Origin of the sequence: Flavobacterium sp. H4147, from assembly GCF_029360735.1 — a bacterium.
In the GTDB taxonomy this organism is placed as follows: Bacteria; Bacteroidota; Bacteroidia; order Flavobacteriales; family Flavobacteriaceae; genus Flavobacterium; species Flavobacterium endoglycinae.
In genome coordinates this window covers 1,038,086-1,095,756 of record NZ_JARKNB010000001.1, presented here as the reverse complement: position 1 = coordinate 1,095,756, position 57,671 = coordinate 1,038,086, and the positions used below count along the sequence as shown (strand labels likewise).

The window sequence follows — 57,671 nt, the reverse complement described above, 5'->3', positions numbered from 1 at the left end:
AATAAACTTAACGGTTGGTTTCTGGGTAATAGATTCTAGATAATTTTTAATGGCCGAATGTTCAAGGTCTGTGGTAACCAAATTGATTTGGAAATCAAGGTCGATTTCTCCGAAAAAATGCTCAGCAATTTCAAAATTTCCAACATGGGCGCTGATTAAAACACCACCTTTTTTTTCAGCAAGAAGTTTTTTCAGGGTTTCGATTCCGTCAAATTCGTAAGTAAATTTGTTTCGCATCCCGGCCGAAATCGAAATTTTATCGATAATGGTTTGTCCAAAAGTAAAATAACTTTTGAAAACCATTCTTTTAGATTTAAAATAGGAGTATTGGAGTCTTTCTTTAAAGTAATAAAAAATAGCACGATTGCTTTTTCTTAAAAATAAAAAATAATAAGAAGCGACAAAATAAAGCAGAACATAGGCCGATTTGACACCTGCTTTTTTAATTAAAAAAACAAATATCTTATATCCTAAAACAGTTCCTTTTGATTTGCCATCCCATTGACTCATTAAGCTGATTTGGCTTTTAATTTGGCTTCGATAAGATCATAAAAGCTTTGAAAATCAGAAATTCCAACAAAATCTGCTTCAACTAATTTTACACCAAAGTTTGCTTCAATTGAAACTACCAAGTCAACATAATCCAAACTATCTAACCCAAGTGTATCTTTTAAATTAGCATTTGGTTCAATGTCGTCATTGTCTACTTCAAATTCATCAACTAAAAAACCATTAATTTTTGCTATAATATCTTCTTTATTCATCGTTCAATTTAAACTTTTTAACCACCAACGCAGAGTTGGTTCCTCCGAAACCGAAAGAATTGGACAAAAATATGTCAAATTTTTTGTTTAACGTAGTTTTAACTAAATTTAATTTTGAAGCATCTTCATCTGGATTTTCTAAATTGATGTTGGGAGCAATGAAATCGTTCTGCATCATGATGATAGAGTAAATAATTTCACTTGCGCCGGCCATCCAGCATTCATGACCTGTCATAGATTTTGTTGAACTTATGTAAGGATTTTTTTCGCCAAAAACTTCAAAAATCGCTTTTGCCTCATTGGCATCACCAACAGGAGTTGAAGTTGCGTGTGCATTTATGTACTCAATATCTGAAGCTTTTAATTGTGCATCTTCAAGTGCACGTTTCATGGCTGTAGCTGGACCTTCGACGTTTGGCGTTGAAATATGCCCGCCGTTTGAAGAGAATCCGTAGCCTGAAACTTCGGCAATTATATTGGCACCTCTTGCAATTGCTGATTCGTAACTTTCCAGAATTAAAGTAGCACCGCCGCCACTCGGAATTAGTCCATCACGGCCGCTGTCAAAAGGTCTTGAAGCTTTTTCAGGATCGCCTTCTCGGTTAGAAAAAACACCCAAACCATCAAAACTACTCATGGCATATTTGTTAATTTCTTGAGCACCTCCTGTAATTATAATGTCCTGAAAACCGCTTTTAATTAAAAAATAAGCTAATCCTATAGAATGAGAACCGCTCGCACAGGCTGCACTTACGGTTAAATTAATACCACGAAGTTTAAATATTGTTGAAAGATTCATGGTAACAGTGGAGTTCATGGATTTGAAAATCGCTCCAGAACCTATTAAAGCAGTATCTTTTTTTTCGCGGATAATATCGGTCGCATCAATAATGGCTTTCGAAACACTGTCGTTTCCATACATAATACCTACTTCGCGATTGTCAAAAAAAGCATCGTCGATATTGGCATTTTTCAATGCTTCAACAGTCGCCATATATGCATATTCGGTTTCTTCACCAATGCTCATACGCTGTCTGCGGGTTAGTAAATTTTTTAGATCTGTTTTTGGCACTATTCCAGTCAAAGCCGACTGAAAGCCAAATTCTTTTCGTTCAGGATCAAACTGAATACCGGATTTTCCTTGATATAAGGAATCTTTTACTTCGTCTAAAGAAGTTCCGATACAAGAATAAATTCCCATTCCAGTAATTACAACTCTTCTATTCATGGTCTTTCAAAGTAATTTTTAAGAATATATTCCTCCGTTTATGTTGATAATTTCACCGGTAATATAACTCGATTTTTTTGAAATCAAAAAGCTTACCAAATCAGCAACTTCTTCTGCTTCACCAAAACGATTTACAGGAATTAGTTTTAATAATTCTTTCTCGTCTAGATCGCTTGTCATATCAGTTCTAATAAATCCTGGTGCAACGGCATTTACTGTAATATTGCGTTTTGCAACTTCTTGTGCCAAAGCTTTTGTAGCTGCCACGATAGCTCCTTTTGCAGCCGAATAATTGGTTTGTCCGGCAGTTCCTTTTACTCCCGAAACAGAAACCATATTAACGATTCGGCCATATTTATTGCGAAGCATTTTTTGAATAAAAAACTGCGTTACGTTAAAAAATCCGTTTAAGCTGGTATTCAATACACCGTTCCAGTCTTCTGGTGTCATCCACATAAAAAGACCATCTTTAGTAATTCCGGCATTGTTTACAATCGCTTCGACAATGGCTTCTGGATTTGCTTCCTGCCATTGTGTTAAGGTGTTTTGAACATCTTCGAAACTAGCGACATCAAAGCCTAAAATTTCTCCGGTTGCTCCTAATTTTTGTATTTCCTGAAGTGTTTCTTCGGCAGCAGTTTTGTTGGAATGATAATTAATTAGAATATGATAATCAGACTCAACGGCTAGTTTTTTACAAATAGCGCTTCCAATTCCTCTTGATCCGCCTGTTACTAATACACATTTCATTATATAAGCTTATTTCTTTTTCTTTGTTACTGTTTTGGTAGTCGTCTTTACTGCTTTTGTTTCAGCTTTTGCTTCTTGTTTTGGTTTTTCGGCAGGAGCATCATTTCTATAGTTTCTTTCTGATTTAGAAAATAATTCAGCATTTTCAAACCATTGGTTTCCTAATACTGTTCCATCAGGTTTAAGAAATCCCCATTTTCCTTCGTTTTTTACTCTTGCCACACCATCAATAAATCCTTTGTCTTGCTGTACAAACATAGCAATAATGGCATTTGTAGTAATGCCGTATTGGGTTGGAATGATCAATTTTCCTGATTCATTGATAAATCCCCAGTTGTTTTCTTTTACAGGAGCTATTCCATTTGTACTAAAAACTTCTGCATCGCTGTAAGTAGGTTCAATTACAAAATCACCTTTTAGATTGATGTATCCCCATTTTTTTCCCACTAAAACCGGAGCTAGATTTTTGGAGAAGGCTTTTCCTTTATCATAAATAGGAAGAATAGCCCAATTGCCTTTTAAATCAATGTATCCTATTTTACCGTTCTTTTTAGCATAAGTCAAATCTTGAGTTTCAAAATCCCAGATTTTTTCTGCTCCATCAACCGGAATAAATTTTCCGTCGCTTACAAGTCCGAAAGTTTTGTCTTTTCGCGCCCAGGTTGTTCCTTTAAAATAGTTTCCAATTTCGGCATAAACAGGTTCCACTAATTCTTTTCCGGCTGTATTTATAATTCCCCAGTTTTTGTTTAGTTCAACTCTTGCATAACCGTTTTCAAAAGGTTTGATCTGATCGTATTTTGGCTCTAAAACAATAGTCATTTTAGAATTGATTAAACCAATTTTATTTCCTTGTTTTATAAAGGCTACACCATCATTAAAATCAAATAATTTTTCAGAAGCAGGTGCTTTCTGGATTTCTCCTTTGGTATTAATATACACCCATTCCTTATCTTTTTGCACAATTGCGATTCCGCTGTTAAAATCTTTGGCATTGTTAAACTCTGCCGGAATTATCCAGTTTCCTTTAGGGTCTATAAATCCCCATTTTCCACCATTTTCTACAGCTGCTAAACCTTCAGAAAAACTTTTGGCTGATTTGTATTGAGGTTCGATTTTAAAAGTTCCGTCTTTGGAAATATATCCAATTTTGGAGTTTTTTTTAACTAATGCCAGTTCTTGACTATTCACTAATTGAATACTTGCCAGAAGCAAAAAAATAAGTGTCTTTTTCATGATCTTAAAATTCAATATTTAATGATTAAAGCTAAAACTCTTTGGGGCATATTTTAATCGATAGAAAACGGTGTTTCTATATGAAATCTTAATTGTTGATCAAATGATCTTTAACTTTTTGAACAAAAGGATACATTACCTGATCTTCCTTAAATGTTGGAATGATGTTTCTAATTTCGTCGTACCATTTTTTAGAAACAGATGAAATTTTATCTTTTTGTCCTAAATAATCGATTGCCTGAACGATAGTAATCATTTCGATTGCCAAAACTTCAAAAGCGTTTTCGATTACTTTTGAGGTAATAACAGCCGAGTTGGTTCCCATACTTACAATATCTTGATTGTCGTTGTTATTCGGGATGCTGTGAACATACATTGGGTTAGACAGCATTTGGCTTTCTGCTGTTGTAGAAGTAGCAGTGAATTGAACACCCTGCATTCCAAAATTGAAACCTAATGTTCCTAAGTTTACAAATGGAGGCAGTAATTCGTTGATTTTGGAGTTCAATAAATAATTCAATTGGCGTTCTGCCAGCATTGTTAATTTGGTAATAACAATTTTTAGTTTATCCATTTCAAGAGAAATATAATCTCCGTGGAAATTTCCTCCGTGATAAACGTGTTTGTTTTTTACGTCTATAATTGGGTTATCGTTTGCCGAGTTAAATTCGTCTTCCAGAATAGAAGCTACGTTATTTATAGTTTCTAAAACGGGTCCAAGAATTTGTGGCACACATCTTAATGAATAATATTCCTGAACTTTTTCTTTGAAGATTTCCTCGGTATTTTCACCAGAATATAAATGGTCTTCTCTTTTACGGATTAAAGTACTGTCAGAAAGGTTTTTTCTCATTTGAGCTGCCACTTCCTGCTGTCCTTTATGACGTTTTGTTTGGTTTAATTCTTCAGAGAAATGATCATCATAAGCTTGAACCAATTCGTTGATAGCACAAGATGATTTTAATGACCAGTCTAATAATTTTTTAGCAAGATGAATATTTACAACGCCAATTCCGGTCATTACAGAAGTTCCGTTGATTAACGCCAGACCTTCTCTAATTTCTACCTGAATAGGTTTTAAGCCTTCAATTTCAAAAACTTCAGCAGTTGGTCTTCGGTTTCCTTTGTAGAAAACTTCGCCTTCTCCTATCAATACTAAAGCCAAATGCGAGAGCTGTACTAGGTCACCGCTCGCACCTACACCACCATGTTCGAAAATAAGCGGTGTGATATCTCTGTTGATTAACTCTGCCATTAAGTGAATTACGGAAGGATGAACTCCAGAGTTTCCTAATGAAAGTGTATTCAAACGAGCCAAAATTGCTGCTTTTGCACAAACTGAGTTTAATGGTTTTCCTGTTCCAGATGAATGGCTTCTGATTAAATTATATTGAAGTTGAATCTGATCTGACTCTTTAATTCGGTATTGTGCCATTGGGCCAAAACCAGTATTTACACCGTAGATTACCTTGTTTCCAGAGAATTCTTTTAAGAAATTAAAACTTTCATTTACGCGGTTTAAAACTAAATCGCTAATTGTAACTTTTTGATTTCCAAAGATTATGGATTCAAATTCGCTTAAACTTAAATATTCGTTAATTGTATTCATTAAATCGTTTTTGATTGTGCTAATTTAATTTTATTTATCAAAATAAATGTAGTTATTTTGATGATGGCAAATGTAGGTTAATAATTGATAATATTTTTATTATGACAAAGGAGTTTGTAGATGTTTTAGTCATCGGCGCCGGACCATCCGGATGTGTGTCTGCATCATATCTTCATAAAAACAATGTAAAGGTTAAAGTTGTTGAAAAAACAAAGTTTCCAAGACTGGTAGTCGGTGAAAGTTTAATTCCGCGAGTAATGGATCATTTTGCAGAAGCAGAGCTTTATGATGCACTTAATGCAATGAACTTCGAAAAAAAATTAGGAGCCCGCTTTATAAGAGGTGAGGAGATATGTGTTTTTGATTTCAGCAGAAAATTTGGTGAAGGCTGGGATTGGACCTGGCAGGTGCCTCGTGCTGATTTTGATAACACAATGGCCGAGGAAATTGTCCGTAAAGGAATTGATTTAGAATTTGAAACAGAAGTTTTAGAAGTTTCTTTTGAAGGTAAAAAATCGAGAACAATTGTAAAAGATAAAGATGGCAATTTAAAAGAAATCCACGCTAACTTTATTGTAGATTCAAGTGGTTACGGCCGTGTTCTGCCAAGACTTTTAGATTTGGATACGCCATCAAAACTAGATCCGCATTCGTCTATTTTTACGCATGTTAAAGATATTAATAGAGAAGAAGGCGAGGAAGGAACTCAGATTTCATTTGATATTTTAGAAACAGAAGTTTGGCTTTGGGTAATTCCTTTCTCAAACGGAAATACGAGTTTAGGAGTGGTAGGGCCAACTGATTTTATTAATTCGCTTTCTGAAAATAAAGACAATGCAGAAGCTTTGCGAAATGCCATTCAGAAATCGGATTATTATATTAAAAGGTTTAAAGGAACTGAATTTCTATTCGAACCGGTAAAATTAGAAAACTATTCAAGAGCAGTAAAAAGAATGTACGGCGATGGTTTTGCTTTAACTGGAAATAGTTCTGAATTCTTAGATCCAGTTTTTTCATCAGGAGTAGCTTTTGCAACCGAATCAGGAATGTTAGCAGCGAAGCTTTACTTAAAAGAATCACAAGGAATTCCTGTTGACTGGGAAGTGGAGTTTACACAATATATGAAACGCGGTATTGGGGTTTTCACAACGTATGTACAAGAATGGTATACAGGAAATCTGCAGACGTTGTTTTTCCATCAGCCGGAAAATCCAGATGTGAAAGAAAAAATATGTTCAGTATTAGCAGGGTATGTTTGGAATGAAGAAAATCCGTTTGTAAAGAAACACGATCATGTGATAAAAAATATGGCGTATTTATTGAATATGCAAAAAGAACAAAGCCCTGAATAATCAGGGCTTTTTTATGATCTTATTTATACGCTTTTTTCGCTATAAGTTTTGCCATCGATTTTGCTGTTTTAGCAAAACCTTCACCAATTCTTGACTCGTTGCTGAAATTACTTCCCCATTGGTCACCCGGAGCTTCTTCGCTGGTGATTTCTAATAATACATTTGATTTATTAGCGGTTTCGACAAATTTTAAGTTGGTAGTTACTTTTGCAGGCTGCTTCATGATTCCAGCATCCCATCCTGGATAAATCCACACTGCTTTTACGATTAAAGTGTAAGGTGTTTTTAATCCTTCTTGAAAGTTTAAATCTTTTTTCTCTTTAGTCAACACGATGTTGGCAATTTCTAAGAATTTAGGCGACCAGATCTGATCTTTGGCTACAGCCCATTTTTTCTCCCAGATGTTTCCGTTTCCTTTTGCTTTTTTATCTAAATCGGCTTTGTGCTCTTGGATATACTGAGCTTCAGATTTGTTTTCTTTCATCATAGTAAAATTACTATAATCAAATTCTACGTTAACTTCTTTCTGATCTTTTAAAAAGTCGAATTTTCCCTGAACAACATCCATGTCCTGAGAAAACATAGCTCCTGAAATAAGGAAGCATGCAATAATTAATTTTTTCATTGATTGGTTTTTTATGGTTTATTTTTGAATAGCTAAAAGTAAACAAAACGATCAATAAAATAATTTATTTCGTATTAAAATAATTATTAATTAAAACAAAAAAGGACCTCATTTCTGAGATCCTTTTTCTTAAAAATATTGTTATTAAGACATTACCAGAATTTAACATAAAGTGCTACTATAATAAGTAATGTAATTACAATTAAAACGTTAGTTTGTTTCCGATAGCGCGGATTTGCAATCCGTGCCCATCCCAAATTTAACAAGTCTAATAGTAAAATTCCATCCATTTATAAAAACCAAAACTACAACTTTTTACGGTTGCAGTTTATATTCTTTGTGGGCACGGATTGCAAATCCGCGCGATCATTGTCGATATATCTGCGCGATCGGGAATAATCCTATTCTAAATTGTGGTGAATTTTCGGGATTTATAAAAACCAAAACTACAACTTTTTACGGTTGCAGTTTATATTCTTTGTGGGCACAGATTCAAAATCTGCGCTAACTTTGCGTTGACATATCCGAGCGGTCGGGATTACAAATCTGCGCTATCGGGTAGAACTATCCCATCAAATACAGTACACATTTAAAGAAATATTAAAACAAAAAAGATGAGCAATACTGCTCATCTTTAAACAATTATATAATGTTTTTATTTTAACTTTTTATTACTACAGTTATTAATAGACATTAACTTCGAAAGAAAGTGTGTCTGCAAATACTGGTGTAATGTTATCTTGAAACTCATACTTAACAATACTTCTGATCGTATTCTTTCCCTTCTTTGTCAAAATTTCTTTTACATCAATTTGAGCAGGCGGTATTTTTTTTAAAAAACGCTTAATATTTGTGTTGTCAATCCCAATATTTTCAATCTGAAAATCACGTTTGGCATTAGGAATATTTGCAATAACATAGCTATACATCAATGTATCGCCAACCTTTAAAATTTGATCAGTTTTAATATTAAATTTACTTTTATTAGCCTGCTTATATTGATATGTTTCTATTTGAAAATGTCCATCATATTTTGTTGGTCCTTTTTCATCAAATTGCATAATAAAAGAAGATTTCCCCATATCATCATAAACCACGTATTTCTCAATAAACCCTTTTGGATTAAAAAACGTACTTTCTAAAGTTATCTCACTATTTTTTCTGTAATGTACAACTTTTTTCTTTCCATTATCATCGTAGTATGTGCATAAACCATTAGGCTCATTATCCACAAATTGACCTTCTGAAATCTTTATTCCTCTCTCATTATAATTGACAAATTTTCCATCAAAAATTGTGTCGCCACCTCTAAGAATATACTCATTTGTTCCAACCAATTTTCCTGTTGAACTATACTCTTTTAGAACATGAACTCTTTTACCATCAAAATAAAAATAAATTAATATTAATCCAATAATTAATATAGTTAATATAATTAGCGGTTTTTGGTATTTACTCTTCATTATTGTTTCTTTTGTTGTTTATCATAAATATCTTTTCTTACCCAAGTACTACTTCCAGTTTTTTCATCATAACTAGTTCTGACAAAATCGGTATCAGCAGATGTTGAAGGATCTTTCTCTTTCTTATTTGCATTTTTTGTAGCTTCGTAAACCTCTTTTGCTGTCCCTGTTGCAGCACCTACTGCGTCAATTGCATCGCTAGTCTTATTATCACCTGTTGCTGCACCACCACTAGTACCTTTACCACTTGGGTTTATTTTGTTCATTTTTCCAGGCTCTCTTCCTAATAATAAGTCTATTATTCCTATTAGACCTTTAAAGTCTAACCATTGAGCATCTCTTCCACCTCGATAAAGTGAACTAGGGTCTTGACTATTTCCTCCATCTGCAAAAGCATATCCACCGTACTCAGCTTTAGGACTTTGACTAAAATCAGCGAGAACTTTTCCATTGTATGAAATTTGTTTTGTATCGCCGTCTAATAATGCTCGGTTTCCATTTACATCGGTATACCCCATTGTATGTCCCAATCGTTGATAACCTAACCTTTCCTTATGCCCGTCTTTCCAAGATATTTTTCCAGTTATCTTATTCCTATACCAATCTGTTGGAGCCATGCCATCAGGGTCTACAAAATACAATGGATTATCAAATGCATAATTGTAAGGACTATGCCTTCTCATTTTTTCAGCTAGCGGATCAATGTTCATCCAGCGTCCTAAAGCAGGATCATAAAATCTTGCCCCATAGTCATAAAAGTTAAGCCCCAGCTCGTCTTGGAGCTCCTTTCCATTGTACTTATACTTATTCTCAACACCGGTTTTAACCGTATTATATCCTTCCTGTTTCAGCCCGAAAGGGTAGAAATTACTTTCTTCTTTAATGGCAAGTGTTTTGTCATAGCTTACACGCACATTGCCGAGATGATCTTTGTACTGGTAAATATATTTATAGGCACCAGAAACAGGTTCAACGTAACCCTCAGCCGTTGGGAAAAATTTCAATGAACTATTATCATACTGGTAACCTCCCAGATAATCAGTGGTTGTAACACTTGCCGGTGAAGTAACCGTTACAATTTTCTGCACTTTCTGCCCTGCTGCATTGTAAAGATATACAATGTTTCCTGTTGTGGCAAAAGTAATTTTGGCTGGCAGGTTTAAGTGGTTGTAAGTTATAGAAGTAATATTTTTGTTATTGTCTTTAGTCATATTACCATTGGCATCATAGCTGTAATCATCTGCGGTGTTGGCTGCACTGTCTACAAAACCGCCTGCTTTGTAAGTGCCAGCGTTATCGGCTACTTTTGTAAGCTGGTTTAAACTATTACCAGAACCGTAGCTGTAAACTAAATTATCAATTTGTCTGATAGAAGCCGCATCTCCATTACGAACCAGAGTCATAATGTTTCCGTTTTTGTCGTAAGTCAGGGTTTCGTCGTAGTAATTATTGATAGTTCCATTCTGTTTAAAAATTCCTGTTCTTAAACGATTTAAATTATCATATGCATATCCGTAACCTCTTATTATGGTTTCAGAGTTGCTGCTTGTCCAATACGTTTCTGAAATATTTCCATTATATAAAGCACTAACTCCTGCTGTAGTGGTAGTATTGTAATTGATCTTAAAAGCAAATAAATCTTTCGGGTCACCGGTTTTAGAAAGCGCGTTTATATCGTTTACGGCTGTCAGCCATCCGCGGATGTTATAGGTGTAATCCACTTTCTGGGCTGGTGCTGCGGCTGTATTTCCTACTTTTTTAGAAACCAGCTGCCCTAATTCATCATAAGTATTAGCCGCAATTAATTCAACAGTGCCTCCATTTATTTGATGGGTCTGTGTAAGTAAACGGTCCTGGGCAGAGTAGGTGAAAACATCTTTAGTGGTCAGTTCTGCATCAGTGCTTAATCGTTTATGTCTGGTAATACTATATTCGGTTTTCCCAGAAAAATCCAGTTTACTGTCGGTAAAGGTGTAGCCTCCTAAATAATTAGTGATGTAGGTTCTTACCGGTTTTGCTTTTCCGTCGTAAAAAGTAGCTGAAGTTTCTCCCAGCACAGCTGTGCTTGTTGTGGGAACTCTTGTCCATGAAGCTGCAGCAAGTCCTTTTATCTGTGCTGTAGTCAGTACAGTCTGTGTTTCTACTGCTGTAGGTACAGCAATAACCGGCGTGCTTGGAAACGTATAGTTGTCGTAATAATTAACCGTTAAAAGCTTGAAGACTGTAGGGGTCACAGCATTGGTGTAATAAGCAGCAATGCCGTCTATAGTACCGCTGGTCTGTTTACTTTCGTTAATAACCGAAGCATTGTTCTGTGCAGTCTGCAGAGCGGTTCTCCCTGCCGGGGTTGCTTCGGTGCCTGCTGACCATCCGGTATATACGGGACGGTTGAAAGCATCATATTTTGTTATAAGCCACCCTGCAGAAGTCAAATCCGAGAATGGAGAATTGGCAGGTCCTGTCGCTACAACCCTGTCAAGTTTGTCATATACTATAAATTCCCACTGCTTGCCAGGCAGTTTTTTCTCGGCCAGACGGTTGCGGTAATCGTATTTGTACTGATAGCATAAGTTATCTAAAACAGTTTGATTGTCATTGTTGATAACCGCACTAAAGGTGCTTCCTGCGGCTGCATTAAAGCCAGGCAGTAACCTAATAGAATTGGAAGCTGTTAAGTTTAAAGGACCGCTTGCTGTAGTTACAACAGCGGTAGATGTTATATCAGCCTGCAGACTAGTGGAAGTCCCAATAATATCTGAAGCTTTCGGCGGGATTACATAGGTAAGGTTTCCGTACAGATCATAGACATAATAAGTGTCGTGTTTCACTCCGGCATCATAGGTTCTTTTTAAAACGACCTGTCCTTCTTTGTTTTTAAATTCCACTGTCGATCCATTTGCTTCAGAAGGGACAGCAGCAGTGTTTTCGTCATAAGTGACTGTTTTGCTGAGCTGTGATGGAGCATAATAAACATTTCCGGCCGCATTTCCTAAAGAAATCTCATATAGTCCCGTGGAAGTATTCCATGCTGTAACAGCTGTAAAATTCTTTACTTCATTGGCTGTATTGGACTGGTAGTCCATTTTTATTTCATGTCCCAAGCCTGATCTCCAGTCATTTCCCGGAGCAGCCTGCTTCAGGACACGGTTAAGGGGAGAGGCTTCGAGCTCCTTACGGCTGAAAGGATAATTGGTGGCTTCCAGAGCCGGATTTCCGTTTAGCGAAGCATTTGGAGTGCTGTAATAAGACATCAGTTTAGTTTTAGCCGAGGCATCAAAAGCCATTCCGGTTGTTTCGGCTTTAAAAGGCAGGTATTCTTCAGGCTGTCTTCCGAAGCTGTCGTATTCGATATGTGTTACAATGTCTTTTCCTGCAGCAGACTGCTGTCCTGCAATTTTCTGCACAGGTCTTCCCAGTCCGTCGAAGTAAGTGACAGTCTGTGCAGCCTGTAAAATAGTTGGTGCAGTGATTTTAACAGCACTGGCTGTTTTATAGGTAACTGTTTTAATATAATTTTCGGTCTGTGTCTGGCTTTTTACCAATATAGGAAAGAAAACCAAAAGGAGTTTTAGTATGTTTTTCATATTGCTTCTGGTTTTACGGCTTGTAATTGTACTGGTTTTCTGTAAGCAGGTTTCCGTCTTTGTCTTTTACGGTTTCAAGTCTGTTAAAACTGTCATAGGTATAAGTGGTTTTCTCTCCTTTAGGATCTGTCACGGTGCTTATGCCAACAAGCGGTTTGTAGGTGTAAGTGGTCACCATGGCATTAGGAAATGCGGCTCTCAGGGCATTTAAATCGGTGATGAGAGCAGCCTCTGTACCGCTGTCAGATTTGGTCTGCAGATTGGCTGAGTAAGACGAAACCGCACTGTAAAGAGCGTTTTCAATTTTGGCAATAGGCTGTGTCTGTCCGTAGCCCCAGATCACTGAAACGGGGGTGCCGTTTTCAAGGGTGTACTGGATAATATTCCCGGCAGCATCATACTGGTCGAAAGTGATTTTTTTCTCTAGCTGTCCGATTGAAGATGCGGCTATATTGGGCAGTGCATTTGGGAATTTAGCGGCATAAACCGTTTTGGGAAGCAGCAAATTACCTGTCGAAGTGCTTCGGTCATAAATAGTAAGCTGTTCGGATAGTTTTGTTCCGGCTTTAAAACTCTGTGTGTCCAGAGGAGTACCCACCATATTGGCTGTTATAAGCTGGCTTACAAATGGTTTTGAAGACATTTCAGGATCTTTGGCATAGAAAAACTTTTTCTCTATAGTTTCTGCATTAGAACTTGTGCTTACCTGTGAGGTCATCTGTTTATGGTTGGGGCTGCTGTAATTGTAGCTTACTTTGTTAGTATAGGGATTTAAGCCATTTTTATCGTATTCTTTAGTAGTAGTATCGGCTAAATAAGAAAAATAAGAAATGTATTTATACGGCATTATATTAAGATGTGCGATTGAAGCAATAGCTAAAATCTGTCCGTTAGTTTTGCCATAGCAGGGATGGTAAATATTAGTAGTCAAATTATTGGCACCTGGAGCAATACAAATGCCATTAGAATCTTTTTGATGAATGTGTAGAACAGAACAGTATTTTACAGTGTAATACTCTGTGATATTGCTTGTTGTACATCCGCACTGCGCCTGAGTATTAGTCGCAAAAATACCTGGAGCTGTGTTTAAAATAGCATAATTAGTTATGGTTGGATTATTGGTGTCTTTTTGATAATTATTGATTACTTCTTTTCTTAAAACATAGGCGGTTCCTTGTTTTTCGAAGGTCTTCGTATTAACTAAATTACCATTGTCCCAACCGATATTAGACCATGGAACATTTTTGAATTCTCTCTCTCCTAAGTAAATTTGTTCTCTGTAATCAGGGTTTATAGTAAATTCATTTTCTTCATAACCATTTTCAAAATTGGTGCCTTCGCTAACAGTTACATATCTGTAATAAACATTAGAACCCATTTCGTATAATGAATTTATACTGCTTGAATTTACTACAACGTCAAAAACGGTACAGCTTGAGTCGTTGGCATCTGAATTATCTGGGTGGTTGCTGAAATTGATATAGTCAGGAGTCTGAAACTGGATTCCTGATGAAATTGATGGCTGGTCAAACTTAGAATAAGCGTAATTTTTAACTACCGGAGAAGCAGATGCATTAGGATAATCTTTAGTAAATTTAACTCTTGATCCTCCTGTCGGGATATTAGTATTGATTATCTGGGAATTTCCATCATAACATTCAACTGCTATGAAACTGTGTATGCAGTTATAATAATTATATAACTTAACAATATAGTTTTTGTTTTTTTGAACCGTAAAATAGTAAGGTCTGCCTGCATCAGAAGTCAGCATTAAATCTGTTGTTCCTCCTAAGTTTGTTCCATAAGCACTATATTCAAAAATTTCAACATAGGCATTATCTTCTACACAAAATACAGTTACATGCCCTTTATGGTGGTTCCCTCCTGTATCAAAAGAAGAATCACAATTGTCAAAACCTGTCCAGCCAGTAATTTTTGCTGTGTACGCAAATTGACCAGTAACAGTAGTAGTAATTTCCTTTCTTCTTTCTTCATCATTATTATCCAAAACAAGTGTTTTACGAAGTAATGGAGGAAGTACAGTTTGTGTGCCATAATAAGTGTTTGATTCATATTCGAATTCAGTATATCCTTTTGTTGGATACGTAATTTTTTTTAATAGGCCAATTTGTGATGCACTTTGATTAATTTCTTTGTTTGCATAAGTATAGTTATAATTTTCAAAACCATATCCTACTGTTTTAGGGACAAGCGAACTATTGTTTGCTGCATTAAAAAATCCCCAGTGATCCTGGCTTTTTGATAAACGCTGAGGAAAGTTTTCTGGAGTTACATAACCGAAAGCATAACTGTTTTTGTCTTCAAGAAAATGGAACCCGCTTAAGAATATTCTTCTGTTTGGAGTTACCAAATAGTTAAAGTCAATTTTTTCTATTGTATTAGAGGTTTTATCTTGTACAGTAATGGTTTTAACAACATCATCCGGTTCTCCCGAAAGATCATTTATTATATCTTCAGTTGTAAAAGTAACAGAACCATTTGCAAGATTGTTGCTGGTAATAGATTTTAAAATTTTTCCAATTATTCTGGTTTGGTGCGAATAAATTCCGCTTATTGTAATAGGTTTTGAATAACCCTGTCCAGGGGCACAGGTTTGATTATACGGAAACGATCTAGATGCCTGCTGGCTTTCTGATTGTATATAAGTTTTGCTTAAATCATCATAATTAAAATATACTTCATCTTCTTTCGGGTGGACAATTTTAGTTAAATACCATCCGGTTGCTTTTACTGTAGGTGGAGCATGACTTCCGCCTTGAGTTCTTAATGAAGTATATTCCACTTCGTTGAAAAAATAAGAAGTGCCATCTGGAGTAGTAGCCGAAAAAGTAAAGATATCCTGTCCAACAGTATTGATTACATCTATTCTTAAATCTGTTTTTTCCAGAAAAACAATCCCATTGTTGGCATCAATGTAAAATTTTCCAGAATGGCCAGAAAAATTGAATACAAATAGATCTCTTTCACTGTCTTTTCCAAAGTTTTCACCGTATAAATTAAAATAAATATTGACTAGTGCATTAGATTTATTTATTGCCGAAATATCAAAATGTTTCATAGGGAAATCGTCTATAAAATCATCTTCAAGATTTCTTACGATGCGGGTAATCATTCCGCCTCCAATAAGGTTCCAACCCAGCCCGGTTCGTCCGTTAACTTCATCTACTTTAATTCCGGTGCTGGAATAATTTAAACTAAACGGAACATTGATATTGGTTGTTTTATAGGTAAAAAGAGGAATCTGTATATTGGGCGATCCCGTTGACATTCCTATAGGAGTGTTTCCATATTTTACAAATTGAAACGCCGAAGGGGATGGAGGCGTTATATTCGGTAAGAAATTAGTGTTAGCTTCCTGCGCTTGAATAAAAACAGGTGCCAAAATGATAAGAATAAAAAGTAAATAGTTTTTTTTCATTTGGTGATGTGAATTTGCTGGCAAATCTAAAGGATTTCGTATTTAAATTTTTACGTCTTTACTCATTTTGCAGATTTTTTTTCAATCACTTCACTCTTGTAAGAAAAAAGTATTGAATTTAAAACATTACGAAAGTATATTCATAATATTTCAAAAAAATAAAAGGATTAAGATACAGAAAATGACTGCTGAAAAAGTGTGGTTATCCTTTATCACAGCAGTTGTTTGCGGGGAATTAATATCCGTAGAATAATTCAATATCTGCAAAATGAGATAGTCTGTAAAATATTGAAAAAAATAAAATTAACTAAGAAATTATATGTTTTTTTGAGGCTATCTTTTTTAAAGACTCTATAACACTCTTGAACTATAATATTAAAAAAGGACCTCATTTCTGAGATCCTTTTTCTTAAAGATATTGTTATTAAAACACTACCAGAATTTAACATAAAGTGCTACTATAATAAGTAATGTAATTACAATTAAAACGGTGGTTTGTGGTTTTACTTTGAACATTCCAGGTTCTGTTTCGAACGCTTTTGGGTTCACTTTTGGACCAGCAAAACTCATTAAAATCATTACTAACATAGTGAAGAAGAATGATAATCCCATACAAATGTGGAACGGAATCTCAAATCCACCTTTTCCGTTAGGATATGCTGTATATAAAAGTGTGTCGTTTCCAAATAATGCCGGAGCATATTCGTTGAATAAAACAGATAACACGAATCCTAAAATTACACCTACAATTGCAGCTGAACCAGTAGTTCTTTTCCAGAACATACCAAGGAAGAACATAGCAAAAACCCCAGGGCTGATGAATCCAGTATATTTTTGGATGTAAGTGAAACCACCAACACCACCAATACCTAAAATGTCATTCCATGTAAATAATACGGCTAAAAGCATGGCTGCGAATACGGCAAAACGTCCAATATTTACCTGTTGTTTTTCACCAGCGTCTTTTTGGATGTATTTTTTATGTACGTCTAATGTATAGATAGTTGAAATACTATTTACTTTTCCAGCTAATGAAGCTACAATCGCAGCTGTTAATGCAGCAACAGAAAGACCTTTTAATCCTGTTGGCAGGAATGTCAATACAGCAGAGTAAGCACCGTCTTTTCCTCCTACTAATTGAGGTAAATGTCCGTTTGTATATAAAACATAAGCAGCAATACCAGGAAGCATTACGATAAGCGGCATTAATAATTTAAGCATACCAGCAAATAAAATTCCTGTACGAGCTGTTTGTAAATCGGCACCTAAAGCCCTTTGAGTAATGTATTGGTTACATCCCCAATAGTTTAAGTTAATAATCCAGATACCTGCTGCATAAGACATTAAACCAGGGAAAGTTAAATACTTATTGATATCTTCTTGAGATGAAGCAGCAGTTGGCTCAGGAATAATCATTTTAAAATGTTCTGGAGCTTCTTTCATTAAAACTTTGAAACCAGCAATGGCATCTTGACCAACGCCAAAATATTCACCAACAGTTGTTAAAGCAATATAAGAAGTTACCAACCCTCCAATAATCAATACGGCAACTTGAATAACATCTGTATAAGCAACCACTTTCATTCCTCCTAATGAAATTAGCAAAGCAAAAACTGCTAAACCAACCATAATAACATGAAGATATTCTCCTCCGGCAAGACCGTTAATGGCAACAGCTCCTAAATATAAAATAGAAGTCAAGTTTACAAAAACATATAGAAACAACCAGAAAACAGCCATAATAAGTGCTGTCGACTCATTGTAACGGGTTTTTAAGAATTGGGGCATTGTGTAAATCTTATTTTTAAGATATACAGGTATAAACCAAACTGCTACAATAATAAGTGCAACAGCGGCAAGCCACTCATAGGCAGCAACAGCGATTCCTAAAAAGAAACCTTCACCACTCATTCCGATGAATTGCTCTGCAGAGATGTTAGAGGCGATTAATGAAGCTCCAATAGCCCACCAAGTTAAGTTACCTTCGGCCAAAAAATAAGCCTTTGCGTCGTGTTCATCTTGTTTACGCTTGCGGTAAACAGTGTAACCGTACACAGAGACTACTATAAAATAGATAATAAAAACCGCATAGTCTGCGAAAGAGAGGTTCTGGTTCATTGTTAATAGTATTTTAGATAATTAGTATAAGGTGATTGTTTGTTTATTTTTGAAAATGGTTTTAATGTGGTTATATCTGGTTAAAAATGAAATATGTGTTTTTATTCTGTTATTTTTTTATGAAAACACGAACAGAAGCCAAATTTAAAATAAAAACTGAAAAAACTATCATTTTAAATGTGTTTTTTACATTTATAGAAGAGTAATTCTGTTAAATTTTTAAATCGGCTCTGTTATTATTCTATAATTAGTCGATTTTCACGGCACTTTTATAGTGTACTTCTGATTGTTGTCTTAAAATCTCAGCACTTTTTTCTGGTGTGATGTCTCTTTGTGATTCTCCCATCATTTCATATCCTACCATGAATTTTTTTACAGTAGCCGAACGTAACAACGGTGGGTAAAAATGCATGTGGAAATGCCATTCAGGATGATCAAAACCATCTGTAGGAGCTTGATGAATTCCTGAAGAATAAGGAAACGAAGTACTAAATAAGTTATCGTATTTAATCGTTAACTGTTTTAAGATTTTGGCGAAAGCCTTCACTTCTTCAGCATTAAAACTTGTTATTTTACTGATTGCTCTTTTGCTTACAATCATAGTTTCATAAGGCCAGATTGCCCAAAAAGGGACTAATGCCACAAAATGATCGTTTTCGATTACAATACGGCTTCCTGCTTTTAATTCGGCCTGAACGTAATCTTCCAATAATGTTTTTTGGTTTTTATCGTAATAGGCTTTTAAGCTATTGTGTGTTTTTTCAACCTGAGTTGGCAATGAAGATTGTGCCCAGATCTGCCCGTGTGGATGCGGGTTGCTGCAGCCCATTACACTTCCTTTATTTTCAAAAATCTGAACGTGGTTGATGTATTTGATATTTCCAAGATCAGTGTATTCTTTCTGCCAGGTTTTAACAATGTTTTCGATATCGGCAACCTCCATTTCCGGAAGTGTAAGATCGTGTCTTGGAGAAAAACAAACCACTCTAGAGATTCCCTGTTCTGGTTTTGCTTTAAAAAATGTATGTTTAATATCTTCTTCAAAAATAATTTCGTCCTGTTTCATAGCGGCAAAATCATTGTCAAAAACAAAACTGTTTTTGTAATCAGGATTGCTTACGCCGTTTGCACGAACATTTCCCGGACATAAATAACAAGTCGGGTCATATTTTGGAAGAGATTCAGTCGAAATAGTTTCGTTCTGTCCCTGCCAAGGACGTTTTGCACGATGAGGTGAAACTAAAACCCATTCATTAATTAAAGGATTGAAGCGTCTGTGCGGATCTTCGTTAATGTCAAAATTTTTCATTGTGTTGCTTTGGTTTTAAAGTAATGTTGTTCCGTTTGAGATTTTTACATCATAGAATTTTAATTCAATTCCAAATGTATCTAAATAAAGATTTGAAAACTTACTTTTTACCTCATTTTCGTGACCTTTTTTAATTAAATTAATGGTACAGCCTCCAAAACCGCCTCCCATCAAACGAGAACCAATAATAGCATCATCTGCTTTAGCCGTATCTACCAGCATATCAAGCTCTTCGCAGCTTACTTCGTATTCCTGAGATAAACCATAATGGGTGTCAAAAAGCAATTGTCCTAATAATTCTATATTTCCTTGGTCTAAAGCTTCGCAGGCTTTTATCACACGATTGATTTCTTTCACGACAAAATGAACACGGCTGAAAACTTTTTCAGTCATTTTATCCTTAAGATTTAAAACCTGTTCTTCCGTAGCATCTCTAAAACTTTTAATTTCTGGGAAATGGCTTTTAATAATCGCTAAACCTTGTTCACATTCGATTCTGCGTGTGTTGTATTCCGATGTAAAAAGCGAATGTTTTACATTGCTATCAAACAAAATCAGCGAATAATCTTTGAAATCAGCGTTGTGATATTCAAAATCCAAAGTATTACAATCCAGTTTTATCACTTTATTGTCAAGACCGTGCACGCTCGAAAACTGATCCATGATACCACAGTTGATACCAACCCAGTGTTCTGCTTTTTGTCCTAATAATGCTATATCTACTTTCTTAATATCCAAATCAAAAAGAGATTTAATTCCGAAAATAGTACCGCATTCTAAAGCAGCAGAAGATGACAATCCTGAACCAACTGGAATATTACTGCTGAAAACACAGTTAAAACCTCCAAATGAAAATCCGTTGTCTTGCAGCTGTTTAATAACACCGCGGATGTAATTTGTCCAAACCACATCGCTCAATTCCACTTTTTGAGTCAAATCGATTTCAAATTCTTCATTTAAATCAATCGCAATGATTTTTGAGGTGTTGGTATTATTTTTTTCGAAAGCAAAACAAATTACTTTATCAATAGCCGCAGGTAGAACATAACCGTCGTTGTAATCGATATGTTCTCCAATAATATTAATCCTTCCGGGAGAAAGAACCACTTTTTCAGGAGCAGATCCGAAAGACTTCTCGAAAAAAGCAGTAGTGTTTTGTATTAAAATCTCATTCATTTTTTTGTAATTGGTGGTTAGCAGTTAGCTTATATTTTCGAATTTATAAATTGTGTTTTGAGAGTAGATTTCGCCTTTTTTTAAAACAGCATTTGGGAAATGTTCCTGATTAGGCGCATCTGGAAAATTTTGTGTTTCAAAACAAACACCGCTTGTTTTGTGGTAAACCGTATCGTTTTTTCCTTTTAAAACATCAAAACAGTTTCCGCCTACATATATATGTACACTTGGCTGATCGGTATAAACATTCATTTTCAGATTGTTTTTGGAACTGAGTAAAGTCGCAACCGCTTTTTCAGTTTTGGCAATGGAAAACGAATTATCAATAGATTCAGGACAATTTTGAGGCGTTCTGAAATCAAATTTATGATGGTGTAGATCTATAAATTTTCCGGTTGGAATATTATTTGGATCTGTTTCTAATATTTTTTCTGAATCAACAAATATCTTTTGATCCAGAACATTGCCTTGATGACTGTCCAGATTAAAATAACTGTGATGTGTTAAATTAATAATCGTATCTTCAGTTGAAACCGCTTTGTACTCAAGTTTTAGTTCATTTTCTTCAGTTAAGATATACGTAAGATCGACCTGAAGTTCACCTGGATAATTTTCGTCACCATCTGCACTTATTAAGGTGAATGTGATAGAAGGATTTTCTCCAGAAGTCTGATTAGTAACTGTCCATTCTTTTCGTCCAAAACCATTACTACCGCCATGAAGCGAATTACCATTATTATTTTTGGCTAATTGGTATGTTTTATCATTTAATGTAAAAGTACCGTTCTGGATTCTTCCTGCATAACGGCCAACCGTAGTTCCAAAATAAGGAGCACTTGGTAAATTATAAGACTCTAAATACAATTGCAGCGAATCAAAACCCAATACAACATCAACTAGATTTTCTTGAACAGGAACTTTTATAGAAGTTACCGTTGCACCATAATTGGTGATTTCGACCTTCATTTTGTTTTTGTTTGTTAATTCAAAAACGAAAATTTCCTTTCCATCTGACATGAATCCAAAAGATTTCGGATTAGATGTGTGCTGAAAATGTGATTTATGTTTTATTTCCATGTAATTTTTGCCAATAGTGAAATCCAAAAGTAAAAACATCTTTCATTTTTACATACCAGTACCTACCAGTTTTGTATATTTGACCCAAAATTTTTCTTTTTATGAATATTATTTCAATTCAAAACAATATTGGTCTGCCAAAATATAAGCAGATAATTCTTTCAATTGAAAAAGCGATTGAAGAAGAAAAACTTATAAAAGGCGACAAATTACCATCGGTAAACAAGGTGTGTCTGGCATTTTCACTATCGCGAGATACGGTTTTATTGGCTTATGAAGAACTGAAAAAACGAGGCATCATTTACGCCATTCCTGGAAAAGGATATTACGTTAAAAGCGTTGAAATCACTATAAAACAAAAGATTTTTTTGCTTTTTGATGAACTCAACAGTTTTAAAGAAGACATTTATAATTCGTTTTTAAACAATATTGGAAAAAATGTTCAAGTCGATATTTTCTTCCATCATTTTAACAGCGAAGTTTTTCAAAAACTCATAAATGACAGCAACGGTAATTACACGAAATATATTTTGATGCCCACGAATTTGAAAAATATTGTTGCGTCGATAAAAACCCTACCAGTAGCCGATGTTATCATACTAGATCAGACCAATCCGGATTTAAAAATGTATCCAGCAATTTATCAGAATCACCAAAAAGATATTTTTGAAGGATTGTTGAAAGGAAAAGAAAAATTAAAACACTATAAAAAACTTATTTTGATCTTTCCAGGTTTTAGGGAACCGCTTGGAATGAAAAAGGGTTTTGAAGATTTTTGTTCCGAATATCATTTTAAATCGGAGATTATTACCGAATTTACAAACAGAGAAATCACGACAGGAGATCTGTATGTAATTCCAAATGACCGTGATTTGGTAAAAGTAATTGAAAAAGCGAGGTACCAAAACCTAAAACTTGGAACCGACTTTGGCATTATATCGTATAATGAAACTCCTTTAAAGAAAATTGTTGCCAGCGGTATTGCTACTATTTCGACCCATTTTGAAGCGATGGGAAAAATTCTTGCCGAAATGGTGCTTAAAGGAAAGAAGGAACAAATCGAAAACAAGTCAGCCCTTATCATAAGGAATTCATTATAGAAAGACTTTTTCGTGAGGTATTATTTACATCACAAACATTCTGCTTTTTGTTTGAAAAAATGATGAATAATTAATTAAAAAAATAAGAATGCAAATTCTTGTTTTAGACCAATTATTTTGCTTACATTTGCAAATGTAATTTTTACACTTATTAATTATTTAAATGCTTTGACGATTAATGTTCATAATGATCGTTTTAAGCAAAAGGTTAAAAGATAATAAATTTTGTTTATTTTTTTTAATAGTAGTTTTATTGAAGAAAAAACCCTGAAAGTTGTGGATTTCAGGGTTTTGTTTTTTATAGATTTAGTACAAAATCATTGAGTAATTTCTCTTCATATTTTTCCTTATTAAAGGTATATAGGTAAGAGCCTTTTCGAGACGACTGCATGTCTTTTTCATCCAGTTTGTTAAGAATCTCCAGAGAATTTATTTTACTGATGAAATTTCTTTTGTCTAATTCCTTGCTCAAAATGGCTTCATATAATTCTAATAACTGGCGCATGGTGAATTTCTCCGGAAGCAATTCAAACCCAATTGGTTTTATCGACGTTCTGTAACGAAGTCTTTTTATGGCATTCTGAAGCATTTCATTATGGTCAAAAATCAAACTTGGCGCATCATTAATTGGAAACCATTCTGCATGATAATTTTTGATTAATTCGGCATTATGATTTTCAATATTAATCAATGCATAATATGAAACCGAAATAGTTCGTTCAACTGGATCACGATCGATTTCACTATAAGCATATAACTGCTCCATATAAATATCGTTTAACCCTGTATAAGTATTTAGGATTCTAATTGCAGCATCGTCTAGAACTTCATCTTTTTTTAAGAATCCCCCAATCAAAGACCATTTTCCCTTTTCTGGCTCGAAATCCCTTTTAATTAAAAGGATTTTTAGACCTTCATTGTCAAATCCAAAAATAATACAATCTACCGCTAGTAAAACCTTATCGGCAGAGCTATAACTGTTTAGCATATTTAATATTTTATTGGTAAAGATATAAACTTCCTGATTTGTTTCATAATTAATTAATGTAGATTTTACACTTACATAAATAGACTGCTCAAAAATAAGGTTAAAAAAATGACTTTTTTATACAAAAATACCCTTCATTTTTCTTTTTTAAGATTATTTTAAGATAAAAACAGGATAGTCAAGGATAGTTTTTTAAAAAAAGATCGAATGTTTATGTAAAAAGATACAAAAATAAACAGTCCTTTTCCTTCAAATATAATCAATTTTTAAATTCAAATACTTAAATAACAGTCAATTTATGATTTTTTTTCTCCATCGTATTTTTGATTAAAAAAGCAGTTTTTGATTAAAAGTGTATTTTTTACACAATTAATTCATAAAAAACCTTGATTTTTTTGAAAAATATATCAATTCTAAAATGTGTTTTAAACACTTAATTTGCGATATGTGTTTTTTTTGCAATGTTTTTTTGTGATATTAATTTGTTTTCGTGGTTTTTTTTTAGTTAAATTTACAAATGTAAGATTAACACTTATTATTAAACCACTATCCAACCTTAAACTAACCACTTATGATTACAAACCCGCAATTAATTTTGTATGGCAATTTTTTATTGTCAAAAAAACATTGGATTACAGCATTTTTAATGCTGTTATTTTCTGTTAATCAAATGTCGGCTCAAGGCAAAACGATTAACGGAGTTGTTACATCGGCACAGGATAATCTTCCTCTGCCGGGTGTGAATATTATGATAAAAGGAACCAAAACAGTAACTACAACTGGATTTGATGGAGAGTATTCGATTAAAGCATCTCCAAATGATGTTTTAGTGTTTTCATTTATAGGATTTCAAAACAAAGAAATAACCGTAGGAAGCCAGTCTAAGATAGATGTCGCTTTGGGAGAAGATACCAACAAACTGAATGAGGTAGTCGTGATAGGTTACGGTTCGCAGAAAAAAGCCGACTTAACAGGATCTGTAAGTGTCGTAAACTTAGAATCGGCGAAAAAAACAGTAACGTATGATGCTGCAAAAATGCTTCAAGGACAGGTTCCGGGTGTTACGGTACAATCATCTGGTGAACCTGGAGGATTTGTAAATGTGAAGATTAGAGGGATAACTTCCTTCAGTAATAACAATCCCCTTTTTGTAATTGACGGAATCATGGTTGACTCTCCGTATGATTTTGCGCCTGGTGAAATAGAATCAATGCAGGTTTTAAAAGATGCTTCTTCGGCTGCGATTTATGGAGTGCGCGGTGCAAACGGAGTTGTAATCATTACCACTAAAAAAGGGAAGGCCGGAAAAATGGATATCAAATTCAAATCAATCGTGGGTCTTCAAAACGTTGCTAAAAAATGGGATGTTACAGACCGCGTTGGCTATCAAAAAATTACAAGCGAAGCAGAACGTAACCGTGATATCAGAGCTGGAGTTCCAGTGAGTATTGCTCCAGGAAATGATCCGAACAGTCCGTCTTATATTTCGAATGTAAATACAGATTGGCAGAAAGAAGCTTTTCAAACTGGTGTGGTACAAAATCAGGCGCTAACGTTTAATGGCGGTGCAGAAAATTTAGCCTACAGCTTTAATGTTGATTATTTTAAAAACACAAGTTATATCAAAACGCCGCAGGACTATGAGAGGCTTTCAACCAACTTAAATTTGAATGGTAAAAAAGGAAGATTTAAATATGGTGCTAAAATAGCCTACACACAATCTGATAAAGAAATCTTCAATGAATACAACGCAGGACAAACGGTTATCAGCGATATTTTGGGAGCGGTACCAACAATGCCAGTTTACGATCCGAATAGATTAGGAGGCTACGGCGGTACAGACAACTTGACTCAAAGAGCCATTTCAATGAATCCAATTGGATACAACAATTTAATTGATAATAACGGAAAAAGAAACCGTTTCATAGGAGACGTTTGGGGAGAAGTTGAAATCGTAAAAGGTCTTAAATACAAATTAGATGTAAGTTACGATAGAACAGACTGGCAGAACCGAAAATTTATTCCGCCAAGTGATCTAGGATGGTATTATATTACGACAAATGATGAAGCATCTTTAGATATTTCAAATGGAAATGAATTAAGAACATTCCTAAACAATTTACTAACCTACGAAGTGACGCTTGGCAAACATAAAATTGATGCTTTGGCAGGATGGATTCAGGAAAAAAGAGAGAATTACAACCACTGGTCAAGAGGTGTAGGATTTACTCCGGGAGAAATTCCAATGGTACAATATGCAGATTCAAGAGATGCGGGTGAATATAAATTTACAATTACCGGAATTTCATACATCAGCAGATTAAACTATTCTTATGATGACCGCTATTTGGTGCAGGCAAATTTTAGACAAGATAAAACCTCTCTTTTCAGTAAAATTAATAACTCAGCAAACTTTTACTCTTTCTCAGGAGGATGGAAAATCAGCAACGAAAAATTTATGCACTTACCATTATGGGTGAGCAATATTAAACTTCGTGGAGGTTACGGAACAATTGGTAACAATACCATTCCTCAATACTTCTTTGCCACAACCGTAAACAGTTTTGCAGGATACGATTTTAATAACCAATTAGCACCAGGAACAACAGTAGTTAGTTCGTTAGACCCAAATGTACACTGGGAAAAATCGACAAACTCAAATGTGGGAATCGAATTAGGATTCTTAAACAACGATTTACAATTTACAGCAGAATACTTTATTAAAAAATCAGATGATTTACTACTAGGTGTACCGCTTCCATATTCTACAGGTGCTTTTCCGGCGAGTATTACAACAAATGCAGGATCTATGAAAAACTCAGGAGTAGAGTTTACAGCGTCGTACAGCAATCATCATCGTAAATTTAAATATGATATTTCAGCCAACTTTGGAACACTTAAAAATGAAGTAACCAAAATTGGTGTAAACGGAAACCCTATTTATGGAGCAGTTTCTAAAACAGAAGTAGGAAGGTCTGTAGGAGAAATGTTTGCTTGGGAAGCCATTGGAATTTTCCAAAACGCAGCTGAGGTAGCTTCTTCTCCAAAACAAACAGGTGCTGCGCCGGGTGATGTGAAATTTAAAGATGTAAACGGCGACGGACAAATTACAGATGCCGATAGAACTTTCCAAGGAGTAACCATTCCTAAATATGGTTTTGGATTAAATTTCAGCGCTTCGTATTCCAACTTTGATTTCTCAATGTTTTGGCAGGGAGCTGGCGGCAACAAAGTATTCAATGCAATGTACCGCAATTTGATGATCGGACAATATACAAATCATCATACCGACGAATTAAATTATTGGACACCAACAAACACCAATACTAATATTCCTGCTCCCGTTATTGGAGATCCAAACGGAAATGCAAGAGATTCTAACCGATTTATTGAAAGCGGCGATTACGTGAAGTTACAAACCATGGAACTTGGTTATAACATTCCGATAAAAGATAAATTTATTCAAAAAGCAAAGGTTTACCTAAATGGACAAAATCTGTTGATTATTTCGAAATACAAAGGATATGATCCAGATTTTAACAGCGACGGATTGATTTCGAGAGGATATGATGCAGGATCTTTCCCAAACCCAAGAACAATTTCTTTAGGAGTAGAAGTAACATTCTAAGCAGGTTTAACCATTTAAAAACGTATTAAAATGAAATATAAAATATTCAATTATATAGCAGTTTTCTTTTCGCTTGCTTTGGTAACCACAAGCTGCGTAGACAATGAAGACTTAGAACAGCTTGATCCTAATAATAATGCAGTTGATTCTTTCTGGAAGTCAGATGAAGACGCTTTGCAAGGAATAAATGCTGTGTATGGAAGTTTATTAACAGATGGTACTTACATGAGAAGTACACCATTGTTACTCGATGCAAGAGCAGATGATGCTCGTACAAATAGTCCTTGGGGTTCTATGTACAATGCAGGACATTTTAACTCAAATGTAGCCGACGCTTCTATTTATGGCTGGGCTTACGAAACCTATTATCAAGGAATTTACAGAGCTAATCAGGTATTGACAAACGTTCCAGGAATTGATTTTCAGGATGAAGCTTTAAAAAACAGAATCTTAGGACAAGCTTACTTTTTACGAGGATTGTATTTATTTCATGCCGTAAACCTTTTTAAAAATGTGCCTCTTCCAACAGAATTAGCCGTTTATTATCCGCAGAAAACACAAGAAGAAGGCTGGGCGCAGGTTATTGCCGATTTTAAAGCCGCTGCCGATTTACTGCCAAACACTTATGATGGTCTTTCTGGATTAGATGGAGGACAAAAAGGACGTGCAACAAAAGGCGCTGCATTAGGATATTTAGGAAAAACCTATTTGTTTATTAAAGATTTTACAAACGCCAGAAACACTTTTAAACAAGTTATAGATTTAGGAGTATACTCTTTGGTAGCGAATTATAGAGACAATTTTACCACAGCCAATGAAAACAATTCAGAATCTCTTTTTGAAGTACAATTCAGCAGAGATGCCGGAGGAGTAGATTTAGGCTGGGGAGGTGCACCTGCATCTGGATGGGGAAAAACTTCTGCAAGAGCAATTACCTATGCTCCTCGTGCTTTTGGATGGACAGACGTGCAGCCAACATGGGCATTATTCAACGAATTTAAAGAAGAAAAAACAAAAACGGGAGGAGATGATCCGCGTTTAGAAGCTACTATTTTCTATAACAAACCGGGCGGTATGCAATTGTACGGAAAAGATTTTGCCACATTTTATGCTTCAAGCCCTGCCGATTTAAATGATTTATTCTGCAGAAAATACCAAAACTCTGATGGTCAATTTGCAGACGAATATGACTGGCGTTCTGGTATCAACGAACGTTTATTACGATATGCAGATATTCTTTTAATGTATGCCGAATGCTTAAATGAAACAGGCGATACTCCGGGAGCTTACACCTATATCCAAATGGTAAGAAACCGAGTAAACCTTCCAGACTTGTCAGTTACAAAACCAGGAATGACTCAAGATCAAATGAGAGAACAAATTGGTCACGAAAGATTCTTAGAATTTCCGCTTGAAGGACATCGTTTTGATGACATCCGCCGCTGGGGCTGGTTGGATAATCCAACGAAATTAGCTTGGTTAAAAGCCAGAGATGCCGAATTCAATTCGTATACAAAAGGAAGAGAATACTACCCGATTCCGCAATTAGAAATGGATAATAATCCGGGAACTGTTCAAAATGAGAGTTATTAAGTTTACCCTCTTAGTTTTCAGTGGCAGTAACGGTATACTGTGTCTGAAAACCGAGACTAAAAATATTTGAGTTAGTTAAATACCTAATATCATGTGAAGAACTAAACACTTCACATGATATTATTCCTTATGATTTGGAATACAAGAAAAGTAATTTTTTAACAGTAACTAAAATTAGAGCAATGAAAACAATTATAAGTTTGGTTGTATTAGCGATATTATTTGGGAGTTGTCAAAATGAAGAGATCGTCCTAACAGAGCAAGCAGCAACAGCTGTAAATACTCAGGATTCACAGGTTACTAATTTAACAGCCAAAACAGTCAGCGGAAATGTGCCATCGCACGATCCGAGTACGATTGTAAAAAGCGGTGTTAATTATTATGTTTTTACTACGGGAGATAATATCCCAATGACGTATTCAACCAATTTAACCAGCTGGACATGGGGAACATCTGTTTTCTCATCAACTCCAAGCTGGATTACAGGATATGTTCCAGGATTCGTAAAAACGTTCTGGGCGCCAGATGTTGCTTGGTTCAATAACAGATGGAATATGTACTATTCTTGTTCTACATTTGGTTCGGCGACATCAGCAATTGGATTGGTGACAACACCAGCCATTTCGCAAAGCGCAGGAACAACTTGGACAGATAGAGGCGTTGTCGTTTCTTCCTCATCTTCCTCAGATGTCAATGCCATCGATCCCTCTATTTTGGTGGATGGAAGCAATGTTTATATGGCTTATGGCTCATGGCATGCGGGTATTGGAGTGATCCAAATTAATCCTTCAACAGGAAAAACAACAGGAAGCAGAACCATTGTTGCTGGCGGAAACAGCGCATCTTGGGAAGCGCCTTGTTTAATTAAAGAAGGAAGTTATTACTATTTATTTGTAAACAGAGGCACTTGCTGCAATGGCGTAAACAGTACGTATTATATTGTAGTTGGACGTTCAACAAGTCCGTTTGGACCTTTCGTTGATAAAAACGGAGTTTCTTTAAAAAATGGCGGAGGAACAACTGTTCTGGCTACACAAGGAAACTACATAGGTCCAGGTCATTTGTCTAGAATCACTGGAACCCAAAAAGGAGCTGTTCATTATTATGACGGCGCGGATAACGGAAATCCAAAACTTGAAATTGTATATTTTACTTGGTCATCTGGATGGCCAACACTTTCTTATTAAAAACTAAAATTCAGAGGAAAGTTTGTCGGGCTTTCCTCTAAAAAACAAAAAAACCATTATGAAAAAAGCACTTTTAATCTCATTTGTAATTTCGTTTTGTAGTCAGCTGAATTTCGCGCAGACCACAATAACCATTAAAAATTCTGCTGATGCACCCACAATTGATAAAAACATTTATGGTCATTTTGCAGAACATTTAGGCCGTTGCATTTACGGAGGATTTTTTGTGGGAGACACTTCAAAAATTCCAAATACAAAAGGAGTAAGAAATGATATCATTGCTGCTTTAAAAGATTTAAAAATTCCAAATTTAAGATGGCCGGGTGGTTGTTTTGCCGATACCTATCACTGGAAAGATGGAATTGGTCCACAAGAACAACGACCAACTATTGTAAACAAATGGTGGGGCGGAGTAACCGAAGACAACAGTTTTGGAACACACGATTTCTTGAATATGTGTGAACTTCTTGGAGCAGAACCATACTTATCTGGAAACGTAGGAAGCGGAACAGTTCAGGAATTGGCTGATTGGGTTCAGTACACAAACTTTAGCGGTAAAAGTCCGATGAGCGATTTGCGTGTAAAAAATGGAAGAAAAGAACCTTGGAAAGTAAAATATTGGGGAATTGGAAATGAAGCTTGGGGATGCGGAGGAAATATGACTGCAGAATATTATGCGGGCGAATATCGTAAATACGCAACTTTCATGTCAGACTGGGAAAATACAGGAGGAATTACAAGAATTGCTTCAGGATCAAACAGCTCTGATTACAATTGGACAGAAGTTTTAATGAAAGGAATTCCGTTGAATATGTTAGGCGGAGTTGGCGTTCACCACTATGCTGTAATTGATTGGGGTAAAAAAGGAGACGACAGAAATTTTACAGAAGAAGGGTATTTCAAAACCATGCAGTCGGCATTAAAAATGGAAGAATTGGTTACCAAACATTCGGCTATTATGGACAAATACGATCCAGAGAAAAAAGTAGCCATGATTGTTGACGAATGGGGAGGCTGGTACGAAGTAGAAAAAGGAACAAATCCAGGATTTTTATACCAGCAAAACACAATGCGTGATGCCGTTTTAGCAGGAGCGACATTGAATATTTTCAACAACCATGCAGACCGTGTTCGTATGGCAAATTTAGCACAATGTGTAAATGTTTTACAAGCTGTAATTCTTACCGACAAAGCTAAAATGATTGTAACACCAACGTATCATGTAATGAAAATGTACAGCGTGCACCAAGATGCTAAATTATTGCCTGTAAGTTTCGAATCGCCATCCTATACTTTTAATGGAGAAAAACTTCCAGCAGTTTCAGCATCAGCATCAAAAGACAAAAATGGAGCAGTTCATATTTCACTTGTAAACGTAGACGCAAAAAACAAAAACAAAATCGAAATTGATGTAAAAGATTTAGGCGTGAAAAACTTCACAGGAACGGTTATCACATCAGCTAAGTTACAAGATTACAATTCATTCGAAAACCCAAATAAAATTGTTCCGACAGCTTTTAAAGGTTTCGAAAACAAAAAAGGAAAACTTGAAATTACGATTCCTCCTTTCTCAGTAGTTGTTTTAGAAGGAAAATAAAATAACAAAGATGAAAAAAGAAAACGTCATTTTAAAAACCATTTCTTTCATCGGATTTTTTGCAGCAGCACTTTTAATGACAAGCTGTTCAAAAGATGATCCGGCGTTAGCACCAGAGCCGCCCGTTGTAGTTGATCCGCCTGTAGTGACGCCAACATTTAATGGACCGACTTATGCCGATAATTATACGGCGTTTGCAAGCTGGTCAAACCGATCGCAATGGAATCTGGCAAACGTACACGATCCCTCAGTTGAAAAATCGGGAGAATATTATTATATGTATCAAACCGATGCTTCTTATGGAAACGCACACGATGGCAACGGACATTTTTTCTACAGAAGATCAAAAGATTTAATCAACTGGGAATTTATGGGACCTTCAATGCTTCAGGCGCCAGCGTGGGTAAAAGATTCTTTAAACAATAAAAGAGCCAGAATGAGTCCGGCACTTCCTCCAATAACAAATCCAAATTACGGATTTTGGGCGCCATGCGTTCGAAAAGTGGGAAATGTTTTTAGAATGTATTACAGCATTGTGGTAACGAATCCAATTGTTGGAACAGATACCAATACTTCTTGGACAGAACGCGCTTTTATTGGTTTGGCAGAAACTACAGATTTAGCATCCAATAATTGGGTTGATAAAGGAATGGTAGTCTGCTCAGAACCTGACGGCGTAAAAAGTTATGTTCGAAATGGAGGAAACGATTGGGATGCCTATTTTAAATTCAACGCCATCGATCCGAGTTTTATTGAAACCCCCGAAGGTGAACAATATTTAATTTACGGTTCTTGGCATTCTGGAATCGCGGCTTTAAAATTAAATCCAACAACAGGAAAACCAGATAAATTAGAAACAATCGACGATTACGGAGTTCGAATTGCAGGCCGCGGGAATGTAAATACAAACCGTTGGCAAGCGCTTGAAGGCCCTGAAATTATCTACAATCCAGACACACAATACTATTATTTGTTTTTGGCTTATGACGAATTATCGGTGGCTTACAACACACGTGTAGCACGTTCCAAAAATATTCTCGGACCTTATGTAACCAATACTGGAATCAGTATAACAAATGGAGCAGAATGTTTTCCGTTGTTAACACATCCGTACCAATTTAAAAATCATACCGGCTGGGTTGGATTTTCACATTGTGCTGTTTTTCAAAACCCAACAACCAAAAAATGGTTTTATGCTTCACAGGCACGTTTGCCAGAAGGAGTTCCAGGAATCAATGTTTCAAATGCAGTCATGATGGGGCATGTGCACGGAATTCAATGGACAGAAGACGGCTGGCCAGTTGTAGAACCAGAACGTTACGCTGGAGTTCCCACAACCACTTTTGCAGAAGGAAATCTGGTTGGGACTTGGGAACAGATTACCATGAATTACCAATACAAAACCATGCAAAAATCAGTTACGATTTATCTAACAGCCGACAAAAAAGTTAGCGGTGATATAACAGGAACTTGGTCGTATGATCCGGCTAAAAAAATGGCCACTATAAACGGAATTAAATGTAATGTAGTCGATGCGTGGGATTGGGAATCATCAACCAGAAAAGTGACTTTAACCTATACCGGAATCAATAGTGCAGGATTAACCGTTTGGGGTAAAAAAATAAATTAGAAAATTTAAACACATAGAAACATAGATTTTCTAGTCAATAAAAGAGAAAAAACAAATCTAGATTTGAACACATAGATTGCTATGTGAATTTAAATAAATGAAATGCCTTTTTCAGACAACGTAATGCTATGATTCTATGTGTTAAAAAAATAAAGGTACAGATTAAAAGGATTTTTTAACTCTGCTCAATCTGCTTAAAAAAATAGCCACGAATTCACGAATTACAATGATTAAAATTTGTGAAATCTACTTGAATAAAAATAACTACAAATTTCACGAATTATGATTTGTAAAAATTCGTGAATTTGTGGCAAAAAAACATATCAATTATGAAAAACCTATTTACAAGCCTTTCCGTTTTGCTTTTATCGATTGCAGCAACTGCACAATCGGTTAAATTCAATAATCCAATTATTACAAAAGCTTTGCTTACATGTTCTGATAAAAGTTTCAGTTGAGGTTTGCACTTAAATTTACTTATATCACTTATATGGTTTACAAAAACATAAAATATACACTTTCAGCTTTTTTGATGCTGATAACTTCAGTGGTTGTGGCACAAGAAATTGTTGTGCATGATCCGGTAGTCATCAAACAAAAAGACACTTATTATTTGTATTGCACAGGAAATGGAATCAGTGTTTTTAGTTCGAAAGATTTAAAAAAATGGAACAAAGAACCACAGGTTTTCGCCGAAAAACCAGTTTGGGCAGATGGCGTTGCAGCCGATTTTAAAAATCATATTTGGGCGCCAGATATTTCATTTCATAACAATATATACTATCTGTATTATTCGGTTTCAGCTTTCGCTAAAAATACATCGGCGATTGGTGTTGCGACTAATACGACTTTAAATCCCAAAGACAAAAATTACAAATGGATCGATCAAGGAATTGTCATTCAATCGCAGCCCAATCGCGATATGTGGAACGCCATCGATCCAAATTTGGTCTTTGATGAAAACAACACGCCTTGGCTTGCTTTCGGTTCTTTTTGGGAAGGATTGAAATTGGTAAAATTAAATCGAGATTTAAAATCAATTGCACAGCCTCAAGAATGGCATACAATCGCAAAACGAAAAAGAAGTTTCGAATTACTAGATTCTGATCCAGGTGATGGCGCGCTTGAAGCTCCTTTTATCTTTAAGAAAAATGGTTATTACTATCAATTTCTTTCTTGGGATTTATGCTGCCGCGGAGAAAAAAGTACTTATAAAGTAGTAGTTGGAAGATCAAAAAATGTAACAGGACCTTATGTTGATAAAGAGGGAAAACAGCTCGATCAAGGTGGCGGAAGTTTAGTAATTCAAGGCGATGAAAACTATTTTGGAGTAGGCCATAACAGCGCCTATACTTTTGATGGGAAAGATTATATGTTTTATCACGCTTACGAAAAGAAAACTAACGGAACACCAAAACTAGTAGTCAAAGAAATGCAATGGGATGCTGATTTGTGGCCTGTTTTAAAATAGAATACAGGATAATGAAGCCATACAATTTGCCTAATTTTTCGGGCTTCTAATTATCAAAAAAGTGCAGAAAGTTACAATCGAATACACAGAACAAACAATAAAAATATGAATACCAATTTTATTACCAAAATTACCCTTTTAGGAGCGATGTTGACAAGCATATACACATCGGCACAAAAAAACAACCTTGAAGTAGATGCTTCCAAATCGATTACCAAAATTCAGCCAACCATGTACGGAGTGTTTTTTGAAGACATCAATTTTGCTGCCGACGGAGGATTATATGCCGAAATGATCAAAAACAGATCGTTTGAATTTTTGTTTCCAATGATGGGATGGAATGAACCCAACAGTGACCGCCATAAATTAAACCAGCAATCTGGAATTGCAAACGTAATTCAGTATTCCCAACAAGGAACCAATCATAATTATTGCCGAGTTACCATTAACAATGCGAATGGATATCAGTTGATAAACGAAGGTTTCAGAGGAATGGGAATCAAGAAAGATTTGAAATACAATTTGACTTTAAAAGCGGCCAAAATTTCAGGTAATATTTCTAAAATTAAATTTCAATTTATTGATAAAGACCACAAAGTCTTGGGAGAAACTTCGGTTGTTCCAACCTCAAAAGATTGGTCAAATTATTCGGCTCAATTAACTTCAACCGCAACAGAAGCCAAAGCAAAATTAAAAATCACTTTCGAAGGAAATGGAGTAATTGATTTAGATAATATTTCCCTGTTTCCAGAAGATACTTGGGCAGGAAGAAAAAATGGGCTTCGTAAAGATTTAGTGCAATTATTATACGATTTAAAACCAGGATTTTTACGCTTCCCAGGTGGTTGTATTGTAGAAGGAAGAACTTTGGCAGAACGTTACCAATGGAAAAAATCGGTTGGAAAAGTAGAAGACAGAGAAACAGCTGTAAACCGTTGGAATATGGAATTTTCACATCGACCAGCTCCAGATTATTTCCAAAGTTTCGGATTGGGATTCTTTGAATATTTCCAGCTTTCAGAAGATATTGGCGCTTCTCCGCTTCCAATTTTAAGCTGTGGAATGGCCTGTCAGTTTAATACAGGACAATTAGTTCCAATGGATCAAATCGACCCTTACGTTCAAGACGCATTAGATTTAATTGAATTCGCAAACGGCGGAACAGAAACCGCTTGGGGAAAAGTAAGAGCCGATATGGGACACCCAAAACCATTCAACTTAAAATTTATTGGAGTTGGAAATGAACAGTGGGGACCAGATTATATTGAACGTTTTAAAGTATTCGAAAAAGCAATTAAAAATAAATATCCAAACATCACTATTGTTTCAGGAACAGGACCTTTCCCTGATGGAGATTTCTTTGATTATGGAATGAAGGAACTTAAAAAACTAAATGCAGAAATTGTAGATGAGCATTATTACAAAGACCCAGCTTGGTTTCGTAAAAATGCAACCCGTTATGACAGTTATGACCGTAAAGGTCCCAAAATATTTGCAGGAGAATATGCGGCACAAAGTGTAGCAATTGCAAGTCCAGACAACAAAAACAACTGGGAATGTGCTTTTTCTGAAGCCGCTTTCATGACTGGAATGGAGCGTAATGCTGAGGTAGTTCATCTAACCTCTTATGCGCCATTATTAGCTCATGAAGAAGGCTGGCAATGGACACCCGATATGATTTGGTTCAACAATTTGCAATCATTTGGAACACCAAATTATTATGTGCAAAAACTGTTTTCAAACCATAAAGGAACAGATTTATTAAGCATTACAAAAGACGGAAAAGCCATTACAGGACAAAACGATTTGTTTGCTTCTGCAGTAAAAGATGTAAATACCAAAGAACTAATTCTGAAAATCGTAAACACTTCGGCTTCATCTCAAAATGCATCAATTGATTTTAAAGGAGCAAAATTAGACTCAAAAGGAACAGCGGTTACGTTGAAAGGAGACGGATTAAATGACGAAAATTCATTTGTAGCGCCAACCAAAATCAGTCCAAAAGAGAGCCAGTTTAAAGTTAATGGAAGCAAAGTTCAATACGATTTTGCTCCTTATTCTGTAACTGTTTTGAAAATTAAGATGAAATAATCGCAACATAATAAATGTAACATTAACATTTGTTTTTTGTTTTGATCTAAAATCTTCGTTTTAATGCATTTTTTGTAAAAAATCGAGACGCACAACCACATTAAGTGTTTTTTAAACACTTATAATTTTTTTATAATTATATTTGTCAATATTTTAAATAAATACGAATGAAAAATTATGTAATAGGATTGGACTACGGAACAGATTCTGTTCGCGCGGTGCTTATTGACACAGAAAATGGGCAGGAGCTGGCATCGAATGTTTCTCATTACAAAAGATGGAAAAACAAGCAATATTGTGACGCCTCTATAAACCAATTTCGCCAGCATCCTTTGGATCATATCGAAGGACTGGAAACTACGATTCAAAATGTTGTAAAGGAAAGTAAAGTTGATCCGTCATTGGTTCGCGGAATTTGTATTGACACAACCGGATCTTCACCTGTTCCAGTTACAAAAGATGGAACGCCATTAGCATTGACAAAAGGTTTTGAAGAAAACCCAAATGCCATGATGGTTTTATGGAAAGACCACACTGCAATAAATGAAGCAAACGAAATCAATGAACTGGCAGTAAGCTGGGGCGGAGAAGACGTGACCAAATACGTTGGAGGAATTTATTCTTCGGAATGGTTTTGGGCAAAAATCCTTCACATTGCAAGACAAGATGAAGCGGTTAGAAATGCCGCTCACACTTGGATGGAGCACTGCGATTTAATGACGTATTTATTAATTGAAGATAAAGATTTAAAAACCTTCAAAAGAAGCCGTTGTGCAGCAGGTCACAAAGCCATGTGGCACGAAGACTGGAACGGATTACCGCCAGTTGAATTTTTAGAAAAATTACATCCGTATTTAGCGACTTTACGTGGCAATTTATACGATGAAACCTATACTTCAGATTTAGTTGCTGGAAAATTAAGCAAAGAATGGGCAGACCGTTTAGGACTTTCTACAGAAACAGTTGTGGCTGTGGGAACTTTCGATGCACATTCAGGGGCTGTTGGAGCTAAAATCGAAGAGAATACTTTAGTTCGAGTTATGGGAACTTCAACTTGCGATATCCTAGTTGGTTCTTATCAGGAAGTGGGAACAAAAACCGTTCGCGGAATCTGCGGGCAAGTGGACGGATCTGTAATTCCAGGATTTATTGGTCTGGAGGCAGGACAATCCGCGTTTGGTGATTTACTGGCTTGGTACAAAGAATTGCTAATGTGGCCAACAGAACATTTGTTAGCTTCTTCATCAACTTTAAATGAGGCTCAAAAAGAACAATTAAGAGAAGAATTCAGTGATAAATTAATTGTTGAATTAACTAAAGAGGCAGAGAAAATCCCAGTTTCAGAAAGTCTTCCAATAGCTTTAGACTGGATCAACGGACGAAGAACTCCAGATGCCAATCAGGAAGTGAAAAGCGCCATTTCAAATTTATCATTAGGTACAAAAGCACCTCATATTTTCAAAGCTTTAGTAAATGCAATCTGTTTTGGAGCAAAGAAAATTGTAGACCGTTTTGAAGAAGAAGGCGTGAAAATCGACAGCGTGATCGGTATTGGAGGTGTTGCTCGTAAATCTCCTTTTATCATGCAGACTTTGGCCAACGTTTTAAACAAGCCAATTAAAGTGGCAGCTTCAGACCAGACTCCTGCTTTAGGTGCGGCAATTTATGCAGCCGTTGCAGCTGGAATTTATCCAAACGTAATCGATGCAAGCCAAAAAATCGGTAGTGATTTTGACGGAGAATATTTCCCTCAATTAGATAAAGTGGCAGCTTATCATAAACTGCTTATCGCTTACGAACAATTAAGTGCTTTTGCAGATCCAACTATTAAAATTTCTCAAAATGAGTTCTCTTTATAAAGATTTAAAACAAGAATGTTACGAAGCCAACATGCAGTTAAATGCATTGAATTTGGTGGTGTATACTTTCGGAAACGTAAGCGCTGTAGACAGAAAAAACGGTGTTTTTGCCATTAAGCCAAGCGGCGTTCCTTACGAAGATTTAAAACCTGAAGATATCGTAATCGTCGATTTTGACAACAATGTTGTCGAAGGAAATCTGCGTCCATCTTCAGATACCAAAACACATGCATATTTGTACAAACACTGGCCCAATATTGGTGGAGTCGCACATACGCACGCAACATATTCTGTGGCGTGGGCACAATCACAGCAGGATATTCCAATTTTCGGAACTACGCATGCCGATCATTTAACAGCTGATATTCCGTGTGCGCCCCCGATGGCAGATCATCTGATTGAAGGAAACTACGAACACAATACCGGAATTCAGATTTTGGATTGCTTCAAAGAAAAAAATCTTTCTTATGAAGAAGTAGAAATGATTTTAATTGGAAATCACGGGCCATTTGCTTGGGGAAAAAATGCGGCAAAAGCGGTTTACAACAGCAAAGTATTAGAAGTCGTGGCAGAAATGGCGTACCTGACTTTACAAATAAATCCAAACGCACCAAGATTAAAAGATTCCTTAATAAAGAAACATTACAACCGTAAACACGGAAAAGATTCGTACTATGGACAGTAATTTTTAGTTTCAGGTTTCAGGTTTTCTTTGTTTCAAGTTGTTGGAACGTGAAACTTGAAACTTGAAACAAACAAAAACAAAAATAATAATATAACAATAAGATTTTCGGCATTTTGAGAACGTAAAACTTGAAACAAAGAAAACTTGAAACAAAATAAACAAAACAATGATTGATATCTCTCAAAAAGAAGTATGGTTTGTAGTAGGAAGCCAGGAATTATATGGTGAAGAAACACTTAGAAAAGTAGCTGAGCATTCTCAAATTATTGCAAAAGGATTAGACGCTTCATCTTCAATTCCTGTAAAAGTGGTGTATAAAGATGTGGTAAAATCGCCTTCGCAAATTTTAGATGTATGTCTGGCTGCAAATTCTGAGAAAAACTGTATCGGAATTATCGCTTGGATGCATACTTTCTCTCCTGCAAAAATGTGGATTGGCGGATTAAATATTCTTAAAAAGCCATTGTGCCATTTACATACACAATACAATGCTGAAATTCCGTGGGGAAGCATCGATATGGATTTCATGAATTTGAACCAATCGGCTCACGGAGATCGTGAATTTGGTTTCATCATGTCTCGTTTACGCAAAAAACGTAAAGTTGTAGTTGGGCACTGGGAAGACCAAAGAGTTCAAAAACAATTAGGAATCTGGTCAAGAGTTGCTCTTGGATGGGACGAACTTCAAAACTTAAAAGTAGCTCGTATTGGAGATAATATGCGTGAAGTTGCCGTTACAGAAGGCGACAAGGTAGAAGCTCAAATTCGTTTTGGAGTTTCTGTAAACGGATATGATTCATCAGACGTTACCAAACATATTGAGAGAGTAACAGATAAAGAATTAAACGATTTATTAGCAGTTTATGAGCAATCGTATAGCTTAACTGATTCTTTAAAAGAAGGCGGCGCGCAAAGAAGTTCTTTAGTGGAAGCTGCAAAAATCGAATTAGGATTAAGAGCTTTCCTTGAAGAAGGAGGATTCGGAGCTTTTACAGATACATTTGAAAACCTTGGGGTTTGGAAACAATTGCCAGGAATTGCAACACAAAGATTAATGGCCGATGGTTATGGTTTTGGCGGCGAAGGAGACTGGAAAACCGCTGCAATGGTTAGAGCTTTAAAAGTAATGTGTGTTGGTTTAGAAGGCGGAACTTCTTTCATGGAAGATTATACATACCACTTTACACCACAAAAATCATATGTTTTAGGTTCTCACATGTTGGAAATCTGTCCATCAATTGCTGACGGAAAACCTTCTTGTGAAGTGCATCCATTAGGAATTGGAGGAAAAGAAGATCCAGCTCGTTTGGTATTCAATTCTCCTGCGGGTGATGCGATCAATGTTTCATTGGTTGATATAGGAACTCGTTTCCGTTTAATCGTGAACGAAGTTGAAGCAGTAAAACCAATGGCAGAATTACCAAAACTTCCAGTGGCGCGCGTTCTTTGGGATTGTAAACCAAATTTAGAAGTGGCAGCAACCGCTTGGATTTTAGCTGGTGGGGCGCACCATACCGTTTACAGCCAGTCAATTACAACAGAATATATGGAAGATTTCGCAGACATCGCAGGAATAGAATTATTGGTAATTGATGAGAAAACAACAGTAAGAGAGTTTAAAGATAAAATTAATGCCAACGAAGCCTATTTTCATTTATTCCAACACGGTCTGTAAAGCAATAAAATGTAATTTGTAAGATATAAAATGTGAAAAATCTTAAAAAGGTAAAATTTACATTTTTAAAATGATTAAATTTCGCATCTGACATTTTACATCTAACATTTAACCTTTTACAAACCAAAAAACTATCATTTATGAATGTATTAAAACGTTGTATTTTAGGGATAAGCCTACTAAGTCTGTCCGCAATTTCTGTTCAATGCAAAAACGATAAAAAAATGGATGAAGCTACAGTTTCTTCAGATAAGAAAGCACAAGTTACAATCGAAAAATCAGAGTACGGAACAACCGCTAAAGGTCAAAAAGTCGAGAGTTATAAACTGAAGAACCAAAATGGGATGGAAGTCGACATCATCACTTTTGGAGGAAGAATTACAGATTTAAAAGTACCAAATAAAACTGGTGTTTCTGAAAATGTAGTAATTGGATTCAGTTCTTTGGCACAATACGAAAAAGAAAATCCATTTTTTGGAGCTTTGATTGGAAGATTCGGAAACCGAATTGCAAAAGGTAAATTTTCATTAGATGGAAAAGAATATCAGTTAGCCATTAACAATGCGCCAAACGCTTTGCACGGAGGTCCGCAAGGATTTTTCAACGTAGTTTGGAAAGCAGATGAGGTTAAATCTGGAGATACAGCTTCTTTAAAATTGTCTTATGTAAGTAAGGATATGGAAGAAGGATATCCAGGAAATCTTAAAGTTTTTGTAACTTATACCTTGACAAATGATAATCAACTAGAAGTTTTGTATGAAGCAACAACTGACAAGAAAACAGTGGTTAACTTAACACAACATTCCTATTTCAACTTGTCTGGAGATTTTACCAAAACAATCTTAGATCACGAATTGACTTTAAATGCCGATAAATTAGTTCCAGTAGACGCCACTTTGATTCCAACAGGAAAATTAGATGACGTTGCGGGTACACCTTTCGATTTCAGAACTCCAAAATTAATTGGAAAAGACATCAATGCTAAAAACGAGCAGTTAGAAAGAGGAAAAGGTTATGACCACTGCTGGGTATTGAACAATACTGAAAAAGGAAAAACAATCATTGCAAAAGTATACCACGCAGCAAGCGGAAGAGTTATGGAAATGACAACAGACGAACCTGGAATTCAGTTCTACTCTGGAAATTTCCTAGACGGAACATTGCCAATGCCAAACGGAGGAACGTTTGCCCACAGAACAGGATTATGTCTAGAAACAGAGCATTATCCAGATTCTCCAAACCAGAAAAATTTCCCAACAACGGTTTTAAACCCGGGAGAAAATTATAAGACTAAAACTACCTTTAAATTCTCAGTAAAGAAATAGTTTTAGAATTTGTTTACTAGTTTAGTTCTCTATGAAACCTCGAAAGTTAATTGCTTTTGAGGTTTTTTGTTTTTTAGTCATGAATTCACGAATTTTAGATTATGAAATTTGTGAAATTAGATTTTTCATACATCTCAATCTATATTAATTCGTGAATTCGTGGCAGAAAAAATTATGGCGTTTAAACATCTATTCAAAGCAAAATTAAACTGGACTTCAAAACAAAATCAAGAAGATTCATCTAAAAGATTCTATAGTAAAAGCCATCAAATTCAAATTGAAGGAAAACCAGTTTTAGACGTTTCAGCAGCCAAAGCCTTCAAAGGAGATCCAGAATTATACAATCCAGAAGATTTATTATTGAGCAGTTTGGTTTCCTGCCACATGATGTCATACTTATATGTCTGCTCCCAAAACGGAATAGAAGTCATCAGTTATTCAGATAACGCTGAAGCTACCTTAGAAGTAAATCCAGACGGAAGCGGGCGTTTTACAGAAGTTCGATTAAATCCAAAAGTTACAATTACAAATCCAGATAAAGTTGAATTGGCTTTAGAATTGCATCAAAAAGCAAATCAATTGTGTTTTATTGCTAATTCGTGCAATTTTTCGGTTTTGCATAATGCGAGTTGTGAGGTTGGAACCATATAAGTGATGTAAGTTTATTTAATAAAATGAAGATTTAAAAGGCTTAAGCGTAAAGTTATATTTACTTATATGAGACTTATATGGTTTTAAAAAAGCCATAAAAAAACCTCTTCCGTTAAGAAGAGGTTTTAAGTACCCGGAGCCGGAGTCGAACCGGCACGGTTTCCCACAGGTGTTTGAGACCAGCGCGTCTACCAATTCCGCCATCCGGGCTTAGCAGACGAAAAAATAATTCATAAAATTATTTTAACGCAATACAATGAGATCAATAATGTGCCCATTGCTTTAACACGGTGCAAATGTAAAAAATAAAATTAAAAATTCTAATAAAATACTTAAATATTTCCTTTCAGTGTTCAATAAATTTTATAAATTTGCAGCTCGTTAAAACGACGCACACACAACTAACTACACCCGAGGCATTTATACGGCTTTTATTTTCTCTAAAACGATAAAGTAAAATTGTAAAACCGCAGCGGCGTAAAAACAACACATTATAATGTCGCACCTAGAACCAGAAGCTAAAATTTTTGCTTGTTCACAAAGTGTTTATCTTGCAGAAAAAATTGCAGAACAATACGGAATTCCGTTAGGAAAAGTAACGATGTCAACGTATAGTGACGGAGAATTTCAACCGTCTTACGAAGAATCAATAAGAGGTTTGCGAGTGTTTATCGTATGTTCAACTTTTCCAAGTGCAGATAATCTGATGGAATTGTTGTTAATGATTGATGCTGCAAAGCGCGCATCTGCAAGACATATTACAGCTGTTATGCCTTATTTTGGTTGGGCAAGACAAGATAGAAAAGACAAACCAAGAGTTCCAATTGGAGCTAAGTTAGTAGCAAACCTATTAACTGCTGCAGGAGCAACAAGAATCATGACAATGGATCTGCATGCAGACCAAATTCAAGGATTCTTTGAAAAACCAGTAGATCATTTATTTGCATCTACCATCTTTTTACCTTACGTGCAAAGTTTAAATTTAGAAAATTTAACCATTGCATCTCCAGATATGGGAGGTTCAAAAAGAGCTTATGCTTACTCTAAGTTTTTAGAATCAGATGTAGTAATCTGTTACAAACAAAGAAAAGCAGCCAACGTTATCGACACTATGGAATTGATTGGTGAAGTTAAAGGTCGTAACGTAATCTTAGTAGATGATATGATCGATACAGGAGGAACTTTAGCAAAAGCGGCAGACCTAATGATCGAAAAAGGAGCACTAAGCGTTCGAGCAATTTGTACACATGCTATTTTATCTGGCGGTGCGTATGAGAAAATTGAAAACTCAAAATTGACAGAATTAATTGTAACCGATTCTATTCCGTTAAAGAGACATTCAGATAAAATTAGAGTAGTGAGTTGTGCGCCTCTATTTGCAGAAGTTATGCATATGGTACACCACAACAATTCCATTAGTGGAAAATTCATTATGTAAAAAGCAATAGTCGCTCATTACATAATGCGAAAAAAAGGCTTAAAGCGTATTGCTTAAAAGCGTATCAAATTAGAATATTTATATTAATAACTATATTTTTTTACAATGAAATCGATTACAATTAAAGGATCAGAAAGAGAAAGCGTGGGCAAAGTGTCAACTAAAGCCTTACGTAATGCTGGAGCGGTTCCTTGCGTGTTATACGGAGGAAATCAAGCAGTACACTTCTCAGCAGACGCTGCAGCGTTCAAAAACTTGGTTTACACTCCAAATGCACACACAGTTGTGATTGAGCTTGGAAAAGGAAAATCATTCAATGCAATTTTGCAAGATATCCAAGTTCACCCAGTAACTGACAAAATTTTACACATCGACTTCTTCCAATTATTTGATGATAAAGAAATCACAATGGAAGTTCCTGTGAAAATCGTTGGTACATCTAAAGGTGTTCTTGCGGGAGGTGTTTTACGTTTAAACCAACGTAAATTAAAAGTTAAAGCTTTACCAGCAAATCTTCCTGATTTCGTTGAAGCTGACATCACTCCACTTGAAATGGGTAACAAATTATATGTTACTAAAGTTGGAAAACCAGAGTACAAAGTTATGCACCCAGACAACACAGTTGTTGCTCAGGTAAGAATCTCTCGTGCTGCTATGAAAGCTGCTCAAGAAGCTGCAAAAGCTGCAAAAGCTCCTGCAAAAGGAAAGAAAAAATAATTTTTTTCAAACTCTATACAAGAAAGCCTCAATCTTACGATTGGGGCTTTTTTTTTTAAGGTTCTAAGTGGCTAAGATGCTGAGCTTGTAAAACCTCTGCGAACTTTGTGGTCAAGTCATGCGTTTTTTTAACGCAAAGCACGCTGAGATATTTGGTTTCGAGTGTAATAAATACTAAATATTAATTTCGCAAAGCTGTGTCTAAAATCAAACTTTGTGAACTTTTAATCTGAGATTTACTCATATTAGAGGTGAAAAACTTCATGTACTCTGCTAAAACTCTTTGCGTACTTTGCGGTTAAATCATAGCTGGCTGGAAATTATCTAATTGACACATTGCCAAATTATCTAATTAAGTTTACTTTTGCCAAATGATAAAATGGATAACAAAACTGTTTTCATCAACACCAAAAAGAAGAGAACATAGATAACATGAAGAAATATTTAATCGTCGGATTAGGAAATATCGGAGCTGAGTATGTAAACACCCGACACAACATTGGATTTAAAGTGCTTGACTTTTTAGCTAAAAAAGAAGGTCTTTCGTTTGAAACCGTAAAATTGGGAGCTTTAGCCGAATATAAGTTTAAAGGAAGAACCTTTTTTCTTTTGAAGCCCAATACTTATATGAACCTTAGTGGAAAAGCCGTAAAATATTGGATGGATAAAGAAAATATTCCACTTGAAAATATTTTGGTCATTACAGACGACTTAAACTTGTCTTTCGGAACAATTAGAATTAAACCAAAAGGAAGCGATGGAGGACATAACGGACTTAAAAATATCAATTTGGTTTTGAACACACAAAATTATACGCGTTATAGATTTGGTATCAGTGACCAATTTAAAAAGGGACAGCAGGTAGATTATGTTTTAGGAGAATGGAATGCTGAAGAAGAAGCGAAATTACCAGAACGTTTAGAAATTTCGGCAGAAATAATTAAAACTTTTGGAACTGCCGGTTTAGAAAACACCATGACTGCATTTAATGGAAAATAAAGATTTACAGTATTTTGTATAACAAAAAAGCAAATTATCAGTTAATTTAATTCAATTATAACGAAATAGTATTTTCAATTCCAAAGTTAAATGTCTAAATTTGGGATAAATTATTAATAAACCATAAAAATAGAAATATCATGGCTTTTGAATTACCACAATTACCTTATGCATACGATGCATTAGAACCACATATTGATGCTCGTACAATGGAAATCCATCATACAAAGCACCACAACGCTTATACAACAAATCTAAATGCAGCAATTGCAGGAACAGATTTAGAAGGAAAAACAATCGAAAACATCTTGATCAATTTAGATAAATCAAACGCAGCGGTTCGTAACAATGGTGGAGGTTTCTATAACCACAATTTATTCTGGACTGTAATGTCTCCAAATGGAGGAGGATTGCCAACAGGTGATTTATTAGCTGCTATTGAATCTTCTTTCGGATCTTTCGAAGAATTTAAGGCAAAATTCGCTAAAGCTGGTGCTGGACAATTTGGTTCAGGATGGGCTTGGTTAGTTGTTCAAAAAGGTGGAAAATTAGAAGTAGTAGGAACTCCAAATCAAGATAATCCATTAATGCCAGAAGTTGCTGGAAACGGTGGAACTCCAATCTTAGGAATGGATGTTTGGGAACATGCTTACTACCTAAACTACCAAAACAGAAGACCAGATTATATCGAAGCTTTCTTCAATGTAATTAACTGGACTGAAGTTGCAAGAAGATTTGCTTTAGATAAATAAGAAAATAGAGTAAAGAACATAGAAAAAAGACGAACGCCTTTCGGCACTCGTCTTTTTTTTATTTCAAGAATTTATCTGTTTTCTTTAATCTTTTCTCTATTTTCTGAAAAAAGGAAAATAAAAAAGGCGGAATCACTTCCACCTTTTTTGCCCCAAATCTACCATAAACTTAACCTACTAATGTTATGGTTCAGTAAATGTATGGCAGCTATTTTAATGAAAAAAATAATCTAGATGAATGGTAAAAATATCCGACAAAGTGAATTATAAGGGTCTAAAATCGAAATACTTGAGTGTATTATAAATAAAAAAGGTGGAATTTCTTCCACCCTTTTTGCCCCAAATCTACCATAAACTTAACCTACTAATGTTATGGTATCTCAAAAGTATTGTAGCTTTTCATCTTTACCAAAGAAACAGGATAAACGGCAAAAAAAACCGATGAAATGCACAAATTAACCTTTTTTTAATACTTTTTTAATAAGCTCGCGCGTCTTTTCCTTCATAAAAATTCATAAATGCACGGTTTACAACACGATTTCCTCCCGGAGTAGGATAGTCTCCTGTAAAGTACCAGTCACCTAAGTTTTTAGGACAAGCTTTGTGTAAATCCTCCACAGTTTGGAAAATGATTTTTACTTCGGCATTGATTTCTGGCGAACTTAACATTTCTGCAATTTTATCTGAGATTTCGTCTTGTGTAAATTGGCTGTAAATTTCTGTTACGTAATTTACAACGTCTTTATCAGCGAAATTTTCTTGTGCTTTACATTTAGCGTAAACTTCATCTACAATATGGTATAAGTTTCTTTCTTTTAATAAAGCAAGTGCTGCTCTAAAAGCAACTAAACCTTCTAGTTTTGCCATATCGATTCCGTAACAATCTGGATAACGAATTTGAGGAGCCGATGAAACAATTACAATACGTTTTGGTTTCAAACGATCCATCATTTTAATGATACTCATTTTCAGCGTTGTACCACGAACAATACTGTCGTCAATAATAACTAAATTGTCTTCTGGTTTAATTACGCCGTAAGTAACATCATAAACGTGAGCCACTAAATCATCACGACTGCTGTCTTCGGTAATAAAAGTTCTAAGTTTAGCATCTTTAATGGCTACTTTTTCTGTACGTATTTTTACAGATAAAAGTTCCTGAAGCGTTTCAGCAGTAAGTGTATTTCTATTTTCTAGAATATAATTGTTTTTTCTCTGGTTTAAGAAATCCTGAGCAGCTTCGACCAAACCATAAAATGAGGTTTCGGCTGTGTTTGGAATATAGGAGAAAACAGTATTATCAGTATCGCTGTCAATAGCTTTAAGAACTGCTGGTAAAATTAATTTCCCTAAATCTTTACGCTCTTGATAAATTTCGGCGTCACTTCCTCTTGAAAAGTAAATTCTTTCAAATGAACATGCTTTTTTTACGGTTGGCTCCAAAATTTGATTCATAGAAACTTTTCCGTTTTTCTTGATAATCAAAGCATTTCCAGGATCAATTTCCTGAACACTGTCAAATGGAACATTGAATACGGTTTGAATAACAGGTCTTTCTGAAGCCACTACTACAACTTCGTCGTCTTGATAAAAATAAGCTGGACGAATTCCTGCAGGGTCTCTAAAAACAAAAGCATCTCCATGTCCTAATAAACCAGCCATAGCGTAACCTCCGTCTAAATTTTTAGCCGAACGAGCTAATATTTTAGCAATATCCAAACGTTCTGCAATTACTGGTGAAGCATCTTTTTTAGAATAACCTTCGGCTTTACAGTCTTGGTACAACTGCATAACTTCTTTATCTAAAAAATGACCAATTTTTTCCATTACAGTAACTGTATCAGCCATTTCTTTTGGATGTTGTCCAAGTTCTACAAGATTTTCGAAAAGTTCCTTAACATTTGTCATGTTAAAGTTTCCAGCCAAAATCAAGTTACGGTGCATCCAGTTACTTTGACGTAAAAATGGGTGAACACTTTCAATGCTGTTTTTTCCAAAGGTTCCGTAACGAACGTGACCTAAAAACAATTCTCCTATATAAGGAATGTTCGCTTTTAATTCTTTCATGTCGTCGCCTAATTCCGGGTTTGCTTTTAATTCTTCACTGATACGCTCATTGATTTGTTTAAAAACATCCTGTATAGGTTGTGCGTGATTAGAACGAACTCTGCTGATGTAGCGTTGTCCTGGATCAACATCAAATTTTATACTTGCAAAACCAGCACCGTCTTGTCCGCGGTTGTGCTGTTTTTCCATCATTAAATACATTTTCTGAATTCCGTAGAAAGCAGTTCCGTATTTTTCTTTATAGTATTCAAGCGGTTTAAGAAGTCTAACTAAGGCTATACCACATTCGTGTTTTAAAGCGTCGCTCATTGTTTTTTATTTTGTGTGTTGTTGTAAGTTGTGTGTATTAACGTAATAAAAAAGCCCCGTTTTATCGAGGCTCTTAGGCATTATATTTCTATATCAAACTGAGTTAACGACTTAAATTGCTGTAATCGAATCGCTACTTCGGCTTTGCTTAAGGTTTCCATCCTTTCGGTTCCAAATTTCTCTACGCAGAACGAAGCTAAATTTGAACCGTAAATAATTGCGTTTTTCATGTTTCCAAACGAAATGTTTTCGCTCTGCGCAATGAATCCTGAGAAACCACCTGCGAAAGTATCTCCTGCTCCTGTTGGATCGAAAACGTCTTCTAATGGTAAAGCAGGTGCAAAGAATACTTCTCTATTGTGGAATAAAAGTGCTCCGTGTTCTCCTTTTTTGATCACCACATATTTAGGTCCCAAATCTTGGATTTTCGCAGCCGCTTTTACTAATGAATATTCACCAGAAAGTTGTCTTGCTTCTTCGTCATTGATTGTAATAACATCTACACGTTTAATAACGTCTAATAATTCAGGAAGAGCACAGTCCATCCAGAAATTCATGGTGTCTAAAACTACTAATTTTGGTTTTTTCTCTAATTGATCTAAAACACTACTTTGTACTAATGGGTGTAAGTTTCCTAACATTACCACATCGGCGTCTTTGTAGTTTTGAGGAACTTTTGGCTGAAAATCAGCTAAAACGTTCAATTCAGTAACTAAAGTGTCTCTTGAATTTAAATCATTATGGTATAAACCACTCCAGAAAAAAGTTTTTCCGCCTTTTACAATTTCGATACCAGAGATATCAATATTTTTTGAGGTTAATAAATCTAAATGTTCTTGAGGAAAATCGTCGCCAACTACAGAAACAATGGCCGATTGTAAGTTAAAAAATGACGCTGATAATCCGATGTAGGTTGCAGCACCACCTAAAATTTTATCTGTTTTTCCGAAAGGAGTTTCAATCGCGTCGAAAGCAACTGTTCCAACAATCAATAGTTTATTCATTTTATGAATTTCGAATTAGGGTGCAAAGATACTTCATAAGTTACAATATTGCAATGGTTTAGGTTCGCAAAATTTTCTTAAAAAAATAACAACGATTTCGAAGTAAAACTATTGTAAATGAATTGATTAAAATTGATTTGTTTAAAAGCTTAAAATATGTTTTTTGGATTTAAAAAGCAACTTATATTTTGCGAAATGTTTTTCATTAGCTTTGTTTAAAATCTGAAATCTCAACTATGAAGAAAATTAGCTTTTTATTAGTGCTTTGTATTTTATTTTCTTGTGAACGAAAAGATCTTAATTTTTCTAAAGAAATGATAGAAATGCTAGCTGATCGAGGCGACACAATAAATGGAGCTATAAGATTGCCACCACCTCTGTCATTATTTTCTGACATATACCTTCAAACAAACAGTAATGAAATTTTTTTGACAAATAGCAACGAATTGTTTTTTCTTTATAAAAAATATTATTCTAAACAATTTAAATCATTCAAATCTTTCTTAAATGAGGTTTTAAATAACGAATTTGTTTTTGATAATAAATTATTTAAAAACCCGAAGTACCCGCGTAGATTTAAAATAAATTGTAAAATAGAAAAAGAATATTCGAATTTGGGATTTGATAGGTTTTTAAAAAAATATTCTAAAGTATCATCTCGAAAAGGAAAACTAGAGCTTAATAAAGCTAATTTGAAAAATGATGAGTATCTAACAATAGCCTATTTCCTCTATAAAAACAGATATGATATAAGTCAAGATTGCTATATTGGAAAGGATTATATCTATAAAAGAGAAGACTATTTTAAAACTTACAACTGATACTTTTTATCAAAATAATTTTTCAAAATTCCAATTTGAACCAAAATCATAAAAGGAACTACTAAAACAGCATATAACATCGTCTTAGAAAAATGAATTTCATTGAAGGCTGTTGAAACTTTATTTGAATATAATTTTCCAATTTCATCAATTTTAAGATCATTATCTGAAACTGAAAAAAGAGAAACATAAAGCGCTAAGAAAGTTACTGCTAGGCCAATAGCAATCCATACCGATTTTGAAATCAAAGGTTTATATGGTTTTATTTTTGCTTTTTCAGAAATAAGAATTTGCGACATTATATTCGAAGTAAAGTCGGCAGATGGCGACTGAAGTGTATCTTCGGCCATCATTTTATCAATAAGATTTTCTATGTTTTTATCGCTCTCTTTCATAATAATCTATTATTTCTGGTTCTAACTGCTTTTTCAAAATTACGGCTAATTTCTGTCGGCTCCTAAATAATTTTATTTTGACATTATTAGCGTTGATATTCATGATTTTTCCAATTTCTTCCAAATTCTGATCTTCAAAATAAAACAAGGTCAGCAGGAAGTTTTCTTCTCTTGGCAGCAAATTCAAACAATTCTGAATCGTCTGCTTCCGTTCTTTATCTTCCAAAGCACTTAAAGCATTATCCATTGTTTTTATCAAATGCGATGAAAAATCGTCTATCGAAATATTGTTTTCCTCTTTTTTATTTTTCTTTAAACGATCCAGACATGTGTTATAAGAGATCTTATAAATCCATGTCGAGAATTTAGAATCGCCTTTAAACTTGCCCAAAGAATTAAATACTTTAATAAAAGTATCCTGAGAAACTTCTTCAGCCTCTTCTCTGTTTTTCATCATTTTGAGAGACAAGGTAAAGATCAGATCTTTATAACGATCAACCAGCACAGCAAAAGCATTTGTTTCGCCTTGCAGAATTTTATCGATATAATGTTGATCTTGTAATGTGCTCATATATATAGGACGACAAGAAGTTTGTTTAGGTTACAATAATTTTAAAAAATAAATTCCAATTTTAATAAATTCCAAACTTAATATATATAATAAAGAATAGGAGTTGGACTTTGTCAAAGTTTTGACAAGGAGATAATTTCAATTAAAATTAATTGATTATCAGTTGATTTTGGATTTTGTAATTTAAAAAAATGATTTTTTTGAAAAAATCTGTAACCTCATTTTAAAAACGGTCGTCATATGGGTATATCAATCAATTAAAAACGTAAATATCATGGATGACAAAATTTTAATTCCAATTAGCTTTTTCTTAATGGTCTTCGGGATCGTTTATTTAATTTATTCAACAAGAAATAGAGAGCGATTGGCTCTTATAGAAAAAGGAGTAGATGCGAGTATCTTTTTACAGGGAAAAGGAAGCGGAGTTCCTGCTTGGAAAGTATTTGTTGTAAATGTGGCTTTCTTGTTAATAGGAAGTGGTGTTGGAATTTTTCTAGCGTTACTAATTACAACGTATACTTCCCTTAATGATGGTGCGGTTTATCCTTCTATTATTTTTATAATGGCCGGTATTGGACTTTTAACAGGGTTTAAAACTGCAAAAGATTTAGATAAAGAGTAGGCAAGAAATTAAGTTAGTACAAAAAAACGCATCAAATTACTTGATGCGTTTTTTTATTCTTTAGAGCCAATAGTTTCGTAATAAACATCTATAGAAAGTTTGGGCTGCATGGATGCCATAACCGCTAATTGGTCGCAACGTTCGTTTTGAGGATGATTGTTGTGGCCTTTTATCCATTTAAAATCGACTTGATGTTTTCTATAGGCGATTAAAAAGCGTTTCCATAAATCGGGATTTTTTTTGTCTTTATAAGCTTTCTTCTCCCATCCGAAAACCCATTTTTTTTCAACAGAATCAACGACATATTTAGAATCTGAAATAACAAGGACTTTCATATTTGGCTTTTTCAGTTTTTCTAAACCTACAATTACAGCAAGAAGTTCCATTCTATTATTGGTAGTAAGGCGAAAACCCTCATAGAATTCTTTTTTATGTGGTGTTCCAACCAATTCCATTACGACTCCATACCCGCCGTTTCCCGGATTACCTTTTGCGGCGCCGTCTGTATATATATGTACTTCGTGAGACATTAATTTATTTTAGATTGTAGATTTCAGATTTTAGATTGTGTAAATTAAGATTTTAATTATTGGAATTTGCATCTAACAATCTATGGATGATCTCAGGAAAATGTTTTTGTTCTAATTCATGAATCTTCTCGGCAACTGTTTCAGGCGTATCTTCATCCGTTAAAGCAACGTTTGCCTGAAAGATAATTCCGCCTTCGTCATAGTTTTCATTTACATAATGAATAGAGATTCCAGTTTCCTTTTCCTTATTATTTACAATAGCTCTATGAATGTGCATTCCGTACATTCCTTTACCTCCATAATTAGGTAAAAGTGCAGGATGGATATTTATAATTTTGTGAGGATATTTCTCGATTATATTTTCGGGAAATTTCAAAAGAAAACCGGCAAGGACAATCAAATCTGGGTCGATTTTTTGTATTTTTTGTAATACATTTCGCTCTAAAAGTTCGTTTTTTGAGAAGATTTCGACAGGAATTTGATGATTTTTTGCTCTTTCAATCACTTTTGCAGAAGCGTTATTTGTAAAAACAGAAACAACCTTAGCAAATTCGGTTTTTGAAAAATATTTTATAATGTTTTCTGCGTTAGATCCTGATCCTGAGGCAAAAACGATAATTTTTTTCATAATATTATTTATTTTGAGAATGCAAAAAACGGAATAAAAATCGAAAATAAATAGCTTTAAAACGGCTTTCTTGAAATTAATTTTATAAATTAGTGTCACATTTATAAACTAAATAGTTGTTTTAAAATAAAGTTTTTTATTTTTGCCAACAAATTAAATTCTAAAATTAAAGATTATGTCAGACATTGCATCAAGAGTAAAAGCGATTATCGTAGACAAATTAGGTGTTGACGAAAACGAAGTTGTAACAGAAGCAAGCTTCACTAATGATTTAGGAGCTGACTCATTAGACACTGTTGAGCTTATTATGGAATTCGAAAAAGAATTTGATATTCAAATTCCAGACGATCAAGCAGAAAACATTGCTACTGTTGGTCAAGCTATTTCTTATATCGAGGAAGCAAAAAAATAATAATACCACACCCGATTTCTAAAAATCCCAATTTTTGAATTCCACATTCCAATTGGAATTTGTTTTTTGATTTTTGTAATTTTTAAGAATCGGGTGTTATTATTTTTTAAAATTTAAAATTCGATTGGTTTTCAATCAAAAAGATATACTTATATTGTAATGCCCATGGCTCTTAAGTAGCAATACAGTTAAGAAACATGGGTTTTATTTGTTTAAAGACACAAAATACATATTTATGGCATTAAGGCGAGTTGTTGTAACAGGATTAGGTGCACTTACTCCTATCGGGAATAATATCCAGGAATATTGGAATGCACTTGTGAATGGGGTAAGCGGAGCCGCTCCTATCACGTATTATGATACAGAGAAGCACAAAACGAAATTTGCCTGCGAAGTGAAAAACTTCAATATTGAAGATTACATGGATCGCAAGGAATCTCGTAGACTAGATAAATTTGCTCAATATGCAATTGCTGCCAGTGATGAAGCTATTAAAGATGCTGGAATTACTAATGATAATGTTAACAAACAAAGAGTTGGTGTTATCTGGGGAGCAGGAATTGGAGGTTTAGAGACTTTTCAGGATGAAGTAATGTATTATGCAAAAGGTGATGGAACTCCAAAGTTCAATCCGTTCTTTATTCCTAAAATGATTGCCGATATTGCTCCAGCACACATTTCGATGCGTAATGGCTATATGGGACCAAATTATACTACTGTTTCTGCATGTGCGTCTTCTGCAAATGCATTAATCGATGCTTTCAACTACATACGTTTAGGAATGTGTGATGTTATTATTTCTGGTGGTTCTGAAGCTGCAGTTACTATTGCAGGTATGGGAGGTTTCAGTTCGATGCACGCTTTATCTACAAGAAATGAAAGTCCAGAAACCGCTTCAAGACCTTTTGATGCAACCAGAGATGGTTTCGTTTTAGGAGAAGGAGCAGGAGCTTTAGTTCTTGAAGATTACGAACACGCTAAAGCAAGAGGTGCAAAAATCTATTGCGAAATTGGCGGAGGCGGAATGTCATCTGATGCTTACCACTTAACAGCACCACATCCAGAAGGAATTGGAGTTATTGCAGTAATGGAAAATACTCTAAGAGATGCTGGAATGAGCCCTGATCAAGTAGATCATATCAACACGCACGGAACTTCTACTCCATTAGGAGACGTTGCTGAGTTAAAAGCAATCAGCGCTGTTTTTGGAAGTCATGCTAAAAACATCAATATTAATTCAACAAAATCAATGACAGGACACTTACTTGGTGCTGCCGGAGCTATCGAAGCTATTGCTTCTATCTTGGCAATGCAAAACGGAATTGTTCCTCCAACGATTAACCATAGTGTTGTTGACGAAAATATCGATCCATCTCTTAATTTAACTTTGAACAAAGCGCAAAAAAGAGAAGTAAACGTTGCCATGAGTAATACGTTTGGTTTTGGCGGACACAATGCTTGTGTATTGTTTAAAAAATTAGCTGACTAGTTTTTCGCATATGAATATTATCAAAAAAATATTTTCTAAATCCCGTTCTCTAGAAGACGGGATTTTTTTTGACACTATTCAGAAAATTCTTGGTTTTCCACCTATAAATATCGAATTTTATAGAAAAGCATTTACCCACAGATCATCAAATAAATTAGATGAAAATGGACACCCCATAAATTACGAACGCCTGGAATTTTTAGGAGACGCTATGTTAAGCGCTGTTATTGCTGCACATTTGTTTAATAAAGCACCCAACGGAGATGAGGGTTATTTAACAAAAATGCGCTCTAAAATTGTTAGTCGCGAACATTTAAACGAACTTGGAAAAGACCTAAACTTAGTAAGGTTCGTAGAGAGTAAAGTACCTGTACAGCATTTTGGAGAAAATATACATGGTAATATTTTCGAATCGCTTGTAGGAGCCATTTATTTAGACAAAGGATATTCATACTGTGAGAGATTTATCCAAAAAAGAGTAATTACACCTTATGTCGACATTGCACGACTGGAAGGAAAAGTAATTAGTTATAAAAGTTTAGTTATCGAATGGTGTCAGAAAGAAAAGAGAATCTTTCATTATGATATTTTTGAAGATAATGGAATTGACGGACAACGTTTGTTTGGAGTCAAATTAAGTATAGACGATAAAGTAGTAGCACGAGCGCGGGCTACCTCAAAAAAGAAAGCAGAAGAAAAAGCTTCGCAAAGAGCTTATTTTGCATTTCAGGAAAAAATTGACAAGAAATAACTACAAATTTGCTGTAATTTTCCTAATGCTAAATCGTTTTCGTTTATAAATTAACAAAAACAAGACACACATAACTATTGATGCTCCGTTAGAAATAGTATATTTACAACTTGATTTTTCATGACATGGCTGTTCATAGATTGGATTTAGACGAATTTGACGAAATTGATTATTATTTAATGGCAATTCATACTTCATTAGAAGATTACAGACTTGCTTATTTTATCAATAAAAACCTTCCGATAAACCTCAGTAAGAGCAAAAGCGAGATACATGCTCAAACTAAAGAAGGCGAGGCAAATTTTTCAAGATTTTATTATTATGATTCTGAGAAAGCTGTATCATGGAATTTGATTCAGAATAAAAATGAGATCATTTCTGTGAGTACAAATGATTTCCAGAATTTGTTTTCTAATGAAACAAGTGAGGTTTCTACAACAATTCATTTACTTCCTGAATTCAAAAAAGTAGATTATTTCCTGAAAATTGATAACAGTGAGGAAACTGTCAATTTCACGGAAATACAGCAACGATTAAATTCAATAGAAAGTATCGCTGCTATTTATGCTGTAGATACCAATAAAATAAAATCAAAAAACAATCTAATTTTTTAAAAAAAATGTTAACAAGTAAGAAAACCAAAATTGTTGCTACACTTGGGCCTGCATGTAGTACAAGAGAGATTATCAAGGATATGATCGATGCAGGGGTTAATGTATTTAGAATCAATTTTTCGCATGCAGATTACGAAGGGGTAAAAGAAAAAATCAACATTATTAGAGGCCTAAATGAAGAGTTTGGTTACACTACAGCAATTCTTGGAGATTTGCAGGGACCAAAACTTAGAGTTGGTGTAATGGAAGAAGGAACTGTAGTTCACGATGGAGACTTAATTACATTTACAACTGCAGAAGATATTATTGGAACATCTCAAAGAGTATTCATGAAATATCAAA

At 35.0% G+C, this 57,671-nt stretch carries 46 protein-coding genes, 1 tRNA gene and 1 pseudogene (2 of these 48 running past the window's edge); 26 read left to right on the top strand and 22 right to left on the bottom strand.

Annotated features, from left to right (window positions below):
- From P2W75_RS04810 to hutH, 6 genes are all read right to left on the bottom strand, one after another.
- Positions 1 to 510: the 5' portion of a lipid A biosynthesis acyltransferase gene (locus P2W75_RS04810; protein ID WP_276379210.1), read on the bottom strand. Its footprint begins 372 nt before the window's first position; the window shows 510 of its 882 coding nt (coding positions 1-510); the start codon lies at positions 508 to 510; its stop codon lies off the left edge, out of view.
- Positions 510 to 764, bottom strand: coding sequence for an acyl carrier protein (locus P2W75_RS04805; RefSeq protein WP_207298365.1), 255 nt, complete (start codon positions 762 to 764; stop codon positions 510 to 512). The genes P2W75_RS04810 and P2W75_RS04805 overlap by 1 nt, the downstream gene beginning before the upstream one ends.
- Positions 757 to 1,992 carry a beta-ketoacyl synthase gene (locus tag P2W75_RS04800; RefSeq protein ID WP_276379208.1) on the bottom strand — a complete coding sequence of 412 codons (1,236 nt, stop codon included), beginning with the start codon at positions 1,990 to 1,992 and terminating at the stop codon, positions 757 to 759. Before P2W75_RS04800 ends, P2W75_RS04805 begins: the two co-directional genes overlap by 8 nt.
- A gap of 18 nt (positions 1,993 to 2,010) precedes the next feature.
- Positions 2,011 to 2,742 (bottom strand): 3-oxoacyl-ACP reductase FabG, encoded by a 732-nt coding sequence (fabG, locus tag P2W75_RS04795; protein ID WP_207298363.1) that lies wholly within the window; start codon positions 2,740 to 2,742, stop codon positions 2,011 to 2,013.
- 9 nt (positions 2,743 to 2,751) lie between these two features.
- Positions 2,752 to 3,978 carry a WG repeat-containing protein gene (locus P2W75_RS04790; protein ID WP_276379206.1) on the bottom strand — a complete coding sequence of 409 codons (1,227 nt, stop codon included), beginning with the start codon at positions 3,976 to 3,978 and terminating at the stop codon, positions 2,752 to 2,754.
- An 88-nt stretch (positions 3,979 to 4,066) separates the two neighbouring features.
- On the bottom strand, positions 4,067 to 5,587 hold the full coding sequence (gene hutH, locus P2W75_RS04785) for a histidine ammonia-lyase (protein WP_276379205.1): 1,521 nt from the start codon (positions 5,585 to 5,587) through the stop codon (positions 4,067 to 4,069).
- Between the two features lie 101 nt (positions 5,588 to 5,688).
- On the opposite strand from hutH, the gene P2W75_RS04780 reads away from it, so the two are divergent.
- Entirely contained in the window at positions 5,689 to 6,939 is a 1,251-nt protein-coding gene (locus P2W75_RS04780; protein WP_276379204.1) for an NAD(P)/FAD-dependent oxidoreductase, read from the top strand.
- A 19-nt stretch (positions 6,940 to 6,958) separates the two neighbouring features.
- On the opposite strand, the gene P2W75_RS04775 is transcribed toward P2W75_RS04780, so the two are convergent.
- The 8 genes from P2W75_RS04775 to P2W75_RS04740 all read right to left on the bottom strand — a co-directional run bounded on the left by P2W75_RS04775 (position 6,959) and on the right by P2W75_RS04740 (position 21,730).
- Positions 6,959 to 7,564 carry a hypothetical protein gene (locus P2W75_RS04775; RefSeq protein WP_276379202.1) on the bottom strand — a complete coding sequence of 202 codons (606 nt, stop codon included), beginning with the start codon at positions 7,562 to 7,564 and terminating at the stop codon, positions 6,959 to 6,961.
- A gap of 683 nt (positions 7,565 to 8,247) precedes the next feature.
- Complete coding sequence (locus P2W75_RS04770; RefSeq protein WP_276379200.1) at positions 8,248 to 9,027, bottom strand: hypothetical protein; 780 nt, start codon at positions 9,025 to 9,027, stop codon at positions 8,248 to 8,250.
- The gene (locus tag P2W75_RS04765; RefSeq protein ID WP_276379199.1) at positions 9,027 to 12,611 is read right to left on the bottom strand and encodes a DUF6443 domain-containing protein; all 3,585 of its coding nucleotides are present in this window, start codon (positions 12,609 to 12,611) and stop codon (positions 9,027 to 9,029) included. The genes P2W75_RS04770 and P2W75_RS04765 overlap by 1 nt, the downstream gene beginning before the upstream one ends.
- Positions 12,612 to 12,624: 13 nt before the next feature.
- Complete coding sequence (locus tag P2W75_RS04760; RefSeq protein WP_276379197.1) at positions 12,625 to 16,050, bottom strand: RHS repeat domain-containing protein; 3,426 nt, start codon at positions 16,048 to 16,050, stop codon at positions 12,625 to 12,627.
- Positions 16,051 to 16,482: 432 nt separating this feature from the next.
- Positions 16,483 to 18,168, bottom strand: coding sequence for a sodium/sugar symporter (locus tag P2W75_RS04755; protein ID WP_276379195.1), 1,686 nt, complete (start codon positions 18,166 to 18,168; stop codon positions 16,483 to 16,485).
- Positions 18,169 to 18,415: 247 nt separating this feature from the next.
- On the bottom strand, positions 18,416 to 19,477 hold the full coding sequence (locus P2W75_RS04750; protein WP_207298354.1) for a UDP-glucose--hexose-1-phosphate uridylyltransferase: 1,062 nt from the start codon (positions 19,475 to 19,477) through the stop codon (positions 18,416 to 18,418).
- Positions 19,478 to 19,492: 15 nt separating this feature from the next.
- Positions 19,493 to 20,653, bottom strand: a complete 1,161-nt coding sequence (gene galK / locus P2W75_RS04745; RefSeq protein WP_276379193.1) for a galactokinase — start codon at positions 20,651 to 20,653, stop codon at positions 19,493 to 19,495.
- 24 nt (positions 20,654 to 20,677) lie between these two features.
- The gene (locus tag P2W75_RS04740) at positions 20,678 to 21,730 is read right to left on the bottom strand and encodes an aldose epimerase family protein (protein ID WP_276379192.1); all 1,053 of its coding nucleotides are present in this window, start codon (positions 21,728 to 21,730) and stop codon (positions 20,678 to 20,680) included.
- A 101-nt stretch (positions 21,731 to 21,831) separates the two neighbouring features.
- Here P2W75_RS04740 and P2W75_RS04735 point away from each other — a divergent pair, with 101 nt between their 5' ends.
- Complete coding sequence (locus P2W75_RS04735) at positions 21,832 to 22,830, top strand: GntR family transcriptional regulator (RefSeq protein WP_276379190.1); 999 nt, start codon at positions 21,832 to 21,834, stop codon at positions 22,828 to 22,830.
- A 298-nt stretch (positions 22,831 to 23,128) separates the two neighbouring features.
- Here P2W75_RS04735 and P2W75_RS04730 read toward each other — a convergent pair whose 3' ends face one another.
- Complete coding sequence (locus P2W75_RS04730; protein ID WP_276379189.1) at positions 23,129 to 23,818, bottom strand: NUDIX domain-containing protein; 690 nt, start codon at positions 23,816 to 23,818, stop codon at positions 23,129 to 23,131.
- Between the two features lie 571 nt (positions 23,819 to 24,389).
- Between P2W75_RS04730 and P2W75_RS04725 the strand changes: the two genes are divergently transcribed.
- From P2W75_RS04725 to P2W75_RS04665, 13 genes are all read left to right on the top strand, one after another.
- The gene (locus P2W75_RS04725) at positions 24,390 to 27,446 is read left to right on the top strand and encodes a TonB-dependent receptor (protein ID WP_276379188.1); all 3,057 of its coding nucleotides are present in this window, start codon (positions 24,390 to 24,392) and stop codon (positions 27,444 to 27,446) included.
- A gap of 30 nt (positions 27,447 to 27,476) precedes the next feature.
- Positions 27,477 to 29,039 (top strand): RagB/SusD family nutrient uptake outer membrane protein, encoded by a 1,563-nt coding sequence (locus P2W75_RS04720; RefSeq protein ID WP_276379187.1) that lies wholly within the window; start codon positions 27,477 to 27,479, stop codon positions 29,037 to 29,039.
- 182 nt (positions 29,040 to 29,221) lie between these two features.
- On the top strand, positions 29,222 to 30,226 hold the full coding sequence (locus P2W75_RS04715; RefSeq protein WP_276379185.1) for an arabinan endo-1,5-alpha-L-arabinosidase: 1,005 nt from the start codon (positions 29,222 to 29,224) through the stop codon (positions 30,224 to 30,226).
- A gap of 58 nt (positions 30,227 to 30,284) precedes the next feature.
- On the top strand, positions 30,285 to 31,823 hold the full coding sequence (locus P2W75_RS04710) for an alpha-N-arabinofuranosidase (RefSeq protein WP_276379183.1): 1,539 nt from the start codon (positions 30,285 to 30,287) through the stop codon (positions 31,821 to 31,823).
- A 10-nt stretch (positions 31,824 to 31,833) separates the two neighbouring features.
- Positions 31,834 to 33,453, top strand: coding sequence for an arabinan endo-1,5-alpha-L-arabinosidase (locus P2W75_RS04705; protein ID WP_276379181.1), 1,620 nt, complete (start codon positions 31,834 to 31,836; stop codon positions 33,451 to 33,453).
- A gap of 329 nt (positions 33,454 to 33,782) precedes the next feature.
- On the top strand, positions 33,783 to 33,911 hold the full coding sequence (locus P2W75_RS04700) for a hypothetical protein (protein ID WP_262898899.1): 129 nt from the start codon (positions 33,783 to 33,785) through the stop codon (positions 33,909 to 33,911).
- 32 nt (positions 33,912 to 33,943) lie between these two features.
- On the top strand, positions 33,944 to 34,924 hold the full coding sequence (locus tag P2W75_RS04695) for an arabinan endo-1,5-alpha-L-arabinosidase (protein ID WP_276379180.1): 981 nt from the start codon (positions 33,944 to 33,946) through the stop codon (positions 34,922 to 34,924).
- 105 nt (positions 34,925 to 35,029) lie between these two features.
- On the top strand, positions 35,030 to 37,015 hold the full coding sequence (locus P2W75_RS04690; protein WP_276379179.1) for an alpha-L-arabinofuranosidase C-terminal domain-containing protein: 1,986 nt from the start codon (positions 35,030 to 35,032) through the stop codon (positions 37,013 to 37,015).
- 167 nt (positions 37,016 to 37,182) lie between these two features.
- Positions 37,183 to 38,874, top strand: coding sequence for a ribulokinase (locus tag P2W75_RS04685; RefSeq protein ID WP_276379178.1), 1,692 nt, complete (start codon positions 37,183 to 37,185; stop codon positions 38,872 to 38,874).
- On the top strand, positions 38,858 to 39,559 hold the full coding sequence (locus tag P2W75_RS04680; protein ID WP_207298342.1) for an L-ribulose-5-phosphate 4-epimerase: 702 nt from the start codon (positions 38,858 to 38,860) through the stop codon (positions 39,557 to 39,559). Before P2W75_RS04685 ends, P2W75_RS04680 begins: the two co-directional genes overlap by 17 nt.
- A gap of 166 nt (positions 39,560 to 39,725) precedes the next feature.
- The gene (araA, locus tag P2W75_RS04675; RefSeq protein WP_276379175.1) at positions 39,726 to 41,234 is read left to right on the top strand and encodes an L-arabinose isomerase; all 1,509 of its coding nucleotides are present in this window, start codon (positions 39,726 to 39,728) and stop codon (positions 41,232 to 41,234) included.
- A gap of 140 nt (positions 41,235 to 41,374) precedes the next feature.
- Entirely contained in the window at positions 41,375 to 42,559 is a 1,185-nt protein-coding gene (locus P2W75_RS04670; protein ID WP_276379173.1) for an aldose epimerase family protein, read from the top strand.
- A 174-nt stretch (positions 42,560 to 42,733) separates the two neighbouring features.
- Positions 42,734 to 43,210, top strand: a complete 477-nt coding sequence (locus P2W75_RS04665; RefSeq protein WP_276379907.1) for an OsmC family protein — start codon at positions 42,734 to 42,736, stop codon at positions 43,208 to 43,210.
- Positions 43,211 to 43,340: 130 nt separating this feature from the next.
- Here the strand turns inward: P2W75_RS04665 and P2W75_RS04660 are convergent.
- Positions 43,341 to 43,420 (bottom strand) — tRNA-Leu (locus P2W75_RS04660).
- 286 nt (positions 43,421 to 43,706) lie between these two features.
- On the opposite strand from P2W75_RS04660, the gene P2W75_RS04655 reads away from it, so the two are divergent.
- From P2W75_RS04655 to P2W75_RS04640, 4 genes and pseudogenes are all read left to right on the top strand, one after another.
- The gene (locus P2W75_RS04655) at positions 43,707 to 44,648 is read left to right on the top strand and encodes a ribose-phosphate pyrophosphokinase (protein ID WP_207298338.1); all 942 of its coding nucleotides are present in this window, start codon (positions 43,707 to 43,709) and stop codon (positions 44,646 to 44,648) included.
- Positions 44,649 to 44,753: 105 nt separating this feature from the next.
- Positions 44,754 to 45,365 carry a 50S ribosomal protein L25/general stress protein Ctc gene (locus tag P2W75_RS04650; RefSeq protein ID WP_207298337.1) on the top strand — a complete coding sequence of 204 codons (612 nt, stop codon included), beginning with the start codon at positions 44,754 to 44,756 and terminating at the stop codon, positions 45,363 to 45,365.
- A 371-nt stretch (positions 45,366 to 45,736) separates the two neighbouring features.
- Positions 45,737 to 46,364, top strand: a pseudogene (gene pth / locus P2W75_RS04645) (aminoacyl-tRNA hydrolase).
- A 140-nt stretch (positions 46,365 to 46,504) separates the two neighbouring features.
- The gene (locus tag P2W75_RS04640; RefSeq protein WP_207298335.1) at positions 46,505 to 47,116 is read left to right on the top strand and encodes a superoxide dismutase; all 612 of its coding nucleotides are present in this window, start codon (positions 46,505 to 46,507) and stop codon (positions 47,114 to 47,116) included.
- A 477-nt stretch (positions 47,117 to 47,593) separates the two neighbouring features.
- Here P2W75_RS04640 and P2W75_RS04635 read toward each other — a convergent pair whose 3' ends face one another.
- Together P2W75_RS04635 and P2W75_RS04630 are read right to left on the bottom strand one after the other, a co-directional pair.
- On the bottom strand, positions 47,594 to 49,492 hold the full coding sequence (locus P2W75_RS04635) for an amidophosphoribosyltransferase (RefSeq protein WP_276379171.1): 1,899 nt from the start codon (positions 49,490 to 49,492) through the stop codon (positions 47,594 to 47,596).
- Between the two features lie 80 nt (positions 49,493 to 49,572).
- A complete protein-coding gene (locus tag P2W75_RS04630) occupies positions 49,573 to 50,496 on the bottom strand; it encodes a PfkB family carbohydrate kinase (RefSeq protein WP_276379169.1) in 924 nt (307 codons plus the stop codon).
- A 236-nt stretch (positions 50,497 to 50,732) separates the two neighbouring features.
- Here P2W75_RS04630 and P2W75_RS04625 point away from each other — a divergent pair, with 236 nt between their 5' ends.
- Complete coding sequence (locus P2W75_RS04625) at positions 50,733 to 51,317, top strand: hypothetical protein (RefSeq protein WP_276379168.1); 585 nt, start codon at positions 50,733 to 50,735, stop codon at positions 51,315 to 51,317.
- Here P2W75_RS04625 and P2W75_RS04620 read toward each other — a convergent pair.
- Both P2W75_RS04620 and P2W75_RS04615 read right to left on the bottom strand, forming a co-directional pair.
- Positions 51,308 to 51,712, bottom strand: a complete 405-nt coding sequence (locus tag P2W75_RS04620) for a hypothetical protein (protein WP_276379166.1) — start codon at positions 51,710 to 51,712, stop codon at positions 51,308 to 51,310. The two genes, P2W75_RS04625 and P2W75_RS04620, sit on opposite strands and share 10 nt — an antisense overlap.
- Positions 51,696 to 52,283 carry an RNA polymerase sigma factor gene (locus P2W75_RS04615; protein WP_207298330.1) on the bottom strand — a complete coding sequence of 196 codons (588 nt, stop codon included), beginning with the start codon at positions 52,281 to 52,283 and terminating at the stop codon, positions 51,696 to 51,698. The genes P2W75_RS04620 and P2W75_RS04615 overlap by 17 nt, the downstream gene beginning before the upstream one ends.
- Before the next feature lie 274 nt (positions 52,284 to 52,557).
- On the opposite strand from P2W75_RS04615, the gene P2W75_RS04610 reads away from it, so the two are divergent.
- Positions 52,558 to 52,905: a DUF6249 domain-containing protein gene (locus tag P2W75_RS04610; RefSeq protein WP_207298329.1), complete on the top strand. Its 348-nt coding sequence runs from the start codon at positions 52,558 to 52,560 to the stop codon at positions 52,903 to 52,905.
- Positions 52,906 to 52,958: 53 nt separating this feature from the next.
- On the opposite strand, the gene rnhA is transcribed toward P2W75_RS04610, so the two are convergent.
- Together rnhA and purN are read right to left on the bottom strand one after the other, a co-directional pair.
- Positions 52,959 to 53,435, bottom strand: a complete 477-nt coding sequence (gene rnhA / locus P2W75_RS04605) for a ribonuclease HI (RefSeq protein WP_276379165.1) — start codon at positions 53,433 to 53,435, stop codon at positions 52,959 to 52,961.
- 52 nt (positions 53,436 to 53,487) lie between these two features.
- Positions 53,488 to 54,063: a phosphoribosylglycinamide formyltransferase gene (gene purN, locus P2W75_RS04600; protein WP_207298327.1), complete on the bottom strand. Its 576-nt coding sequence runs from the start codon at positions 54,061 to 54,063 to the stop codon at positions 53,488 to 53,490.
- Between the two features lie 175 nt (positions 54,064 to 54,238).
- On the opposite strand from purN, the gene P2W75_RS04595 reads away from it, so the two are divergent.
- The 5 genes from P2W75_RS04595 to pyk form a co-directional block, all read left to right on the top strand.
- A complete protein-coding gene (locus P2W75_RS04595; protein WP_007137004.1) occupies positions 54,239 to 54,475 on the top strand; it encodes an acyl carrier protein in 237 nt (78 codons plus the stop codon).
- 235 nt (positions 54,476 to 54,710) lie between these two features.
- Positions 54,711 to 55,964, top strand: a complete 1,254-nt coding sequence (gene fabF / locus P2W75_RS04590) for a beta-ketoacyl-ACP synthase II (RefSeq protein ID WP_207298326.1) — start codon at positions 54,711 to 54,713, stop codon at positions 55,962 to 55,964.
- Between the two features lie 10 nt (positions 55,965 to 55,974).
- The gene (gene rnc / locus P2W75_RS04585) at positions 55,975 to 56,715 is read left to right on the top strand and encodes a ribonuclease III (RefSeq protein WP_207298325.1); all 741 of its coding nucleotides are present in this window, start codon (positions 55,975 to 55,977) and stop codon (positions 56,713 to 56,715) included.
- 125 nt (positions 56,716 to 56,840) lie between these two features.
- Positions 56,841 to 57,329, top strand: a complete 489-nt coding sequence (locus P2W75_RS04580) for an IPExxxVDY family protein (protein ID WP_207298324.1) — start codon at positions 56,841 to 56,843, stop codon at positions 57,327 to 57,329.
- Positions 57,330 to 57,334: 5 nt separating this feature from the next.
- On the top strand, positions 57,335 to 57,671 hold the start of the coding sequence (gene pyk, locus P2W75_RS04575) for a pyruvate kinase (RefSeq protein ID WP_207298323.1). The gene runs 1,097 nt beyond the window's last position; only the first 337 of its 1,434 coding nucleotides appear in the window; its start codon is at positions 57,335 to 57,337; its stop codon lies off the right edge, out of view.

What these genes read in the sequence shown, in the direction of transcription:
- P2W75_RS04690 (WP_276379179.1), top strand. Translation starts at nt 35,030, where the DNA reads ATGAATACCAATTTTATTACCAAAATTACCCTTTTAGGAGCGATGTTG.
- P2W75_RS04765 (WP_276379199.1), bottom strand. Translation starts at nt 12,611, where the DNA reads ATGAAAAACATACTAAAACTCCTTTTGGTTTTCTTTCCTATATTGGTA.
- P2W75_RS04610 (WP_207298329.1), top strand. Translation starts at nt 52,558, where the DNA reads ATGGATGACAAAATTTTAATTCCAATTAGCTTTTTCTTAATGGTCTTC.
- P2W75_RS04740 (WP_276379192.1), bottom strand. Translation starts at nt 21,730, where the DNA reads ATGGAAATAAAACATAAATCACATTTTCAGCACACATCTAATCCGAAA.
- P2W75_RS04705 (WP_276379181.1), top strand. Translation starts at nt 31,834, where the DNA reads ATGAAAAAAGAAAACGTCATTTTAAAAACCATTTCTTTCATCGGATTT.
- P2W75_RS04750 (WP_207298354.1), bottom strand. Translation starts at nt 19,477, where the DNA reads ATGAAAAATTTTGACATTAACGAAGATCCGCACAGACGCTTCAATCCT.
- P2W75_RS04715 (WP_276379185.1), top strand. Translation starts at nt 29,222, where the DNA reads ATGAAAACAATTATAAGTTTGGTTGTATTAGCGATATTATTTGGGAGT.
- rnc (WP_207298325.1), top strand. Translation starts at nt 55,975, where the DNA reads ATGAATATTATCAAAAAAATATTTTCTAAATCCCGTTCTCTAGAAGAC.
- P2W75_RS04680 (WP_207298342.1), top strand. Translation starts at nt 38,858, where the DNA reads ATGAGTTCTCTTTATAAAGATTTAAAACAAGAATGTTACGAAGCCAAC.
- P2W75_RS04710 (WP_276379183.1), top strand. Translation starts at nt 30,285, where the DNA reads ATGAAAAAAGCACTTTTAATCTCATTTGTAATTTCGTTTTGTAGTCAG.
- P2W75_RS04770 (WP_276379200.1), bottom strand. Translation starts at nt 9,027, where the DNA reads ATGAAGAGTAAATACCAAAAACCGCTAATTATATTAACTATATTAATT.
- P2W75_RS04650 (WP_207298337.1), top strand. Translation starts at nt 44,754, where the DNA reads ATGAAATCGATTACAATTAAAGGATCAGAAAGAGAAAGCGTGGGCAAA.
- P2W75_RS04635 (WP_276379171.1), bottom strand. Translation starts at nt 49,492, where the DNA reads ATGAGCGACGCTTTAAAACACGAATGTGGTATAGCCTTAGTTAGACTT.
- P2W75_RS04775 (WP_276379202.1), bottom strand. Translation starts at nt 7,564, where the DNA reads ATGAAAAAATTAATTATTGCATGCTTCCTTATTTCAGGAGCTATGTTT.
- P2W75_RS04625 (WP_276379168.1), top strand. Translation starts at nt 50,733, where the DNA reads ATGAAGAAAATTAGCTTTTTATTAGTGCTTTGTATTTTATTTTCTTGT.
- P2W75_RS04735 (WP_276379190.1), top strand. Translation starts at nt 21,832, where the DNA reads ATGAATATTATTTCAATTCAAAACAATATTGGTCTGCCAAAATATAAG.
- P2W75_RS04700 (WP_262898899.1), top strand. Translation starts at nt 33,783, where the DNA reads ATGAAAAACCTATTTACAAGCCTTTCCGTTTTGCTTTTATCGATTGCA.
- rnhA (WP_276379165.1), bottom strand. Translation starts at nt 53,435, where the DNA reads ATGTCTCACGAAGTACATATATATACAGACGGCGCCGCAAAAGGTAAT.
- P2W75_RS04620 (WP_276379166.1), bottom strand. Translation starts at nt 51,712, where the DNA reads ATGAAAGAGAGCGATAAAAACATAGAAAATCTTATTGATAAAATGATG.
- P2W75_RS04615 (WP_207298330.1), bottom strand. Translation starts at nt 52,283, where the DNA reads ATGAGCACATTACAAGATCAACATTATATCGATAAAATTCTGCAAGGC.
- P2W75_RS04755 (WP_276379195.1), bottom strand. Translation starts at nt 18,168, where the DNA reads ATGAACCAGAACCTCTCTTTCGCAGACTATGCGGTTTTTATTATCTAT.
- P2W75_RS04630 (WP_276379169.1), bottom strand. Translation starts at nt 50,496, where the DNA reads ATGAATAAACTATTGATTGTTGGAACAGTTGCTTTCGACGCGATTGAA.
- P2W75_RS04670 (WP_276379173.1), top strand. Translation starts at nt 41,375, where the DNA reads ATGAATGTATTAAAACGTTGTATTTTAGGGATAAGCCTACTAAGTCTG.
- P2W75_RS04685 (WP_276379178.1), top strand. Translation starts at nt 37,183, where the DNA reads ATGAAAAATTATGTAATAGGATTGGACTACGGAACAGATTCTGTTCGC.
- P2W75_RS04800 (WP_276379208.1), bottom strand. Translation starts at nt 1,992, where the DNA reads ATGAATAGAAGAGTTGTAATTACTGGAATGGGAATTTATTCTTGTATC.
- galK (WP_276379193.1), bottom strand. Translation starts at nt 20,653, where the DNA reads ATGAATGAGATTTTAATACAAAACACTACTGCTTTTTTCGAGAAGTCT.
- P2W75_RS04760 (WP_276379197.1), bottom strand. Translation starts at nt 16,050, where the DNA reads ATGAAAAAAAACTATTTACTTTTTATTCTTATCATTTTGGCACCTGTT.
- fabF (WP_207298326.1), top strand. Translation starts at nt 54,711, where the DNA reads ATGGCATTAAGGCGAGTTGTTGTAACAGGATTAGGTGCACTTACTCCT.
- P2W75_RS04780 (WP_276379204.1), top strand. Translation starts at nt 5,689, where the DNA reads ATGACAAAGGAGTTTGTAGATGTTTTAGTCATCGGCGCCGGACCATCC.
- araA (WP_276379175.1), top strand. Translation starts at nt 39,726, where the DNA reads ATGATTGATATCTCTCAAAAAGAAGTATGGTTTGTAGTAGGAAGCCAG.
- P2W75_RS04655 (WP_207298338.1), top strand. Translation starts at nt 43,707, where the DNA reads ATGTCGCACCTAGAACCAGAAGCTAAAATTTTTGCTTGTTCACAAAGT.
- P2W75_RS04595 (WP_007137004.1), top strand. Translation starts at nt 54,239, where the DNA reads ATGTCAGACATTGCATCAAGAGTAAAAGCGATTATCGTAGACAAATTA.
- P2W75_RS04730 (WP_276379189.1), bottom strand. Translation starts at nt 23,818, where the DNA reads ATGCTAAACAGTTATAGCTCTGCCGATAAGGTTTTACTAGCGGTAGAT.
- P2W75_RS04695 (WP_276379180.1), top strand. Translation starts at nt 33,944, where the DNA reads ATGGTTTACAAAAACATAAAATATACACTTTCAGCTTTTTTGATGCTG.
- P2W75_RS04790 (WP_276379206.1), bottom strand. Translation starts at nt 3,978, where the DNA reads ATGAAAAAGACACTTATTTTTTTGCTTCTGGCAAGTATTCAATTAGTG.
- hutH (WP_276379205.1), bottom strand. Translation starts at nt 5,587, where the DNA reads ATGAATACAATTAACGAATATTTAAGTTTAAGCGAATTTGAATCCATA.
- P2W75_RS04725 (WP_276379188.1), top strand. Translation starts at nt 24,390, where the DNA reads ATGATTACAAACCCGCAATTAATTTTGTATGGCAATTTTTTATTGTCA.
- purN (WP_207298327.1), bottom strand. Translation starts at nt 54,063, where the DNA reads ATGAAAAAAATTATCGTTTTTGCCTCAGGATCAGGATCTAACGCAGAA.
- P2W75_RS04580 (WP_207298324.1), top strand. Translation starts at nt 56,841, where the DNA reads ATGGCTGTTCATAGATTGGATTTAGACGAATTTGACGAAATTGATTAT.
- P2W75_RS04720 (WP_276379187.1), top strand. Translation starts at nt 27,477, where the DNA reads ATGAAATATAAAATATTCAATTATATAGCAGTTTTCTTTTCGCTTGCT.
- P2W75_RS04665 (WP_276379907.1), top strand. Translation starts at nt 42,734, where the DNA reads ATGGCGTTTAAACATCTATTCAAAGCAAAATTAAACTGGACTTCAAAA.
- P2W75_RS04805 (WP_207298365.1), bottom strand. Translation starts at nt 764, where the DNA reads ATGAATAAAGAAGATATTATAGCAAAAATTAATGGTTTTTTAGTTGAT.
- P2W75_RS04640 (WP_207298335.1), top strand. Translation starts at nt 46,505, where the DNA reads ATGGCTTTTGAATTACCACAATTACCTTATGCATACGATGCATTAGAA.
- fabG (WP_207298363.1), bottom strand. Translation starts at nt 2,742, where the DNA reads ATGAAATGTGTATTAGTAACAGGCGGATCAAGAGGAATTGGAAGCGCT.